The sequence below is a fragment of the Actinoplanes sp. G11-F43 genome (assembly GCF_050589265.1).
In the GTDB taxonomy this organism is placed as follows: domain Bacteria; phylum Actinomycetota; class Actinomycetes; order Mycobacteriales; family Micromonosporaceae; genus Actinoplanes.
In genome coordinates, this window is sequence record NZ_JBNZCE010000010.1 from 1 (window position 1) to 57,671 (window position 57,671).

Here is a 57,671-nt window from a genome sequence, read left to right on the forward strand (position 1 = left end):
GGGTTGGTCGGCGTCTCCTGGGGAGAACGTTCTGTGTCGTGACGCTGGGCGGGTCGGGCGGGCTGGGCAGGCCGGGTGGGCGGGTTGGTCGGCGTCTCCTGAGGAGAACGTTCTGTCTCGTGAAGCTGGGCAGCCCATTCGGAGGGCGGCGCCGACTCGGGGAAGCGTCGCGGGCGAGTGGGGGAGTGCCGGGCCCGGGCGGGCGTCCGGCGCCCTGATCCGGGTGGATGCCGAAGGTGTGCGGCACGTCGTGCTGTCCGAGGGCCTGACCGAGCCGGGCGGTCTGACGATCCGCGGCACCGCCGCCTACCTCACGAACTGCGGCACGTGCCGGGGTGCCGGAACGGTTCTGCGGGTGAACCTGGACCAGGGATCGAACCGGGCGAACCCGAATCAGGGATCGAACCGGGCGAACCCGAATCAGGGATCGAACCGGGCGAACCCGGGCCAGCGATGGAACCGGGTGGACCTGGGCCAGGGATCGAACCGGGTAGACCCGGCCAGCGATGGAACCGGGTGGGCCCGGGCCAGCGATCGAACCGGGTGGACCCGGATCAGGAATCGAACCGGGTGAACCTGGAGTAGAGGCGGGTGAACCTGGAGTAGGGATCGAAGCCCGGCGGCCGCGTCAGGGCCCGGGCCGCCGCGGACCTCGCGGGGTAGCCACGGGACTGTACGGAACGCGTACCAGATCTAAATGCGCAGACCGAGACGCAGACCGGTGACGCCGGCCGGGGAGAGGGGTCGCGCGGTGGCGCGGGAGAGGTCGGAGCGGATCGCGTCGGGGAGTTCGTCGCCGAGGGCGCACAGCACCGGGTAGAGGTCGAGGACCTGGCGGTGGCTGAGGGCGCCGACGCCGATGAGCAGCCCGTTGAGGGTGGTGGGGCTCTGGGTGAGGCTGAGGCAGAGTTCCTGGCGCCACATCGGGTCGTGGACGTGGTCGGGGAATTCGCGGGCGATCCGGTTGCCGGAGGGGGCGCGCAGGCCGGTCAGGGTGTTCTGCCGGAAGCGGGCGACGGACGGGGCGAGCCGGCAGGCGATGCCGAGGCGGCGGGCGAGCTGTGCCACGGTGAGCACGTCGAGTCCGGAGGCGCAGGCCTCGCACAGGCGTTCGTAGGTTTTGGCGTGGATGACCGAGGCGGGCCGCTGGCAGGCACCGTCGAGTCCGCAGATCGGGTCGAGGATCACTTCGGTGAGGGTGCCCTCGTGGTCGAAGCGGCCGACGGCGAAGTAGGTGGCGGGGGCGGTCCGGTACTGGGCCAGCGCGGCGCGTGCGCTGACGTAGCCGTCGGGGTCGACGCCGATGCGTGGCACGCCGGCTTCAGTATGCAGCTGGATCAGGCGGAACATGGTTCGCGCTCCCGGGGTTTAGAGCGGTTTCGGTCTTGTCCTCCGGTACGTCATCGGTGCCGCAAAGGTTCAGATGTCACTGCTAGTAATGTCTGCGTGACGCTGTTTGCGCTGGTTGGCGAACCGGAAGGATTCGGAGGTTACTCCCCGTAGTCTGAAATGGCTAGAGGTAGGGTCGAACGGCTGAACCCTCCAGGGCGGCCGCGCGGGTAACGTTCCCGGCCGGAGCAACTCGGAAGTATTTGGGGGGAATTCGCGTGACCTGGTCCACGCTGCCGGCGCTGATGTATCACTCGGTCTCCTCGGTCGGTGGCCCGCTCCGTGATCTCGCGGTTCCGCCGGAGCGCCTGGCCGAGCAGCTCGCCGCCCTGTCCGCGGCCGGCTATCAGCTGGTCGGGCTCACCGAGGCGCTGGACCGGCTGGAGCGCGGCGACACCGGGCGGATGGTCGCGGTCACCTTCGACGACGGCTACCGGGATTTCCTCACCCGGGGCGTGCCCGAGCTGCGCAAGGCCGGCGCCGGCGCCACCCTGTACGCCTCGGTCGGCCACCTCGGCGGCCACGCCGGCTGGCTCGGGCGGTGGGAGAGGGACTTCGGCCCGATGCTGACCTGGGACGAGCTGGCCGAGGTGGCCGCCGCCGGGGTCGAGATCGGCAACCACAGCCTGATCCACCACCCGCTGGACGTGCTCACCCCGGCGCAGCTGCGCGAGGAGGTGGTCAGCAGCCACGACCAGCTGGAGCAGCGGCTGCAGATCAGGGTGCGGTCGTTCGCCTACCCGCACGGCTACAACAGCGACCTGGTCCGCCGGGTGGTGCAGCGGTCCGGGCACGACAACGCCACCGAGGTCGGCCGGCGCGCGCACAGCCCGTCCGAGCGGCGGTTCGCGGTGCCCCGGTTCCAGCCCACCCCGGATCACACCGGCGCCGGCCTGGTCGCTCTGATCGAGGGTGCCACCCCTCTGTCCGCGCAGCTCAAACAGTATGCGCAACCAGGCTGGCGGATGGTCCGCAAGCTGGCGCGCAAGGCCGGCCGGAACCTGACGTGATCACCCGGCGCGGTCTGCTCGGGTTAGCCGCGGTGGGCGCTCTCGGTGGTTGCGGAGTGATCTCCCGCAAGGAGGCGGCGGCGCCGGCCCCGAGCCCGTCTCCGGAGGTGACCCCGTCGCCGTTCGCCGAGGCGGACGATCCGAAGAAGCTGGGCGGCACGGTGCCGTTCGTCGCCGGCAAGGCGATGCTCGGCTCCTATCTGGGGCTGGACGGGATGACGTACCCGGAAGCGGTCAAGCTGCGCCGCGAGCAGCTCGGCCGGGACCAGAGGATCACGCACGTGTTCTACGCCTGGCGGGACAACCTGCCGTCGTCGATCGAGGGCATGCCGAAGAAGTCGATCCCGATGGTCTCCTGGCGGGGCCCGAAGTATCCGCGGATCCTGGACGGCCGCTCCGACGACCTGATCGCGGCGGCCGCCCGCCGGACCCGGGACTTCGACCGGCCGGTGCTGCTGCGCTGGGGCTGGGAGATGAACGGCGACTGGTACGACTGGGGCGGCCCCCGCAACGACAGCGACCCGGCCGGCTATGTGAAGTGCTTCCGCCGGATCCGGAAGATCTTCGACGACGAGGGTGCGGACAACGTGTCCTGGGTGTGGAGCCCGAACTGGAACTCCAGCCCGAACGAGGAGTGGAACCGGATGGAGGCCTACTACCCGGGTGACAGGTACGTCGACTGGGTGGGTGTCTCCGGATACAACCTGAACAAGGAGGCGCCGGAGACCCTCTTCGACGGGTTCTACCGGACGTACTCGCCGCGCAAGCCCCTGATGATCACCGAGGTCGGCTCCAAGGACCACGGCGGCACCAGCAAGGCGGACTGGATCAAGGACCTTTCGGCGTACGTGGCCCGGCGCCCGGCGATCGGCGCGGTGGTGTGGTTCGACACCGACACCCATCCGTCGTACCCCGAGCACTGGCGCATCGACACCGACGAGCGGTCCACGGCGGCCTACCGGGAGATGGCGAGGACCGCCCGGTTCAGCGCTTGAACAGCGACACGTAGGCGTCGGACGACCCGGTGTTCGGCAGGCAGTCCGGGTCGTCCGGCCGCAGGATCGACGACTGGGAGAACGTTCCGTCGCAGCGCTGGAAGTAGGCCTCGTACGCCAGGTACGGCGCGTGCGCGGCGAACCACTCGTGCATCCAGCCGATGAACTCCGGATTGTCCCGGCCCGCGTCCCCGGTCGGCATGATCCCCCACTCGCCGACCGAGAACAGCTTGCCGCGCGACCGGGCGAAATCGAAGAACCAGGTCAAACCCTCAGGCGCGGCCGCCGTACGGTCGAAGTCCGCCTTCGTGGGTGACCAGGGGTGATGGTCGTAGTTGTCGATGCCGATGATGTCGGTGTACTCGTCACCCGGATAGCAGTTGGTGCTCAGCCCGCCGCACAGATCCTCCGGCGTGTTGTGCGCGTTGATCGTCCAGTCCAGCACCACCTGGGGGTTCGTCTCGCGCAGCGCGGTGGCGGCCGTGCGGTAGCAGGCGATGTAGCGCTCGGTGTTCAGCCCGCGCCAGGCCATCGAGCCCTCGTTCATCTCCCAGCCCAGGCGCACGATCGAGTCGCCCCGGCCGTGCTGGACCATCAGCGTGCCGAAGTCGCGCCAGTGCTGGTCGTAGTCGCCGTTCGCGCACGCCGCCATCAGGCCCTCGCCCTTGTCCGGCACCAGCGCCTGGGAGATCACCAGGACGCCGTCGAAGTCGGCGAAGTTCTCGAACGTCCAGCCGGAGCCGCGGGTCATCGAGTCGTAGTCGGTGCGGTCGGTGTAGGTCTGCGCCACGTTGCAGGGGCGGCCCCGGCTGGTGCAGAACCCGGTGACCGAGGCGCTGTCGAGCACGGGGAATCCGTTGACGCCGGACATGCCGTTGGGTCCGGGCCAGGCGCCGGCCTCGCGGGGGAGGGCGATCATCTGGCGGGCGGACCGGGGGTCAGCGGTGACCCCCGGAGTATTTTTCGGAGATGTCGGAATCGTTGAGGCGCGGGGCGTGGCTACCGGGTGATCATCGGCTGGATTGACCGTGATCGCGATGGCGATCCCGAGGGCGAGGACCACGATCCCGCCCACGGCCAGCCAGAGGCGGCCGCGCCGGGGTGGGTCTGAGACGTCCGACATGCGGGCGGAGCTCCTGTTTCAGGGTGTGACAGCGGCGATGATCAGGGTACGGAACGGCTGTGGCTCGGCGCCGCGGAAGAGGTTGACGGTGACCCGTTCGTCGCTCGGTACGGTGACCCGGCCGGCCCAGTCGCCGTCGGTGGACGGCGCGATGTCGTGCTTGCTCAGCTCCTGCCCGGTGGCCCCGGTCAGCACCATCCGGTACGGCCCGGACGCCGCCTCCAGCCCGGTCGCGGTGACCTGCGTGATCCGGTTGCCCTCGGCGTCGACCGGGCCCGGCGTGGACGCGGCCAGAGACGTGACCCGCACGTCATAGGTGTTCACACTGTCCGCGAACGACCACACCCCGGCCGCCGCGACCAGCAGCACCGCCAGGGTCAGCGGCAGGATGTCCCGGATCAGGCGCTCCTGGGTGATCGCGAAACGCGGCGCCGGCGGGGCTTTCGGCGCCGGACCGGTGGCCGGGGCCGGGGCGTTGCGGGCCCGGTGGACGGCGACCCCGGCCGCGCCCAGCGTGACCACCGCGCAGACCAGCATCCAGTTGGTCCGGCTCAGGTTCCCGCCGGCACTCCACAGCCCCAGACCACCCAGAACCAGGACCGCCAGACTCAGCGACGGTACGAGCACCGAGCGCTCCACCACCCCGATGTCGCGCCGGCCGGGGCGGACGATCGCCTCGGTCAGGGCATACCCGGGCAGCACGAACGCCAGTGCCGTCCCGGCCGGAACCGACAGCGCCACGGGACCGAATTCGACGGCCAGCGAGGCCACCACGGTCAGGCCGGCGAGGACCCCGGCGTGTACCGGCTTCACGAGCGTCCCATCTGGTAGATCCGTACCGTGCCGTTGTCGTAGAGCCGGGAGACCGTGGCGATCGAGTCGAACTTGTCCAGCTGGACGTCGCTGAGCGGCTCGGTGATCCGGCCGGCCATCGGGTCACTCTGGAAGTACGCGTTGTCCATCGGCAGCAGATCGCCCATCCGGTGGTCCACCACCAGGTAGTCGATCGCCAGCGTGCGGACCATCTCCTGCTCGGCGGCGGTCCACGAGGTGGCGTAGTACAGCTCGCCGACCTCCCGGACCGGGTCGATCCGCCCGTACGTCGAGGACAGCGCGACAGCGGTGATGTCCCCGCCCACCCGGGCCTCGCGGGGCAGCTCCCGCTCCTGCCACCAGGCCGCGTCCACCCCGTAGGCGTCCACCGACCGCTCGTACGCGGCCGGCATGTACGGTCCCGGCAGCAGCGCCGACACCGGTGGCCAGCCGCCGGTCCGGGCGCCGATCATCAGCAGCGTGATCAGCGTGGTGCCGATGTAGACCTGCCCGGCCAGCCGCCGCCCGGTGGTCACCGCGACCCCCGGCGGCGGCACCGACAGCCAGCGCCGGCCGTTCTCGTCCTTGTCCGGGATGATCCGCACCGCGTGCACGATCGCGATCGCCGCGATGATCGACATCGGGACGTAGGTGAAGGTGGACAGCCGGCCGGCGATCTCCGGCCCGCTCTGCCCGAGGAACCGGGCCCCGTTGCCGGCGAAGAAGGCGGCGCCGCCGACCAGGGCCGCCCAGCGCCAGGTGTCCCGGTCCTTGCGCAGGATCATGTCCCGGGCCACCGCCAGGAACAGCACCAGCAGACCCAGGATGCCCAGGCCCTGCACACCGAGCTGGACCAGCGGGACCGGCTTGGCGACCCCCGCCTCCTGGCTCACCGCGCCGCCGAACATCTGGTTCAGCGACGACGCCAGCCGCTCGACCGGCGCCTCCAGATAGGCGATCACGTCGGTGGCCACGAACCCGATCCACGCGCAGACGACGGTCAGCGCGGCGACCGGCGTCAGCAGCGAGTGCCACGGCCGCGGGCGCTCCAGCGCCACCTCGGTGACCGAGAGCAGCACCAGGGTCGCGACCAGGGCGAACGCGGTGACGTGGTGGCTGACCGTGGTCATCGCGATGCCCAGCACGGCCAGCGCCAGGAACCGCCGGCCGCCGCCCGAGCGCCACCGCCGGTGCGCCCACACGGTGAGCATGAAGAACGGCAGGGCCGCGGTGGCGTACAGGAACATCGAATTGAAGAACAGGTAGTGCATGGCGGTCGCATAGGTCACGCAGGCCACGCCGGCCATCGCCGGCGAGTTGCTGGCCCGCAGCACCGCCGCGAACAGCCAGCCCACGAAGATCAGGTGGGCGATGCCCGCCACGATGATGCCGGACGCGGTCACCGGCAGCCCGGTGAACAGCGACAGCCCGGCGCCCATCTCGGCCAGGCCGGGGAAGTGCACCGCAGGGGGCAGCGCGTTGTTCGGCCGGAACAGCTCACCGGACTCGGTGATGAGCGTGGTGGCCAGCCAGTGTTGCAGCTCGTCGGGGAACCGGAACTGGTCCGGGCTGTACATCCACTTGAGCATGTACTGGTTGGTCGCCAGACCCATCACCAGGACGAACGACTCGGCGACCCCGGCGAGCCGGCTGAGCAGCCGGAACACCACGGGGGAGAAGACGATGATCTGGCCGGTCCAGTAGGCGGTCATCGCCCAGGCGGTCTCGTGCCGGCCACCGGCGTACGCCAGGGCGACCAGCACCACACCCAGGCTGGACACGGCCAGCACCCAGGGCGCCCAGCCCAGGTCGACGGCCCGGCTCGGCTCCGGTCTCGGCTCGGCCGGCAGCCGGATGACGACCGTCTCGTCGGTCTTGCGGTCCACCGTGGCGCGGCCGGCCGTCCGTGGCAGCCGGATGATGACGGTGTCGTCGCCGGCCTGCTTGCGGACCGTGGTGAGGGCGTTGACCCCCTTACGCGGCCCGCCGGGTTTCGGGCTGCTCGGCAGCCGGATGATGACGGTGTCGTCGGCCTTCTTCCGGGCGCTCTTCGCCGGGGACGGCCCACCGGGCAGCCGGATGATCACCGTGTCGTCGCCGGCCTTCTTCGCCGGCGGTATCACCTGGGTCTCGTCCCCGCCGGCCTTCTTCACCGGGGGTATCACCTGGGTCTCGTCCCCGCCGGCCTTCTTCACCGGCGGAATCACCTGGGTCGCGTCCGCGTCGGCCTTCTTCGGCGGCGCGGACGGTGGCCGGATCACCTGTGTCTCGTCGGTGTCCGGCGTGGGCCGGGAGATGACCACTGTTTCGTCGGTCATTTCCTCCGGCGTCCGGTTCCGGTCGGACGTCGGCTGGTCTCCCATGAACAGAGCCCTCCACACACTGTTGACGACGCGGTCGCCGCGTTGGTCGGTTTAGCGGGTGTCCCGGAGTCTCGCCCGGGCGGCGCGCCGTCCCCGCAGGTAGGCACGTGGTCCGGCCATCATCCCCCGCCGGTTGGCCGTCAGGAGCTCACGCGGGAAATCGTCCCGCAAGGTCGACACCCGCAGGCTGTCCGCGCCGGTCAGATCCCGCAGCGCGGTGGGCGCCAGCCTGATCAGCGCGAAGAGCAGGCCGGGCCGGCCCAGGAGCAGACTGGTGTACGCCGCGGTCAGTCCCGTCCCGTAACCCACCATCTGCTTGTGCAGGCCCTCGAAGTCCCGCCGGTGGTAGTGGTGGGTCACCGCGGTGGGCTGGTAGACGATGGTCCCGCCGGCCAGCAGCACCTGGGTGAAGGCGAGGGTGTCCTCCGAGCCCATCGCCGGGGTCCCGGCGCCGAGGGCGACGTCCCAGCCGCCGACCCGCTCGATCACGCCGGGCCGGAACGTCATGTTCGCGCCGGTGCCGAACGGCGGCAGCGGGTAGAGCGGGCTCTGCCGGTGCGCGGTCTCCGGGCCGAACCGGTCCGGCGTGAACCCGCGGCCCTTGCTGTGCCCGCCGAACTGCTCGAACCAGATCTGCGCCCGGGTCTCCAGCTCGGCCGGCACGATCACCCCGGACACCACGTCGGCGTGCGGGTTCTCGACCAGCGCGCGGGCCACCTCGGCCAGCCAGTACCGGTCGGCCAGCTCGTCGTCGTCGATCCACGCGACGATCTCGCCCCGGGTGGCCTTCTCCGCGGTGTTGCGCGCGAAGGACAGGCCGGCCCTCGGCTCCCGGAGATAGTCGACCTTGCCACGCCGGGCCGCCGACCGGGCCACCTCTGCGGTGGCTCCGGTGACCGGGGCGTTGTCCACCACCAGGATCCGGGCCGGCGGGTAGTGCTGGTCGAGCAGGCTGTCCAGGCAGCGGGCCAGCGCGCCGGGCCGCTCCCGGGTGCAGACCACCACGGTGATGTCCGGCGCGGCGGCCAGCGCGGCCCGCCGGCCGGCCAGGAACTCCGGCTCGGTGGCCGGGACGAACCCGGCCGACGGCACCGGGGCGCCACCCAGCCGGGGCCGGATCACGTCGCCCAGTTCGGCGTCGATCGCCGCGGCCAGCGCCTGCGGGGTGAGCCCGCGCTCCGGCACGTCCACCAGGATCGTGCCGAGCGGCTCGGTGAACAGGCGGACCAGCGCCCAGGCCTGCTGGACCCGGCGGCCGTCCGGGGAGACCGCGCCGACCGCCGGCAGCGCCTCGGACAGTTCCAGGTCGAGGACGACGGCGGGCAGGACGCCGCTCTCCTCACCGAGGTGCGGGGCGGCGGGGACTGCTGTGGTCACGGGGCAACCTCTACGGGGGTCCGGCGGCTGGGCCGCTTCGAGCTGACGGTCTCCACCACGCCCCCGACACCGGCGGCGGCGACACCGGCGACCACACCGCCGGAGCGCAGGAAGTTGTCGGCGCCCTTGCCGGTCAGGCCGGCGCCGAGGTAGCGGAACATCGCCTTGGGCAGCGCCCACAGGTAGTCGCGCTCGGCACCGAGCGCGTCGTTCTCGTGCAGGCCGGCCATCTGGACCTTGCCGCGGCCCTCGGCGTAGCAGCGCTTCACGAAGAAGTTGAAGCTGGCCCGCTCCCGGGGCACCTCGTGCTGGATCACCGCGCCCGGCACGTACATCCAGCGGCCCCCGCCGACCTGGCTCATCCGCAGGCAGAGGTCGGTGTCCTCGGGCCGGTTGCGGGCGCCGAGCTTGCCGAAGCCGACCCGGAAGCCCTCGGCCGCCTCGAACACGTCCTTGCGGACGATCATGTTGGCCGACCACACGTTGCGGATCGGCGCGGTCCGGGTGGGCATGCCGGCGTACGAGCCACCGACCGCCCACAGGAACTCGGCGGGCATCCAGCGCGGGGCCGGGCCCTCCCAGGCGGGCTGGATCGCGCCGCCGGTGCCGACCACGGTGGGGTCGGCGAACGGCTCGATCTGCCGGGCCAGCCAGTGCCGGTCGGCGATGATGTCGTCGTCCAGGAAGGCGATCAGCGGCGTCGTCGCGTGGAAGGCCCCGGTGTTGCGGTTGCCGGAGACACCTTGGGCGTACGCGTTCTGCAGCACCGTGACGCCGGGCAGCTCGCGCTGGATCCGCTCGTACATCGCGGGGTTGTGGTCGACCACGACCACGATGTCGTCGGGCTGGTGCGACTGGGCCCGCGCGGACGCCAGGGTCCGGGTCAGGTAGTCCCAGCGCACTTCGGAGTAGGTCGGGATGACGATCGTGGTGGCGAGGGGGGTGTGGTTCACGAGGGGGGTGCTCCTGTGGGCGGGTGGCAGGCTCAGTCGTCGCGCGAGGTGCGGCGCAGGGCGTTGATGTCCTGGGTCTGCCGGCTGCCGAGGTCGTCGAAGATCCGGGCCCGGGCCGCGCTCAGGTCCTGGGTGGACTGACTGCCGAGGTCGTCCAGGGTCCGGTTGCGGAACTGGTTGACGTCCTCGGTGCGACGGCCGCCGACGCGGTTGAGGTGGCCGGCGTCGCGGCGCGGGTCGGTGGCGTGCCGGGTGGGGACCGGTCCGCCGAGGGCCGGGTTGCTGACCACCGGGTCGATGCCGCGCGGGGGCATCAGCTGCAGGCCTTCGACGAACGGGCGGATGCCGGCGCCCCGACGGCGGCGCATCCGGCCGTACTCGCTGAAGATGGTGCGCAGCACCCGGAAGCCGTCCCGGAAGGTGTTGAGGTTGCTCTCCCCGTGGATGCGCTCGTGCTCGGTCGAGCCGACCTCGCCGACCTGGAGCTTCTCCGCCACCGCGCGGATGTTGATCATGGTCTCGATCTCGAAGCCGTCGCCCCAGAGCTTGCTGCCGTCGGCCGGCTGCGGGAGGCGGACGTCCGGCAGGTCCAGAGCCGGCACCACCGAGCGCCAGAAGGCGTTGTAGCCGTAGCAGAGGTCGGTGAAGTGTGTCCGGAACAGCACGTTCACCACGAGGTTGAGACCGTCGTTGCCGAGCTTGCGCAGCCTGGTGATGTCGTGGCTGTGGCCGCCGTGGCTGAAGCGCGAGCCCTTCACGAAGTGGTCGCCGTGGATCAGCTTGTCGACGAAGAGCGGGATCTCGCCCGGGTCGGTCGAACCGTCGGCGTCGATCATCACGATGATGTCGCCGGTGCACGCGCCGAAGCCGACCGCGAGCGCGTTGCCCTTGCCCTTGCGGGTCTGCTGCACGATCACCGCGTCCGGGCGCAGCTGCCGGGCGACCTCGACCGTACGGTCCTTCGACCCGCCATCGACGACGATCACCTCGGTGATCATCGCCGGGAGCTTCGCGAACACGTGCGGCAGGTTCCGCTCCTCATTCAGCGTGGGAATCACGACGCTAACTGTCGGTGATTTCGGGCGGTTACCGTCGGTGTACGTGTTCAAGTTCGAAAGCTCCATGTCGGTCCCTTCCGGGGGGCGGCAATGCGACTTTGTAGCGCGATTTCCCGGTGGGGACCGCACAGCCGCTCGCTTCAGGAAATAAACCTAGCAAGGGATTACGTAGCGTCAACAGGCTGCGCAAAGGGTTCACATCACAGCTGGGGGGTTCGGTCGCTCTGTCAGCAGTTTTAACGTACTTCCGGTGGTCAGGGAAGGCTTCCTCATTACGGTGTGTAACGGGAAGCGGTCGCACTGAGCCATGTATGTGGTGATTCAGTCGCGAATTAGAAAAGTGGCCGCTTATTACTGCCAATACGGACAATATGGGCATCGGCCAATGCCGGAAACGCCTACTCCAAGCATGCGTCCACTGACGCTCCGTGCACACTCCCGTTGGCTACTGTGTGCGACCGGTCGCCTTCCGTGTGCGTCTATTGTGAACGCGACAGGGACCGGTGGGCGTGCGTGCGTCGCTCCCACCATGGACGAGGTGCTGGTGAGGCGATGACGGAAAAGTCCGGACTTTGTGCGTGCGGCCACGCGTATGACGCGCATGAGCACTACCGCCCTGGGCGGGAATGCGCCCTTTGTGGCGAGGGCGTGTGCGCCCGCTTCCGCCCGGCCACGCCCTGGTGGCGCCGCCTGCTGGCCCGCCGCTGACCCCTCGTCTGAACGGGGGAGCTCCCGATCGTCCGCCGGTTGCCCACTCGGCCGACCGGCGATGGGCTGTGCCGGTCGGCGGTGACGAGGCGGTGACCGGCCGGAACGTCACTCTTAGGTGTACCCGGGTGCCGGAACGGGCATCTACTGATCAACAGGGCGTCCACCGGCTGGGTTTCGGCTGCGAAATCCTAGTTGATCGGTAGGCTAAGGGAACTTCGACCTGAGGGAGACCCCATGTCACTTCCCGACTTCCTGATCGCGGGTGTGCCCAAGGCCGGCACCACGGCCCTGCACGCCGCGCTGACCGGGCACCCCGATCTGTTCCTGTCGCCGGTCAAGGAGCCGAAGTTCTTCCTCTCCGACGGGCCGCCCCCGGCCGTCGGCGGCCCCGGTGACGTGCAGACCTACCAGGAGCACGTCTGGCGGCGGGCCGACTACGAGAAGCTGTTCGCCGCCGCGCCGCCCGGCGCGCTCAAGGGCGAGGCCACCCCGTTCTACCTGTACGACCTCGCCTCCCACGACCGGATCCGGGCACTGATCCCGGAGGTGAAGCTGATCATCCTGCTCCGGGATCCGGTCGACCGGGCCCACTCCAACTGGACCCACCTGTGGGTAGCCGGGCTGGAGGCCGAGGCGGACTTCCTGTCCGCCTGCCGGGCCGAGCAGTCGCGCCGGGAACGAGGCTGGGCCGACTTCTGGCACTACATCGGACTGGGTCGTTACGGACAGCAGCTCCAGCACCTCTACCAGCGTTTCTCTGCCGAACAGGTACTTCTGCTACGCTACCGCGACCTCAAGGACAGCCCGGCCGAGACGCTGGACCGGGTCTGCTCCTTCCTCGGTGTGCGGACCGGTGTTCTCACCTCCATCCCGAGGGAGAACGTGAACCGTCACTACGTCGAGGACAACGGTGTGAACCGGGTGTTGCGAGGTCTGTTGCGGGCCGGCGGCGAGATCGGCCACCACTTCCCGGTGCCCCTGCGCCTGGCCGCCCGGGGCCCGCTGCTCACCCTGCTGCACCGCACGGCGGGCACCCGGCCGGTGACCACTCCGGAGGAGCGGGCCGCCCTGCTGCCGTACTTCGCCGACGACATCGCCCTGCTCCAGGACGTGACCGGCCAGAACTACGACGACTGGCTGAGTCTCGATCGACACGCCAGCGCCCGATAAGTCCCACAAATCCGATAGTTGTTGCAAACTTGTCGGGTTCATCGCCTTCGACGGGAGCCGCCTTGACCACCGGAATCACCGCCGCCCTGCCCCTGCCCGGCTGGGAGGAGTCCACCGTGGTGGTGGAACCCCCGGGCACCGAGCCGGGAGCCTGGTCCGGCGCACCCAGCACGGTCCACGCCGACGGGTACGTCTACCTGGCGTACCGTCTCCGCCTCCCGATCGGCGCCGGCCGCGGCATCGCCAACGTGGTCGCCCGCTCGGCCGACGGTGTCGACTTCACCGTGGTCGCGGAGATCGGCAAGGACCGCTTCGGCGCCGAGTCCCTGGAACGCCCCGCCCTGGTCCGCACCCCCGAGGGCCGCTGGCGGCTCTACGTCAGCGCCGCCACCCCCGGCACCAAGCACTGGCGTGTCGACCTGCTCGAAGCCGGCACGCCCGAGGGCCTGGCCGACGCGCCGGCGGTCACCGTCCTGGCCGGCTCCGCGGAGTCCGGGGTGAAGGATCCGGTGTTGCACCACGACGAGCACGGCTGGCACCTGTGGGCGTCGGTGCACCCCCTGGAGTCCTGGGACGACGCCGACCGGATGACCACCGAATACGCCACCAGCCCCGACGGTGTGCACTGGACCTGGGTGCGCACCGCGCTGTCCGGCCGCCCGGGGGAGTGGGACGCCCGCGGGGTCCGGGTCTCCTCGGTGGTGATCGACGGTGACCGGATCACCGCCTCCTACGACGGCCGCGCCACGGCCGGGGAGAACTGGGAGGAGCGCACCGGCACGGCCACCGGCACGCGACTGCCGGACGGCACGTTCGGGCAGCTCACGGCCGAGGACCGGGGGCCGGTCGGCAGTCCGCACGAGCCGCACGGGCTGCGCTACCTCAGTCTGGTCGCGCTCCCGGACGGCCGTCAGCGGCTGTATTACGAGGCGACCCGGGCGGACGGCGCGCACGACCTCCGTACCGAGTTGTTCTGATCCTGGTTGCACAGGGTGATCTGCTGAGAGCGCGATCACCCTGGTGGGGGCCGGTTCGGGCCACCGCGGCGGATAACCTAGCGTGGTCGTCGACGTCAGGTGAGCGCGTAAACCGGCCGCACTGACGATGGCGGGGCCCGACCCACAAGGGACGGCCCCGCCATTACTGTCTGTGACCCCGATGCGAGGTCCCGCCCCTTCGTGGCGCCTTTATCCACGGAGTGATCGGTGACCGATTCCGGATGGCCCTTTCGGGCCGGTGAATTCGTATTCGGGAGCGTTCCCAGAATGGTCGGTGGAAATGGACCCGGTCACTCATTCGGGCCCGATGGGCGTTTGTGCGCCGATCGGTGGGGTAACAGCTCTCCGGTAACTGAGGGGGGCGCCTGATGCGGACACTGGGCGGGCGGTACCGGTTGGTCAACCGCATCGGACTCGGCGGCATGTCGGAGGTGTGGCGCGGTCACGACCGCGTCCTGGACCGGCCGGTAGCCGTCAAGATCATGGATCCCGGCGTGGAGGGTTCGCTCGGCGTGCCCGGCGTGGACCTGGTCCGTGCCGAGGCCCGTTCCGCCGCACGGCTCGCCCACCCCAACGTGGCCGGCGTGCACGACTTCGGCACCTCACCGGGTCCCGGGACCGATGTGCCGTACATCGTGATGGAACTGGTCGAGGGCCAGACCCTGAGTGAACACCTGGCCGCCGGCCGCCTCGACTGGCGGATCAGCGTCCGGATCTGCGCCGAGGTGGCCGCCGCACTGGCCGCCGCCCACGCCGAGAACGTGGTCCACCGCGACATCAAACCGGCCAACATCATGCTGACCCCGGCCGGCGCCAAGGTCCTCGACTTCGGCATCGCCGCCGTGATCGGCTCCCCCGACCCCGATCCGGACGGCCCGGTGATGGGCACCCCCGCCTACATCGCCCCGGAACGCTTCGACGGCCTGCCCGCCACCCCCGCCGCCGACATGTTCGCCCTGGGCACCCTGCTCTACCACTGCCTCTCCGGCCGTCTGCCGTGGACCGCCCGAACCCACACCGAGCTGGTCATGGCCCAGCGTTTCGCCGACCCCGAACCGCTGCCCCACCTGGAGCATCTGCCTCCCGAGGTCCTCGACCTGGTCTCCCGCTGCCTGGCCCGCGACCCGGAGGAACGCCCGACTGCGCTGGTGGCCGCCCTCCTGCTGGCCGAGGCGGTGGACGCCCGCGTCTACGTCCCCCTCCGCGACCTGACCGCCGACACCCGCCGCCCCACCTCGGTCCCTCCGTGGACGGCCCGGGCCGCCGAGGCCCCCACCTCCGCCGCCGACGAGTCCCCCCACCCACCACTGGCCCCAGCCGACCCTGCCGCCCCTGCGGACCCGCCGTCCACCTCCGGCGCCGCGTCCCGCTCGTCATCCGCCCCCGGCGCCGCCTCTCCCGAACCGTGGGAATCCGCAGCCACCGGCCCCTCCACACCCGCGAGCGCCGACCCGGACCCTTCCCTCCATGTAGGACGGCACAGGGCTTCTTGAAAAACATGCGCCGGTACGGAGTTCACCCCGGCCGCCCCCACCTCCGGCGCTGCCGGCCCAGCCCCAGCCCCGACGCGCAAGACCACGACGACACCGGACCGAAGCGCGCCCACCGGGCCGAACGCGCCACTCACCGGGAGCCGGACGCGTTTCCAGCGGAAGTCATCGCCAGATCGCGACAGTGGTCGATTCGCCACCGAGAAGAGTCTTCTGCGAGGTTCCGCGCCGTGTTCCGGTCAATCCCTCGCGCGAGGGCCTGCCTTCCAGTCCTCGCCCAGGCCGATCTTGGTGGACTTACCATCGGGAAGTGTCTCGTTCCCGGCAGCTGATCACTTGCGGTCAATCCTCGCGCGCGGGCGGCCCGCTCAGCAGAGACCTTGGCGGATTTACCACCGTTTGCGGTGGTAAATCCACCAAGATCGGCCAGGGTGGAAGCTGAAAGGCGGACACTCGCGCGAGGAATGACCGCGAGCGGGCCAATAGGCGAGAAGAAGACGCGAAACGGTGGAAAACCCACCAGGATCTCCGCTGAGCGGGCCGCCCACGTGAGGGGATTGGCCGCAAGCGATCAGGCGGCGAGAGCAAGGCTCGAAACGATGGTGGATTCTCCGAGATCGGCCCGGTGGCGCTCTCGGGTCTGACCGGGAGTCGCGCGGTGGGCTCGTGGCTGGAAGCTGCGACTGTGACGGCCGGTCGGCACGTGCAGGTCGTCAAGGTTCGGACTGTTCCGGCCGGCGAGGTTTGCCGGAGAGGACGGTGAGGCCGGTGTCACGGGCCGGGCCGGATGACGCCGTGAGACAGGGCTGGCTGGGCGGTGTTACGGTGACGCCGTGAAGTGGTGGGATGCGCTCGCCCGCCTGGCCGGCTTGCTTGCCGAGGCCGGGTCTTCCGAGCTTGCCGGTGGGGCTGGTGCCCTGGTCGGTGTCCTGCTGATCGCGATGCTCACCCGGATGCCGGTGGTTCTGCCCGTCGAGGGTGCCGGGCATTCGGTGGGTTTGTCGGCGTTGCGGAGTCGTGCCGTTCGGGCGGGTGTGCCCCGGCATCGGGATCCTGACGCGCCCGGGCGGACCAGACCCCGGGGACCGACGGGCGCCCCAGCCGCTGCCTGAGCTGGCATTTCTCGCGTAAAGCACCTTTTGCACACAGCTTGAACCACCGATCCCGGCTAGTCGGGCACACGACCCGTGGGCCCGCTGACAGCATGACGGCTGACCGGTCGATGTCCGGCGGCGGTCTGCGTCGGGGCTCGATGTGACGCCACCCGTCGACGGCCAGAGGATGAGCCGTCGACGGGACGGTGGGCGGGACGGCCTGTGGTGAAAGAGGTTCACGCTCCGCGAGCTGCGCTGTTCGCTTCGGTGGCCGCTGGTGACTGTGTGTCCATGAGTCTTCGCCGTACCGGCGCGGGCTCGTCCGGTCTTCCACCGCCCCTGGGGGTTCCCTCGTCATGTTCAGCGACCTCATGTCCCTCGTCTATCACGGCATCTCGGCGCTTCTGCTCTTCTGGCACGGACTGTGGGACCGGCTCCTCGGCGACCCGCACGGCTGGGCGACCGACTGGGCCTGGGTGCTCGGCATCGTCTTCCTGGTGCTGACCGTCCGTGCCGCGATCTTCCCGCTGTTCCTCCGGCAGGTGAAGTCGCAGCAGGCGATGCAGCGTCTGCAACCCCAGCTCCGCGCGCTGCAGGAGAAGCACAAGGGCGACCCGGTGGCGATGCAGACCGAGGTGGCCGCGTTGTGGCAGCGGGAGAAGGTCAGCCCGTTCGGCGGGTTCCTGCCGATGCTGCTGCAGGTGCCGATCTTCATCGGGCTGTTGCACGTGCTGCGTCACCTGAAGCCGTCGATCACCAACGGGCGCACGCTGTACGGCTGGACCGAGACCCAGTTCGCGGACGCCTCGGTGGCCAAGTTCCTCGGTGCGCCGATCGCCGCGGGCTTCAACTCCAGCACCGCCGAGCTGGCGTCGCTGGGGGCCGACGGCCTGACCGTGCGGATCGTGGTCGGAATGCTGATCGCCGCGATGGTCGCCACCACCTACCTGACCAGCCGGATGTCCATCCTGAAGACCGGCTGGTCGGAGGACCCGCAGCAGCGCACGATCCAGCGCCTGATGCTGTACGCGATCCCGGTGTCGCTGCTGTTCTCCGGGCTGATCTTCCCGCTCGGTGTGATCATCTACTGGACCACGACGAACCTGGTCTCGCTGGCTCAGCAGTGGTGGGTGCACCGCCGCTATCCGTCGACGCCGGCCGTGACCGCCGACGCCGCTTCGGTCACCCGGTCCGCGACGACCGCCCCGCCGAAGGTCGGCGCCAAGCCCGCGCCGGGCAAGGTCGCCAGTCGGGGCCCGTCCCGCCGCAAGCGCCAGTCCGATCCGGTCTGATCGGGGCCGAGCCTGCTCGTCGCCGCCCGTCCCGTCCGGGGATCCCCCCGGGGCGGGCGGGCGGGAGCGCCGGTACCCGTACCCGAAACAGATCAGCATCCCGACGGCGAGCCATCCCAGGAAACGGATCCAGGGGTCCAGGGGGAGGTCGCTCATCAGATAGACGGCGAAGGCCACCCCGATCAGCGGAACAACCGGAGACCACGGCACCCGGTACGGCCGGGGCGTGTCCGGACGGGTCCGCCGCAACACGATCACCCCGATGTCGACCAGTATGAACGCGAACCGGGTGCCGATGGTGACGAGTTCGACGATGGTGCCCGGCGGAACCAGCGCGGCCAGCACCGCGATCAGGACACCGAGGCCGACGGTGAGGCGGGCGGGGTGCCGTACCGCTGATTGACGGCCGCCAGACCGCGGGGGAGCAGCCCGTCCCGGCGCATCGCGAAGAATATCCGGGTCTGGCCGTAGAAGATGACAGCACGACGCCGGTGATGGCGACGACCGCGCCGAGTGCCGGGACGGCGGTCGCCCAGTCGAGGCCGCGCCCTCGTCGAGCGCGGTGGCGAGTGGGGCGCGGTGGCGAGTGGTGCGCGGTGGCGAGTGGGGCGTCGCTGCCGGACATCTGGCCGGGGCTGGCCCACGTCGCGGATGGCGAAGATGCCGGTCCGGGCCGTCGCTCTCTCCTCCCCGTCGGTCTGCCCGCCACCGTCACCCCGCGATGTCACGCGTGGCAAGCCGACCGGCGCGATGCGCCGAATCCCGTCCCTCCGGTTGCGGCCGGCGGTTCTCCGGACGTGAGAACCGGCTGGCGTACGGGTTGTGCGCCCCGATCATCCGCGGACGCGGCAGCCTGCGGAGGGCAAATCCGATGGGGTACGTGTGGTGGGGCTCGGAGGACACGCGATGAGCGAGGCCGTGATGACGACGCGACGGCAGGCCGACGGCACGATGGTCGCCGACGTGCGCGGCAGTCTGGACGCCTCGACGATCGACGGGTTCCGGACGGCGTTCCTGGCCACCCTGCACGGTGAACGCCCCCGCCTGCTGATCGTGGACCTGACGTTCGTGACGTTCATGGATTCGATCGGCATGGGCATGCTGGTGTCCGCCCACGAGTCGGCCCGCGAGCAGGGCACCAGGCTGACGCTGCGCAATCCGAGCGAGTTCGTGCACCGCCAACTCCGGGTGACCGGCCTGACCGACCTGTTCAGCCTGCCCGCCACCCCGAACCCGCAGAGCTTCCGCTTCTGATCCGGTGCCGGCACCGCGGGGGACCGGCATCACGCGGCGCCGTCACGTCCGGTCCGGCAGCGCCTGATAGGCGGGACGCAGCACCTCGATGACCGGGCGCCCCTCGTGGGTGAGGCCCGGGTCGTCGAGCTGGTCCAGCAGCGCGTCCGGCCTGGTCGCCTCCGGTGCGGGTGCTGCATCGGGCCCGTCGGGCGCATCGAAGCCCCAGAAACTCGCCGGGTCCTCGGCGGCCGGCCGGTCCTTCGTCTTCTCGCCCGGCGGCGATCCGGCATCCGGCGGCGATCCGGCATTCGGCGGCGCTCCGGCATTCGGCGGTGGCGAGGACCGCGGCGGGGACTGCTGGGCGGCATCCGAGGGATGTCCGGATCCGTCGACCGCGGACGCCTCGCGCAGGCGGCGCAAGCGCATCAACAGCTCGTCGCGGGACCGGCCCCGCCACGTGAAGACCTCGAACGGATCGCTCTCGAACGCGCGGGCCAGCGCATAACAGGTGGCCGCCAGATGCACGCACGGCATCGGCCATCGCTCGCAGGAGCAGTCCAGCGCCACCTCGTCGAAGGACAACGGCAGCAGACTCAGCCCCTCGCCGTCGAAGATCGCCTCGATCCCGGCGGGCATCCGCCCGTTGAGCAGGTCGGCGGTGAACCGGGCCTCCCGCACCAGCGCCGACTCCACCCGCGCCCAGTCGGAGGCGCCGAAGGCCCGCACCGCGATCCGCGCCCGGAACGCCACCGGATCGTCGGGCCCGCGGACCAGCGCCACCACCAGGCTGCCGGAGACGGTGAGGCTGCGGACATGCCCGGCGCGTTCGTCACGACGCCCCCGGGCGAAGGTCGGCCCCATCCGCAACGACTCGAACATGCCCAGGAAGGCCAGGGAGAAGTCAGTCAACGCGGGCCTCCGACGCCGGTGCGAACAGGCCCGGGACGGGCAGGTCCAGGCAGACATCAGTCAACGATGGCCTCCGGGGCGAGGGCGAACAGGTCGCGGATCTCGGTCGCGGACAGGGCGCTCAGCCAGCCCTCGCCGGAGCCGACCACCCGTTCGGCGAGCACCCCCTTGTCGGCGAGCACCCGGTCGATGCGTTCCTCCAGGGTGCCGAGGCAGACGAGGGTGTGGACGTGCACGTCCCGGCGCTGGCCGATCCGGAAGGCGCGGTCCGACGCCTGGGTCTCGGTGGCCGGGTTCCACCAGCGGTCCACGTGGATCACGTGGTTGGCGGCGGTCAGGTTGAGCCCGGTGCCCCCGGCTTTCAGCGACAGCACGAAGATCCCCGGCCGGGTGGCCTGCTGGAACTCGCTGACCATCCGGTCCCGGGCGCCACCCGGGGTGCCGCCGTGCAGGAACCGGACCGGCGCCCCGAACCGGGCCGCCAGATGCGGGGTCAGCATCCCGCCGAACCGGGCGAACTGGGTGAACACCAGCAGACTCTCGCCCGCCCCGAGCGCATGGTCGACGATCTCCTCCAGGCGGTCGATCTTGCCGGACCGGCCGGGCAGCGGCGACGCGTCCTTGAGCAGCAGCGCCGGATGCACACACGCCTGTTTGAGTTTGGTCATCGCGGCCAGGACCAGGCCTTTGCGCCGGGTCTCGCCCTGTTCGGCGAGCCGTTCCAGCAGGTCGTCGAGCACCGCTCGGTACAGGCTGACCTGCTCGGTCGTCATCCCGCACAGATGCCGGACGTGCCGCTTGGCGGGCAGTTCGGCGGAGATGCCAGGATCCGATTTGGTACGCCGTAACAGGAACGGCCTCGTCGCCTGCCGCAGACGGGCGGCCGCGTCCTCGTCCGCGTACCGTTCGACCGGCACCGCGAACCGCGCCCGGAACGTGTGCGCCGACGCCAGCACCCCCGGATTGACGAAGTCGAGGATCGACCAGAGCTCGGCCAGCCGGTTCTCCACGGGGGTGCCGGTGAGCGCGATCCGGTTGCGTGCCGGGAACCGGCGCACCGCCCGTGCCGCGCCACCCCCGCTGTTCTTGATGTGCTGGGCCTCGTCCAGCACCACCCGGTCCCAGGTGATCGCGGCCAGCGCGTCGGCGTCCCGCACCGCCGTGGCATAGGTGGTCAGCACCAGGTCGGCGCCGTCGGCCAGGGTCGCCGGATCGTCCCGTTCCGCCCCGTGCAGCACCCGCACCCGCAGCGCCGGCGCGAACCGTTCCGCCTCCCGCTGCCAGTTGCCCAGCACCGACAGCGGGCAGATCAGCAGCGCCGGCCCCGCCCGGTGGTGCAGCAGCAGGGCCAGCAACTGCACCGTCTTGCCGAGCCCCATGTCGTCGGCCAGGCAGGCGCCCAGCCCGAGCGAGTCGAGGAACGCCAGCCAGGAGAATCCCCTGATCTGGTACGGCCGGAGCACACCGGCCAGCCCCTCGGGTGGGTCCAGGACCTCCAGCCGCTGGTCCAGCTCGCCACTGAGCAGGTCGGCCAGCCAGCCCTCGCCGCGGGTGTCGGTCACCGGCAGCGGCAACTCCTCGGGTGGCAGCAGCCGGGTCACCCGCAGCGCGTCCCCGGCGGTCATCCGGCCCCCGCCGCGCCGCAGGAACGCCAGCCCCGCGGCCAGCCGCTCCGGATCGAGGAACACCCACCGCCCGCGCAACCGCACCAGCGGAACCTTGGCCTGTGCCAGATCGGTCAGGTCGTCCTCGGTCAGGGTGCGGCCACCGAGCGCCAGCCCCCACTGGAAGTCGACGAGCTCCCGCAACCCGACCGTCCGGTCCCGCAGCACGTGCGCCACCGGGTCCCGCCCGCGCACCTCGAGGGTCAGCCCGAGGCTGGGCCGGCGCCGCCACCAGGCCGGGAGCAGCACACCGTAGCCGGCCTCCTCCAGCAGCGCGGCATGGCTGAGGAACCGGTGCGCCCCCTCGGTGTCGAGCAGCATCTCAGCCGGATGGACCTGCCCCAGCGCATCGGTGAGATCCGGGTAGAGCCGGGCCGCCCGCCCCAGTCCGGCGAGCAGCCGTTCCTGAGGGTGCGAGGTCCACCGGCGCAGCGGCGCCGACCGGTCCCGCCAGACCTGCGCGGCCGGCACCAGCACACTGGGCTCGTCGACGGCCTGCAGCAGGAACTCCAGCCGCCAGGCGTCCTCCGGCAGCGGCACGTCGTCGGCGAGCACCGGCTCGTGCTCCCGCGGATCACTGAGCCGGAAACACACCCGGACCTCGGCCCCACCGGCGGCCTGCTCGAACCACGAGTCCAGCCGCCCGGCCAGCTCGTCGGCGAGCGCCGGCGCCGCCTCGAACTCCGGCTCCCCACCGAGCGCCCCCAGCCACCCGTAGCCGGCGAGCGTCACCCCGGCCTCAGCCAGCCGGGTCCGCACCAGCCCGTCCACCAGCCGCTCCAGCGCGGCCCGCATCACCTCACCGGCAGCCCGCGGCACATCCCGCACTCCCTCCGGCACATCCCGCCCGGCCCGCGCCCCACGCCGGGCCGAGGCCCCCGCCGCGAAGCCGGCCGAGTCCCCCGGCGACCCGGCCCCGGCCGAGGGCTCGGGGGTGCAGTCGGAGGAGAGGCCGGCCGGCGACCCGGGTGAGGAAGCGGGGTGGAAGCCGGGCGCGGCGTGTGACGAGAAGCCGGCCAGGCAGGACGGCGGCATCCGGTCGAGCAGGGCGGCATGGCGGGCCGCGTCGGCGCCGGCCAGGACCGGGCGCCACCAGGCCACCGGGCGTGGGCCGTCCAGCCGGACGCCGGGCAGCACCCGGCCGCGCCGGACCAGGCTCGCCGCGAACCCGCACAACTCCACCAGCCACTCGGCCGACGGCGCGATCCGCCCCTCGAACCCGGCGACCAGATCGGCGTCGGCGAACATCACCCGCACCGCCGGCACCCGCCAGGCCCGAGCCCGGGGCGTCCCGCGCCGGGCCGGCAGCCCGAGCCACGGCGACGGCAGCGGCCCGGCCCCGGTCGACGGCAGCACCACGGCCGTCTCCGCCCACGACTCACCGGCCGGCAGCCGGTCGGCGGGGACAGCGAACGGATGCTCCAGGACGGAACCCCGCCCACCTCCTCGCGAACCGGCCGCCACCCCTTCCTCACCCCAGAGACTCAGCACCCCGTCCCGCCCGGCGAGCCCGTGCAACACCCGCACCGCCGACCCGGCGTCCCGACCGGCGCCGACAACCGGAACAGCAGGCTCATCGACCCGCACGACCTCGGTCATGACGACCCCCGTAAGCGCGTGGTGGGCGGGGTTGTGGCGGGCGGAAGAGGCGACCGCTCAGTACGCCGCCGCCGGGAACGTGGGCGGTGACGGGCGGAGAGACGGTCGCTGAACATGCCGCCGACTCTAGGCCGCCCCCCTGACACTTTCCGGAGCGCGACGGCCGGATTCCGGGCTCCCGGCCAGGTTGTAAGCACGGTCACCCCGCGAGACCGCCGACGGCGCGTGGTCTCACTCCAGGGTCCAGGTGATGTCCGGGGGTTTGACCCGGGCGCAGCGGGGGCCGCCGTCCGGGCCGGTCAGGCCGAGACGGGCTACCAGGACGCGGTCTCCGGTGGTGGCGGAGCGGAGCAGGTCGCCGGGGATGTCGCCGAACATCAGTTTGGCCCGGCGGAAGCCGGTGAACTCGCCGGTGCCGGTGGATCCCCAGGAGAGGTACAGGAAGCGGGCTCCGGGGCGGCCGTGCACCCAGGGGCCGCCGACGTCGATCAGGCCGTCCACCTCGCGGGAGTCGACGTCCAGTTCCCAGACGGCGCGGTCGGCGTTCACCGGGATGCGGTCCACCACCTCCTTGCGGCGCTGTACGCCCACCTCGACGCCACCGAGTCGCAGTTGTTCGGCCTGTGGTGCCCCGGTCCGGCCGGGCATCTGGTCACCTTCGATCCGGATCCGCATGCGGTCGACTCTAGGTTCTGCCCGGCCCATCGAGGGCAGTGCCACGCGAGCCGCGCGGGACGGGAGCACGGCGAGAGGAAGCAGAGGGCGAAAATGAGGGGCGGGAGAGGGACGGGGCGCATCCCGAGCGGGAGCGGCCGTGCGGCGCTAGGGTGCGGAGATGGAGGCGACCGCCGGGGCCTGGTGTGAGGGCAGCCTGCTGCGGTTTCGGGTGCCGGATGTCGAGCGTGTCCTGGCCGGGGTGTCGCTGTTCTCGTCGGCGTTCCGGGCCGAGCTGAGTTTTCGGCCGGAGAGCGCCGCCTGGGAGTACCACCGGGAGCGGCCGCCGCTGCACCGCCTGGAGTACCGGCTGGAGTTGCTGCATCGCGACGGCCGCCGGGTGTCCGAGCCGGGGGAGTTGCGCTGTCCGGGCTATCGGGAGCCGGATTGGCTGCGGCTTCCCCGCGCGAGCGGGCGATGGCGCCGGATCGGCGACGCCCGGATCTGGTCCCCGCTGAATGAAACGGCGGGAGAACCGCTGAACGAAACGGCGAGAGAACCGCTGAATGAAACGGCGGGAGAACCGCTGAGAGAGACGGCGAGAGAACCGCGGCAAGAGCCGAGGACGGAACCGGCGCACGAGCCGGGGACCGACCGGATACTGGTGGTGCACGACGGGCCGGAGTACCAGCGGGCCGGCGGGCTACTCGACTACACCGCCGCGGTGATCCGGGACGGGCGGGTTCCGCCGTACCACCTGGTGTTGCTTCCGCCCGGAAACCGGGACGCGGACTACTCCGCCTCCCCGGCCTACGCCCGCACGCTGGCCCGGGAGATCCTGCCGCGGATCCGGGCCCGGCTGGGCGGCGCCCGGGTGGTGGGCGCCGGGGCGAGTCTGGGCGCGCTGGCGATGCTGCACGCGCAACGGCGGTTCCCGGAGACGTTCGCGGGCCTGTTCCTGCAGTCCGGGAGCTACTTCCAGCCCCGGTACGACGGCACCGAGTCCGGTTTCCGATATTGGCCCAGGATCGTGCGGTTCGTCTACCGGGTGCGGCACGAGGGCACCGGTCCCGCGATTCCGGCCACGCTGACCTGCGGCGCCGCCGAGGAGAACCTGGCGAACAACCGGGACATGGCGGATGCGCTGCGGAAACAGGGGTATCCCCTGGCGTTCGTGGAGAACCCGGACGCGCACACCTGGACCGGCTGGCGCGACGCGCTGCATCCACACCTGACCGATCTGCTGCGGCGGGTGTGGCCGGACTGACGAGAGGGAGGCGACGTGGCCGACGTCGAGCACACCATCGGACTGTTGCTGGGTACCGAGGACGACTGGCCGCGCGCCTATGAGGCGTTGCTGCGCCGGCTGGGCACGGTGTCCGGGCCGGGCGGGCGGACGCATCGGGCCCGGCCGGTGCGGGTGACGATCGAGCCGTTCAATCTGCGCGACAAGCCGAGGCACGACCTGGTGATCGACCGGCTGGCCTACTGGTACTACCACCCGCGCGAATGGCTGAAGAAGATCGCGCTGATGGACGACGTCTACCTGTTGAACAGCCCGTTCACCTTCCAGTCGATGGAGAAGCACGCCGCCTACTGCGCGATGATGCGGCTGGGGCTGAAGATTCCGGAGACGGTTCTGGTGCCGTTCAAGAATCCGCTGGAGAACTCACGGTGGGCGTATACGGCGGCGCGCTACAACCGGCCGTTCGATCTGGAGGCCTCGGCGGCGTCGATCGGTTATCCGCTGTGGATGAAGCCGTACGACGGTGGGGCCTGGGTGGGGGTTTCGAGGATCCGGAATCCGGACGAGTTGCACGCGGCCTATGACGCGTCGGGGGAGCGGCTGATGCATCTGCAGGCGTCGGTGGAGGGCTATGACGTCTTCGCCCGGAGTCTGAGCATCGGGCCGGAGACGATGGTGATGAAGTTCCGGCCGGAACAACCCATGCATGCCCGGTACGAGGTGGATCACGGTTTCCTGTCGGATGCCGCCGGTGACGAGGTGGTGACCATCTCCCGGCTGGTCAACGCGTTCTTCCGGTGGGAGTTCAATTCGTGTGAGTCGCTGGTGAGCGGCGACGAGGTGCACCCGATCGACTATGCGAACGCGTGCCCGGACGTGGCGGTGACCTCGCTGCACTACTACTTCCCGTGGGCGATGGCGGCACTGGTTCGGTGGACGGTCTTCTGTGTGGTGACCGGGCGGCGACCGCGTCTGGACATGGACACGGCGGAGTATTTCGCGATCGCCGATTCGGACCGGACCTATCAGGAGAAGTTGCGGGGTTACCGGAAGCTCGCCGACGACTACTTCGAGATCGACCGGTATCAGGAGTTCTGTGAGACGCATTTGAAGAGCGTCGATGAGATCGTGTACGACTGGGTCTCCTCGGAGGAGTTCCGTTCGCTGCTGCGGGAGACGGTGCGGGCGATGTATCCGGTGCACGAGCACGAGAAGTTCCTGGCGCACTTCGGTGGGCTGATCGACGCGTGGATCCGCGATCAGGGCCGTTGACGCCGTAACACACTCGCAATCAGTATGTGTCCATGCATCTATGGGAGCGCTCCCGCACGATCGCCACCATCGCCGCGCTACTGGTAGCCGGAGCAGCCGCCCCGGCGTACGCCGATGAGGTCGAACAAGTAGTCAACGGCACCTTCGACAACGGCACCGACCCGTTCTGGGCCAACGCGGGCATGGCCATCGCCCTGACCGACGGCCGCGCCTGCGTGGACGTCCCGGGCGGCACCGTCAACCGCTGGGACGCCGCGATCGGCCAGAACGACATCGCCCTCGTCGCCGGTGAGTCCTACCGGTTCAGCTTCGACGCCTCCGGCGACGCCGGGCACGTGGTCCGGGCCATCACCGGGCTGTCGGTCGACCCCTACGACACCTATTTCGAGCAGTCGCCGATCCTCGGCGACTGGCAGCACTACGAGTGGACGTTCACCGCGAACGCCAGCACCGAGCAGGGACAGGTCGCCTTCCAGGTCGGGGGCAGCCCGGACCCGTGGCGGTTCTGCGTGGACAACGTCTCGCTGGTGGGCGGGGTTCCGCCGGAGGTCTACGAGCCGGACACCGGCCCGCGGGTGCGGGTGAACCAGGTCGCCTATCTGCCCGACGGTCCCAAGGGCGCGACTCTGGTGACCTCCTCGACCACCGCCTTGCCGTGGATCTTGAAGGATGGATCGGGCAGAGCTATTCAGAAAGGCAGAACGGTTCCGCGCGGGGTCGACGCCTCCTCCGGGCAGAACGTCCACACCATCGATTTCGGAAATGTCCGAAAGAACGCCGGCGGCCTCACCATCACCACCGACGGCGAGACCTCCCGGCCCTTCGACATCGGCGACCGGGCGTACCGCAATCTCCGCTCCGATGCTCTGAAGATGTACTACACCCAGCGCAGCGGCATCGCGATCCGCGACGACCTGCGCCCCGGCTACGCGCGCCCGGCCGGCCATGTCGGCGTCGCACCCAACCAGGGCGACACCGCGGTCCCGTGCCAGCCCGGCGTCTGCGACTACACCCTGGACGTCAGCGGCGGCTGGTACGACGCCGGCGACCACGGCAAATACGTGGTCAACGGCGGTATCTCGGTGTGGGGCCTGCTCGCCGAGTACGAGCACAACCGCGGCTCCCGCAAACTGAACCTGAGCATCCCGGAGAGCGGCGACCGCGTCCCGGACATCCTCGACGAGGCCCGCTGGGAGCTCGACTTCCTGCTCAGCATGCAGGCGCCGACCGGCCTGGTGCACCACAAGATCCACGACCGGGAGTGGACCGGCCTGCCGCTGCTGCCGCATCTGGACCCGCAGCCCCGTGAGCTGCACCCGGTCTCCACCGCCGCGACCCTGAACCTGGCCGCCACCGCCGCCCAGGCCGCGCGACTGTACAAGCCGTACGACGCGGCGTTCACGAAACGGGCGCTGGCCGCGGCGCGCACCGCCTATGCGGCGGCGAAAGCCAACCCCGCGCTGTACGCCCCGGAGTCCGACAACGTGGGCGGTGGCGCGTACAACGACAGCAAGGTCAGCGACGACTTCTACTGGGCGGCGGCGGAGCTGTTCCTGACCACCGGTGAGAAGAAGTACGCGACCGACGTGCTGTCCTCACCCGAGCACACCGCCGACGTGTTCGGCCCGGTCGCCTTCGACTGGGCGAGCACCGCCGCGGCCGCGAAGATCGATCTGGCCCTGACCCCGAACCGGCTGCCCGGCCTGTCGTCGGTGAAGGCGCAGGTGGCCGCGGGTGCGGACAAGTACCTGGCGATCCAGCGCTCCCACCCGTACGGCGTCGCCTACGCGCCCACCGGCAACGTCTGGGACTGGGGTTCCAGCAGTGTCATCGCCAACAACCTGGTGGTGATCGCGGCGGCGCACCGGATCACCGGCCGGGACAGGTACCGGACCGGTCTGCTCACCGGCCTGGACTACCTGTTCGGCCGGAACGCGCTGAACATCTCCTACGTCACCGGGTACGGCGAGGTGGCCGCGGAGAACCAGCACAGCCGCTGGTACGCCGCCCAGCTCGACCCGTCGCTGCCGCACCCGCCGCCGGGCACCCTGGCCGGCGGGCCGAACTCGTCGATCCAGGACCCGGTCGCGCAGAGCCTGCTGCAGGGGTGTGTCGGCCAGTTCTGCTACATCGACGACATCCAGTCGTGGTCCACCAACGAGTTGACGATCAACTGGAACGCCGCCCTGGCCCACCTGATCGGCTACGTCACCGAACTCGACTGATCCCGCCCGGCCCGGTGGTCCCCGATCGCCGCTGACCACCGGGCCCGGGATTGGCCGTCATCGAGATTCCCCGGTGTCCCGGCGGTCCGCGGTATCGCCGGGCCCACCCGTCTCGCAGCCGGCAGAACACCTGTTCAGAGCGGTTATCCCGGGTTCAATCCCGTCGCGCCGACATTCGGCCCTACGGACACCCGGCGGGTCGTCCGAACGGTCAGGTTTCGCCTGATCGCCCGATACCTCACGGAGGCCCGTGATGAGCTACGCAGGTCATGGCGATATGTCCTGAAAAGGTGTGACATGAAAAACGCAAAGCGCATGCTGGCACTCGCCAGCATGACCCTGGCGGCCGGTGCGATGCTCGGGATCACTCCGGCGCAGGCGACGCCCGCCGACGCTGCGACCACGACCGGCAGCGCCACCGCGAAGAGTGGCCCCTACTGGGATTGGGACGACGAATACGTCGTCGGGTACTACTACAACCAGTGGGAGTGCAACAAGGCCGGCTGGTGGGGCGAGCGCAACCGGGCCTGGTCGGACTACTACTGCTTCCCGGCGTGGGTGCCCGGCTGGGGCAACGTCTGGGTGCTCCAGGTCGAGGAGAACGACTGGTACTGGAACAAGTGGAACGGCGGCTGGCCCGGTGGCTGGCCCTACAAGCCCAACCACTTCGGTAAGCCGTTCCACGTCGGCGGCGGCTACACCCACCCGTTCAAGTTCAAGAAGGGTGTCAAGTACGGCAAGCTGAACGGCATTCCGTTCAACCCGTACCAGAAGTACAACGGCCCGAAGGGACCGTACGACAAGGGCGGCAAGTTCGACCCACCGTACGGTGGTGGCGGCGGTTACCCCGACAACAAGCCGCCCTACGGTGGCGGTGGCGGTAGCCCGGACAACCAGCCGCCGTACGGTGGCGGTGGCTCGGACAATCAGCCGCCCTACGCCGGTGGTGGCGACAACAAGGGCCCGCTGAGCTAGTGAAAAGGCCGCCCCTCACCCGAGGGGCGGCTTTTCGCACACCCCTACCAGGCGACCGGCGCGTAATCCTTCAGGAAACAGCCGTACACGTCCTCGCCCGCCTCACCACGGATGATCGGGTCGTACACCCGGGCCGCGCCGTCCACCAGATCCAGCGGGGCGTGGAAACCCTCCTCGTGCAGCCGCATCTTCGTCGGATGCGGGCGCTCGTCGGTGATCCAGCCGGTGTCGACACTGGTCATCAGGATGCCGTCGGCGAACATGTCATCGGCGCTGGTCCGGGTCAGCATGTTCAGCGCCGCCTTCGCCATGTTGGTGTGCGGGTGGCCGGCGCCCTTGTACCCGCGGGCGAAGATGCCTTCCATGGCGGACACGTTCACCACGTACCGGCGGGGGAATTTCGACGCCGCCATCGCCGACCGCAACCGGCTCACCAGGATGAACGGGGCGGTCACATTGCAGAGCTGCACCTCCAGCAGCTCCAGCGGGGCCACCTCGTGCACCCGGTCGCTCCAGCTGTTCGTCGCCGTCACGTCCGGGATCAGCCCGCCCGCGTCGATCGCCACCGACCGTGCGGTCAGCGCCATCGACGTCACCTGCTCCGGGGACAGCGTCGGCGGGGTGGCCGCGGTCAGCGCCGCCGCCGGCGAGGAGCCGATCGAGGCCTGGGCGGCGAAATACTCCAGCGCGGGCAGCGGTCCGTCCGGAAGCGGGGCCGTCTCGGCGGCGACCAACTCGGAGTACGAGCCGGCCGTACGGCGTACCGTCTGGGCCGCGTTGTTGATCAGAATGTCCAGCGGGCCGCGCGCCGCCACCGACTCGGCCAGCCCCACCACCTGCGCCGGATCCCGCAGATCGATGCCGACCACCCGCAGCCGGTGCAGCCAGTCCGCACTGTCCGGCATCGCCGAGAACCGGCGCACCGCGTCATGCGGGAACCGCGTGGTGATCGTCAGATCCGCCCCGTCCCGCAGCAGGCGCAGCGCGATGTACATGCCGATCTTGGCCCGTCCACCGGTGAGCAGCGCGGTCCGGCCGGTCAGATCGGTGCGCGCGTCCCGCCGTGAGTGGTTGAGCGCCGCACACTCCGGGCAGAGCTGGTGGTAGAACGCGTCCACCACGGTGAACCGCTGCTTGCACGTGTAACAGCCGCGCGCCTGCTTCAGCACCCCCGCGGTGGCGCCCGGCACGGTGCTCTTCAGCGGAATCCCGGCCGTCTCGTCATCGATCCGCCCCGGCGCGCCGGTAGCGGTCGCCTCGGTCACCGACCGGTCGTGCGCGATCACCGCGGCCCGGCGATCCTTGCGCCGCCGCACCTTCACCGACTTGAACACGCCGGCCGTCGCTCGCCGGATCGCCACCGCGTCCGGATGCTCCGGCGCCAGCTCCTCCACCTCGGCCAGAACCGCGAGGCAGATCGCGAGTCGCTCCGGGTCCACACCCACGGCGCCCGGGTCGGCACTGCCGGTCATTCCTGCATCCCCTCTGTCGGTAACCGCACGCACTGTACTTAACCGCAGTCCTATCGGCCGACGGCGGCATCCGGCAAGGGATGCCTGTCACCGGCCGTGCCCACACTTTCCGATCAACATCCGATTGCGGTACGGGTGAACGACAGCGCCGCCAGGGGCCTCCCGTTTCCGGCCCCGGACGGCGCACAGCCCACACCGACGTCAGGCGCCGGTCCCGGTCTCCCGTTCACTCCGCGCGCCGTCGCCCTGTTCCGCTTCGCCTCCGCCGGCTTCGGCCCGGATCGTGTCGGCCCGCCCGCTCTCGGCACGTGCCGGTTTCGGGTGGTCGGCGAGGGACGCCGGTCGCTGCGACTGCCGATCGTAGGGGTGCTCACCCGACCCGGCCGTCCACGACGGCCCGCTGTTGGCCGGCCGCTGAACCGCCCGCCCATGCTCCGGCAGGTGATCAGCGAGAGTGGCCGGCCGAATCGTCCCCCGAAGCCGGTCGTCCAGAGTCTCCGGCCGCCGCCCCCGCTGGTACTCGATCTCGTTCCGGATCCCCTCCACCGCGACGTCACTCCCGCCCGGCACCGAACCACCGGCCTCGTCCCGCACCCGCTGCACCGGCCCCGCGGCCAGCACCTCATCCAGCGTCTGCGGTCGCCGCCCCGCCCCCGTACCCGGTTCGCTCGCGGCTTCGACGGGTGCGCTGGGCGCGCTTACCGGCCCGGAATCGCCCACAATTTCCGAAGCCGTGCCGAGCACGTCAGGGATGTCACTTTCGCCCGTTTCCGGACTGTCAGCGGCAGGTTCCGGAGCCGGATCAGGCTGGGCGGCCGCCGCGGGCTCGAAAACGGCCTCCACCCTCGTGGCGACCTCTGCTTCAGCGGCTACTTCCGGCTCCGCCTCAGCGGCAGCCTCAGCCTCCGGCTTCGCCTCAGGCTCTGCTTCAGCGGCAACCTCCGCCACTGCCTCCGCCTCCGGCTTCGGCTTCGGCTTCGGTGCGGTGTCGACCGCAGCGGCCCCGGCCGTCTCATCGGCAGGATGACCGGCGCTTTCGATCACGGTGACCTCGGGCGCCGCAGTGGTCTCAGCGGCCGGGACCACCTGGCTCGCCGTCTCCGGTGCCGCCGGCTGAATCGTTTCCGGGTCGGCCGGAACCGACTTGGGCAGATCAGCAAGGCTGCCCGGCCGGTTGGCGGACTCGGCCGCCGGCTGGTTCAACCACTCATCAAGAGTCGCCGGCCGCCGTGCGTGGGTGTCCGCCTGCCGGATGTCCGCCGGCTGGCTGTCGGCAACGGAAACGTCCGGCGCGGTACTCGAATCGGTGACCGATCCGGTCCGCGAAGCGGCTTTCCCCGGCGAATCAGCCAGCCAGTCACCCAGGTCCTGCGGGCGCCGCGCGGAAACCGCCTCCTGGTAGGGATGCGGCAGGTCAGCCACAGGCTTGGCGGCAGCCGTCCCCGGCGCCCCACCGACAGGCTCAGACCACCAGGCCGGAACCGGCGCATACGGCAACGGCCCCGCCGCGTCCGTCATCCCGCTACCGGAATCCCCAGCATCCGACGTAGCGGAATCCGGCCCGGTCCCCACCACTTCCAGCCCCACCGGCTCGTGGTTCACCGGATCGTGGTCGACCGGCTCCCGTTCCGACGGCGCGGAGCCCGGCACTGTCCGGCGTTCTTCCCCGACCTCAGGTGCGGCAGCCGGTGAGGTGGGTGCGGCAGCCGGATCAAGCCAGTTGAACGAGCCAGGTTCAGCCGAGACAGACTCCGCCGAAATGAGACTGGCCAGCCGAGGATCCGACCGCCACGCGAACGGATCCGGCCCCGGCGCGACTACCGCCCCCGAACTCTCCACCCGCTCGCCCCCACCGCCCGACAGACCGTCCCCCGAGCCGTCCGCAGAACTGCCCTCCGCGCTGTCCGCGGAGTCGTCCTCTGGGGTGTCTGAGGGATTGTTGTCCGCGTTGTCCGCGGAATCGTCCTCTGGGGCGTCTGAGGGATTGTTGTCCGCGTTGTCCGCGGAATCGTCCTCTGGGGCGTCTGAGGGATTGTCCTCCACACTGTCCGCGGAGCCGTTTCCCTTGCCGTCCGAAGAGCCGTCCCCCTTGCTGTCCGCGGAACCGTCGCCCTCGCTAGACAGAACGTTCTCCTCCGGGAAGGCCGGGAACTCCTCAACCGCTGCGGTGCCAGCGTTTTCGTTCGCGTCGTCTTCACGGTCCGTGCCGGTCGGAGTGTTCTGTCCCGCCCTCGGCGGATTGCTTGCCGCAGGGGCCCAGCCTGGTTCATCTTCCGCCGCCTCGATCTCGGCGATGGAGGCACGTCCCGCGATCACATGGAGCTGAGGCGTCGTTTGGACCTCAGACGTCTCGTCAATTTCAGGCGTTGCCTGGACTTCAAACGTCTCGTCGATTTCAGGCGTCGCCTGGACCTCAGGCGTTTCTTCCACCCCAGGCGTCCCGTCGACCTCCGGCGCCGCTTTGACCTCGGATGTCGTGTCGACTTCAGAAGTCACATCGACTTCAGAAGTTCCGGCAGCCTCGGGAGTAGCGGCAACCTCAGGCGTTGCATCGTTCTCGGGAGTCGCCTCGCTGACGGGCGCGTGCTCTTCCTCCCTAGACAGAACGTTCTTCTCCGCGGGAACCTCGGCCGTGAGCTCGCCGATGTCTTTTGCGCCGATGTCTTCTGCGTCGTTGCTGATCCGGTCGACATCGCTGGCCGGTTCAGATGCTGCCGGCGCGGAGATTTCCGGCTCGGTGGGGGCTGCGGGTTCGGGTTCGGGTTCGGGTTCGGCCAGGGTCTCGGTGTCAGTGGAGAGTTCGGTTGGCGCATCCGTCGGCAGATCATCCGCAGCCCGACTCGCTGCAAGATCATCGGATGAGTCCTCCGCCGCCGGACGGTCCTCGGGGTCGGTCGCCGCCGAGTCGTCTTCTGCTGCCAGGACGTCCGGGCGGACTTCTGCTACCGGGTTGGCCGTGGGGCTGTCCGCTGCGAGATCGGCCGCGGGGATGTCTACCGCCCGGCTGTCTGTGAGGATGCCTTTCGCCAGGTCGGCTGCAGGGATGTCTGTTGCCGGATCGTCGGTTGGAGCAGGTTCCGCGTGGTCCTCGCCGTGGCCGGCGGGTTCCGTGGTGTGGTCAGCCGGTCCGGTGTCTTCGGGCGGGGAGACCAGATTGTCCGTGACCGGGTTGTCTGCGACCGGGTCGTCCGCGACCAGATCATCTGCGACCGGGTTGTCTGCGACCAGATCATCTGCGACCGGGTTGTCTGCGACCAGATCGTCCGCGACCGGGTTGTCTACGACCGGGTTGTCTGCGGCCAGTTCGTCCGGGGCCAGTTCGTCCGGGGCCAGATTGTCCGAGGTCAGATTGTCCGAGGTCAGGTTGTCCGGGGTCGGATATGTCGGGTTCGGAGCAGCTCGGGGCGGGTCGGCCGGAGATAGATCACCTGAGGCCAGATCGGCTGGGAGCAGATCAGCTGCGGGCAGATCAGCTGCTGGCGGATGAGCTGCGGGCAGGTCGGTCGAGGGCAGATCAGCGGCGGGCAGGTCGGCCAAGGCCCGGTCGTTTTGCGATGAGATTTCGGGAATGTCTGAAGTACCCGCTGGTTCCTGGATGTTCGGTGTGGGATCCGCGGGCCTGGTAGGGGTGGCCAGTGCTGCCGCCTCGGCCAAGGCCGCCGCCTCGGCCAGCTTGGCGGCCTTGGCCGGTTTGACGGTGGACGTGGAGTTCAGGACCGGGAACGCCTGGGTCGCCGTCTCTCCTGCCAGGTGTGGGGGCAGGCGGAGGACCTGCGTACTCGCCGGGTCGGGGTTCTCCTCCGGGAGCTGGGGTGCCTGGTCGGGGGCTGGATCGCCGGATGTGGGCGGGAGCGCGTCGGCCTTGACCGTTTCGGCTCCGGCGGCCAGGGTTGCCTCCACCTCGGCCCAGATGGTCTCCGGGTCGATCGGGGCGGTGACGCTTGCTTCCACCTCGGCCCAGATGAGCTGGGTGTCCTCGACCGGCGAGGTGGCCCGCGCAGCCTCGGAGGATGCCTGAGCGGCGGGGGGCGCGTCTGCCGAGGCAAGGCCCGCCGCGTCGGAGCGGGCGACGTCGATGTCGTCGTGTGCGTAGTGGGGAGGCGCGGTTCCGGTCGGCGACGCGTCGGCGGTGGTCGGGTCCGGGAGCGAATCGACTGGATCGGGCTTCGGTTCGAGGCCGGAAATGTCGGCATTCGGGCCTGCGGTGGAGACGGCTGGCGACGCCGAGGCGTCGGATTCCGCGGATGGCGAGCGGACGGAGTCGTCGGCCGAGACAGGGGCTTCGGCCGGATCGGTGGAGGGTGTGACGGCTGAGGACATGGGCGTCGGATCCTCGGTGGCGGAGGACGCGGTGGCGTACGGGGACAGGTCGGCGGTGCGGTGGCGGCCGGGGGAGCGTCTGCCGGTGGTGCCGGGCTCACTCGTACCGTCGCCGGTCGGGGAGACAGTGGGGGAATCGGATGGCGGGACGGGCCGGTCGGGCAGCAGGCCGCCGGCATGGGCCATCGCATCGTCCTTGCCGGAGATGTAGTTGAGGAAGTCCTCGTAGTCGAGGACCACCGGATCGGCGGACGACGCCGGACCGGACGGCAGGGCGGCCTGTACCCGGGCGGCCGGAAGTGCCCGGGTGACCACTGTTCCGTCGACGATCGGGCGCCAGGCGTGCCGTCCGGTCGGTTCCTCCTCACCGGCGTATTCGGCGAGTCCGGCCTTCTCCTGGAGGCGCCGGAGTGGGCCGGGCGCCCACCAGGCGGCGTCGCCGAGGAGGCGGAGGACGGCGGGGACGAGGAGGACGCGGACGACGGTGGCGTCCAGCACCAGCGCGATGATCATGCCGACGCCGATGAAGCGCATGGTGGTGACCGACGACAGGGAGAACGCGCCGGTGACGACGATGAGCAGCAGGGCGGCGGCGCTGATCACCCGGCCGGTGCGGGTGAGGCCGATGGTGACGGCTTCGGTGGTGGTGGCGCCGCGGAGCCGGGCTTCGACCATCCGGGAGAGCAGGAAGACCTCGTAGTCGGTGGACAGGCCGAACACGACGGCGGCCATCAGGACGACGATGCCGGCTTCCAGGGGTGTCGGGGTGACGTTGAGCAGGGACGCCCCGTGCCCCTCCTGGAAGATCCAGACGAGGGAGCCGAAGGTGGCGGTGAGGCTGAGAGCGCTCATCACCACGGCCTTGACCGGCAGCAGGATGGAGCCGAACGCCAGGAACATCAGGATCAGGGTGGCCCCGGCGAGCAGCGCGATCATCAGTGGCAGCCGGGCGCCGATGGCTTCCAGGCTGTCGACGTTGCGGGCGGTGGCGCCGCCGATCAGGATCTCGGTGCCGACGGGTTCGGGCAGGGCGCGCATCCGGTCGACGGCCTGGCGGGCTTCGTCGCTGAACACGTCGGCGATCTTCAGGTCGGCGTTGAGGACCGCCACGTCGGTGCCGTTGCCGCCGCTGGGGGTGACGGCCTGGACGCCGGGGACGTTGCCGAGTTTGACGACGAGGTCTTCGACGACCCGCGGTTGAAGATCAGGAGACCGGACCACCACCTGTACGCCGTCCGCCCCGAACTGTGGGTAGTCGGCTTTGAGAGTCTCGATCGCGACCCGGGACGGATCGCCGGCGGGCAGTTGCCGTTCGTCGTTCTCGCCGAACCGGGCGTCGAGGATCGGCAGGGCCAGGACCAGGAGCGAGAGCACGATGGGTACGGCTACCGCGATCGGTCGCCGGAGCACCCAGGCGGCGAGGCGTTCCCAGCCGCCGTCGCCTCGGCCGGCCGCGAAGGGCAGCCGTACCGGGATCTTGTCGACGCGTGGCCCGAGTACCGCGAGCAGGGCGGGCAGCAGGGTCAGCGACAGGAGCATGGCCAGGAAGACGGCGGCGAGTCCCCCGTACGCCAGGGATTTGAGGAAGCCCTGGGGGAAGAGCAGCAGCCCGGCGAGGGCGGTCATCAGCAGGGTGGCGGAGAACAGCACGGTGCGGCCGGCGGTGGCCACGGTCCGGCGTACCGCCTCGGCGGTGTCGTGGTCGGCCTGCTCCTCACGGAACCGGCCGACCATGAACAGCCCGTAGTCGATGGCCATGCCGAGTCCGAGGAGGCTGGCCACGTTGACGGCGAACGAGTTGACCTCGTGGGTGAGCGCGACGGCGTGCAGGAAGCCGAGGGAGCCGAGGACGGCGCAGCCGCCGATGAGGACGGGCAGGGAGGCGGCGACCAGGGAGCCGAAGATGACCAGCAGCAGGATCAGCACGATCGGCAGGGAGATCGCCTCGGCGAGGAGCAGGTCGTCGTTGGAGCGCTCGGTGGAGGCGTGCCCGAGGGGGATGCCGCCGGCCAGCTGCACCGTCGCGCCGGACACCGAGAACGAGTCGGCGATCTCGCCGTACGCGGCCATCTTGTCCGCGTCGTCGTCACCGGCCAGCGTGATGATCGCGATCGCGCTGCGTTTGTCGGCGGCGGCGAGGGTCTCCTGCTTGTCCGCCCAGTACGAGGTCTGTGCGGTGACCGAGGACTGTGGCAGCGCGCCGAGCCGTTCGGTGATCCGCTGGGTGAGGCCGGCGTCGTCGATGTCGCCGGTGTCCGGCGTGTAGATCGCGATCACGTCGCCGGACTGTCCACCGGTGGCCGCGGCGGCCACTTCGGCGGCTCGGGCCGACTCGCTCCTCGGATCGTTGTAGCCGCCCTCGGTGAGCTGCCCGAACACGCCGAAGCCCCAGCCGCCGGCGGCGATCACCGCGACGAGCGAGACGACGAGTACCGGCCACCGGTGACGGGCGACCCGCGATCCCCAGCCCGCGAACACACGTTCCCCTTTCCCGGCCGTACGACCGGTCCTGTCAAGCGACGACGCAGGTCAGCTCAAGGTGGCGGCCTGCAGGGAGATGCCGCCGCAGGGAGCGTCGAACGATGCGGCGGTGATCCATTTGACGGAGATCTTGCCAGTTCGTGAAGCACGGTACGAGATGACGTAGGCCGTCGTCTGCATGGTGGCCCCCTCGACCGTCCAGGAATCGGTGATCGTCTTGCTGTCGTCGGTACTGAGACCGACTTCCAGGGTGCCCCGGGCGGCGGTCGCCCCGACGTACAACGTGAGGGTGTTGCGGCCGGGTCCGGCCGGTGCCGAGAGGGTGAAGCCGTTGCCTTCGCCGCACGTGCTGATCCCGCTGGTGGCGCCGGGGGTGCCGGGCCAGCGGAATCGTTCCGGGCTGTCGGTGTGCCGGGTGCGGGGCGCGGTCGGGGTGCCTTCCAGGATGGAGAAGGCGCCGTCGGGTTTGCGTTCCAGCGAGAAGCGGCCCTCCTCGCCCCAGTGCACCCAGTCGATGCGGCCCCCGGCGGCCAGGTCGACGCGATCGGCGACCGGCACCCGCTCGTACACGATCGAGTCGACGGGTGCGACCGACGGTGACGCGGCGACGCTGGCCAGTGGGATCGGGATCTGGTCGGCCGGGAGGGCCGGCGGGGTGGGCGCGGCGGCGTTCGGCTCGTCGCGCCCGCGCTGGTGGAGGAAGACCCCGAAGAGCACCACGACCAGCACTCCGGCCAGGATCACCGCGGCCGGTTCGAGGTACTCCCGCCAGTGGCGCAAGGGTCCTCCAACACTGGTGCGGGGCGGGCAGGGGTGCTAAACGATCTCATCCGGCCGGCCGGTGGTGAAGAGGGGGAGCCGGGTGCGAACGGACGGTTGATCATCCGCATCGGCGATTCGGGGGAGGTTCTTCGCCGTGTTCGCCCTCGTTGCGAGTAGCGTGTCCGGAGTTTTCCGACTTGCCGACCGGGAGTTCGACGATGAGCGACAAGACCATCTCCACCAGCAAGCGACGTGGCCAGGCGATTGCGGGTGTGCTCAGCGGCGTGCTCGTCTTCGCGGTCCTGGTGACCGTCTTCTTCGTGGTGCGTGACGACGACGGCGACGAGGCCGCGGCCGGCCCGGTGCCGGCCGCCGCGCCCGCCTCGGTGTCGCCGCTGGACCAGGAGCCGCAGATCGAGACCGGCACCGGCACGCTCTCCGAGCTGGCGATCAAGGAGCTGGTGCCGGGCACCGGCAAGGCGGTCGAGTCCGGGCAGACCGTCAGCGTGAACTACAAGCTGATCGGCTACACCAGCGGCGAGGTGATCGACTCGTCGTGGTCGAACGGCCGGTCCAACCCGATCAGCTTCGAGATCGGTGTCGGCCGGCTCATCCAGGGCTGGGACAAGGGCATCCCGGGGCAGAAGGTGGGCAGCCGGATCCAGCTGGACGTGCCGGCCACCCTCGCCTACGGCCCGGAGCGCGGCGACCTGCGGTTCGTGGTCGACATCCTGTCCGCGGAGTAGAGCCGGGGCAGGGCCTACAGATCGGTCACGATCACGTCGAGCCGGCGTGGTCCGGTGGCCGGGCCGGGCTGCTCCTCGACCGTGAACTTCAGGTCCCGCAGAGCGGTGACCAGCTCGTCCACCGAGGCGGGCGCGGCCTGTTCGACGGCCAGCGCCCGCACCAGGCGGCCCTTGGTGGCCTTGTTGAAATGGCTCACCACGGACCGTTTCGCCACCCCGCCGACGATCCGCTCCTGCAGCACCCGCAGGGCCGCCGCGTTGCCGCCGGGCGCCCACATCGCCGCGTAGGCGCCGGACCTCAGGTCCAGCACCGGGGTTCCCGCGGTGGCCTGGTCCAGGGTGGGTTTCAAGACCTTCCTCCAGTACGGGGTGAGGCCCCCGATCGGGGCGGGCAGGCTGACCCCGACCGAGCACCGGTACGCCGGGATGTGATCACCCAGCCGAACCACACCCCACAATCCGGAGAAGACCACCGCCGTACGATAAAGCCACTCTTGTGCCGAAATTTCGAGAGAGATCGGGTCCAGCGCCTCGTACAGCACTCCGGTGTAGATCCGCGACGCCGGCGCCGTCGGCGCGTCCGGCAGCCCCGCGTTGCGGGTGATCTCGCCCCGCTGCCCGTCGCTGAGCCCCAGCACCGCCAGGCTGTCCACGATCGATCGTTCGCTGGCGCGCGAGCAGAGGGCGACGAGCTTCTTCATCACCCGGGTACGGGCCGGGGCCAGCGCCGGCAGCCACAGCGACGACGGGTCGACGGGGGCGCCGGACACAGCCGGGGTCTTGCCTTCGGAGGGCGGGAGCAGGATCAGCACGCCGGAAGGTTAGCCGGGCCGGCCGGCCAGGGCGTCGGCGACGGTCGGGTACACGCCGATCCGCCGGGTCAGGCCGACCGTGTCGAGCAGCCGTTCCAGGAACTCGCCGGGGCAGGCCAGCCGCAGCCAGCCGCCGGCGTCCCGGGCCCGCCGATGCCCCACCACGAAGGTGCTGAGCCCGATCGAATCGCAGAAGTGCACCCCGGACAGATCCACCACCACCCGCGGCGCCGGCCGGTCCAGGGTGGCGCCCAGCCGCTCGGCCAGGAACACGGCGTTGTCCATGTCCAGGGTGCCGCGCACGCTGACCACGACGGCGCCGTCGCCACCTGCCGAGCTCACCGAGACGTCCACAGGTGTCTCATGCCCCGAACGCGGCGATCTGTCACCTCCCGACGGTCACCTTCGTGGTCACGCTCGCCCGGTCGATCTCGGTGGTCCGGATGGTGAAGGTGACCTCGTACGTGCCGGGCAGCGGGAACGACATCGAACCGAGCGCCTGGTTGCCCTCCGGCAGCGGGGCGATCGGCTGGTCCACCGCCTCCAGCGGGGGATCGGTCAGCCGGGCGGTGACCTTCCACTCCTCGGCCCGCAGCGGCCCGCCGTCCGGGGTGTAGAGGAACCCGTGGACGGTGTTGTACTCGCCCAGCTCGACCGGGAAGATGTTGAACTGCACCGCGTACAGATCGCTGGTCAGCGTCTCGGAGAAGCCCTGACCGGTGATCTCCTTCTCCTTGGTGGCGGCGATCCGGCCCGGGTCCACCTGCACCAGCACCGAGCTGATCGCCAGGATCACCACCCCGGCCGCGACCTCGATGCCGACGGTCCGGCGCAGCCCGGCCACGGCCGCCCGGTTGAGCACCATCCTCCGCGCGAAGGCGGCCGCCACCAGCACCCCGGCGGTGATCACCAGCTTGGCGACCAGCAGCTTTCCGTACCCGGTCTCCCACAGCGCGGACAGCTTGCCCATCTGCACCACGGCCTGGATAGCCCCGGCGAAGACCAGCCACAGCACCGCGATCGCGGCCCAGCGCGACCACACCGGCAGGATCACCCCGAGCACCCGCTGATGGGTGCCACGCAGCAGGAACACCGTCAGGGTGACCAGGCCACCGATCCACACCGCCATCGCGGCCATGTGCACCACCCCGGCGGTGACCGTGACACCGGCCATCGGGGCGGCCACCGCGTGCCCGGTCAGCGGCCACGTCGCGAGCCCGGCCGCGGACAGCGCGAGGACGGCGTACCCGCTGATCGGGGTCTTCTTCTCCCGGGGTGCCGGGGGCGTCTCCGTCACATCGGGACCGCCCGCGCCGGCCAGGACACGAGCCGGCTCCCGCACGGTTCGCGGCGCCCGGCGCAGCAACGGCGGCAGGAGTACGGTCAACGCGCCCAGGATCACCAGCCGGCCCATCAGCAGCAGGCCGAACTCGCTGGTCACCGTCTCGGTCAGCTCCGCCGCCGACAGCGTCCACAGCGGGGTGCCGGAGCCCTGCTGGGCGTAGGTGGTGAGGGCGCCCAGGCTGGCGATCGCGGTCAGCGCCAGACCGGCCCGGACCGCTTTCAGCGCACCCGCGCGGGACCGGCCCCGCGGCCACAGGAACGCCAGGAACAGGGCCGGGCCGGCGATCAGGGTGACACCGGCGTACCCGATGCTCTTGAAGACCGGGACGGCGACCTCGACCGTCGGATGGGTCCGGACCGTCTCCGACGGCGCCTCCGGCCGCTCCGACGGGGCGCCGACCGAGAAGCTGATCGCGCCGCCGACCGGGTGGCTGTCCGCGGAGATCACCCGGAAACTGATCAGGTACGTGCCCAGCGGCTTCTCCGCCTGCCGGACCGGGATGCGGAGCGTGGTGCCCTCCAGGGTCACCTTCCCGGAGATCCGTTCGCCGTTCGGCGCGATCACCTGCACCCGTCCCTCGACCGGGGTGACCGGTTCGCTGAAGGTCACCGTCACCTCGGACGGTGAGGAGCCGATCACACTGCCCGGCGCGGGGGTGGCGCCGATCGGGGCGGCGTGCGCGGCGGCGGGGGAGGCCGGAAGGGTGAGGGTGGCGAGGAGAACGAACAGGAACAGCATTACCCGGGTCACAGAAGGTAGTTCGGATCGGCGTCGGGAATGGTTCAAGGCGAGCGCCTGGATACGATCCGACTCAGCTCCCGACCTCTTCCCGGAGGAGATCTCCATGACCGTCCACGCCCGTGCCGGGCTACCGGCCGAACCGGCCGATCTGATCGACGTTCCCAAGGTCATCTCGCGTTACTACACCGAGCATCCGGATCCGGGTGAGACGGGGCAGCGGGTCGCGTTCGGCACCTCCGGGCATCGTGGCTCCAGCCTGCGCACCGCCTTCAACGAGGACCACATCGCCGCGACCAGTCAGGCGATCGTCGAGTACCGGCGGGCGCAGGGCACCACCGGGCCGCTGTTCCTGGGGCGGGACACCCACGCTCTGAGTGAGCCGGCGCTGGTCACGGCGCTGGAGGTGTTCGCGGCCAACGACGTGGTCGCGCTGGTCGACTCCCGGGACGGGTATACCCCTACGCCGGCTCTGTCACATGCGATTCTGCGGTACAACGCGTCTCATTCTGACAAATCGGATGGGGTTGTCGTCACGCCGTCGCACAATCCGCCGGACGACGGGGGGTTCAAGTACAACCCGCCGAACGGCGGGCCGGCCGACACCGATGCGACCAAGTGGATTCAGGACCGGGCCAACGCCCTGATCGCCGGTGGGCTCAAGGAGGTGCGCCGGTCGGCCCGTCCGGCGAACCCTTCCACGTACGACTATCTCGGCATTTATGTCGACGACCTGCCCAACGTGCTCGACATCGACGCGATCCGGAACGCGGGCGTGCGGATCGGGGCCGACCCGCTCGGTGGCGCCAGCGTCGCCTACTGGGGTGAGATCGCCGACCGGCACCGTCTCGACCTGACCGTGGTCAACCCGAACGTCGACCCCACCTTCGGATTCATGACCCTGGACTGGGACGGCAAGATCCGGATGGACTGTTCGTCGCCGTACGCGATGGCGTCCCTGATCTCCCAGAAGGACCGCTTCCAGATCGCCACCGGCAACGACGCCGACGCCGACCGGCACGGCATCGTCACCCCCGACGGCGGCCTGATGAACCCCAACCACTACCTGGCCGTCGCCATCGCCTACCTCTACAAGTCCCGCGACGGCTGGCCGTCCGCGGCCGGCATCGGCAAGACCCTCGTGTCGTCCTCTATGATCGACCGGGTGGCCGCCGACCTGGGCCGCCGCCTCGACGAGGTGCCGGTCGGCTTCAAATGGTTCGTGCCCGGCCTGATCGACGGCTCGATCGGCTTCGGCGGTGAGGAGAGCGCCGGGGCGTCCTTCCTGCGCCGCGACGGCCGGCCGTGGAGCACCGACAAGGACGGCATCATCCTCGACCTGCTCGCCTCGGAGATCATCGCCACCACCGGCAAGACCCCGAGCGAGCACTACCGGGAGCTGACCGCCCGGTTCGGCGAGCCGGCGTACGCCCGCATCGACGCCCCCGCCACCCGCGAGGAGAAAGCCGTCCTCGGGAAGCTGTCGCCATCCCAGGTGACCGCCTCCAGCCTGGCCGGCGAGGCCATCACCGACGTGCTGACCAGCGCACCCGGCAACGGCGCGGCGATCGGCGGCCTCAAGGTGGTGACCGGCAGCGGCTGGTTCGCGGCCCGGCCGTCCGGCACCGAGGACGTCTACAAGATCTACGCCGAGTCGTTCCAGGGGCCGGAGCACCTGGCCCGCATCCAGGAGGAGGCTCGCGCGGTGGTCTCCGCGGCGCTCGCCGGCTGACCGTGGTTCGTCTGAGGCCGGCGGGCGGCGCTCGCCGGCTGACCGCTGTTCGTCTCAACTGACCTCACCGACGCCCAGTGGGCGCTGATCGAGCCTTTCCCGCAAGCGTGGAAGTCCCGGCGGCCGTCGCCGTCGGGCCACGAGGGCGGCTACGAGATGCGCGAGATCGTCAACGCGTTGTTCCACCAGAACCGGACCGGCTGTCAGTGGGCGTCGCTGCCCCACGATCTACCGCCCGGTTGCGCCGCTTACCACTGCTTCGGGTTGTGGCGTGATGACGGTACTGACCAGTCCATTCACGATCTGTTGCGATGTCAGGTCCGGGAACGGGCCGGGCGGGCCGAAGACCCGGCCGCGGTCGCCGGCAACGGGGAGGATCCCGCTCAGGCCGGACCTTCGAACGTCAGCCATCGGCCCGCCACCGAGCACGACTCGCCGTACTCGATGACCTCACCGGCGTCGTCGTGGATCCAGTGACGCCCCAGCAGCACCGGCGACCCGGGTGCCACCGTCAGGTCGGCCGCCTGATGCTCGCTGGCAGCCCCCGGCCGCCAGTTGCTCCTTGGTGCGCCCGAGCGCGCGCCCGGTCTGCTCGGCGATGTAGCCGGGGGTCCCCTTCGGGATCCGGTCCGCCACCAGCAGCTGCGGCGCGGTCTCGGCGAACACGCCGGGGAAGTAGCTGACGAGGCCGACCGCGGAACGTCCTGGCTGTTGAAGGTGCTGCGGCTGCGCCGGATGACCTGCTCGCCGGGTTTGACACCGAGCGCGGCGGCGATCGGCTCGCCGGCCTGGACCAACTCGGCGGCGGTGATGCGGGCATATGATCCGCCGGCACAGATCTTCCCCGTGGGCCGGATGGCGCGCAGATAGTCACTTGTCCGCCGCGCCCGTGTGGCGACCACGGCCCCGCCGGTGCTCGTGGTCACGTAACCCTCGGCTTTGAGTTTCGCGACCACCTTGGCCGCCGTCGCATGGGAGATATCCAAGGCGGTGGCGAGCTCACGAACCGACGGCAGAAGATCTCCCGGCTGCATTTGCCCGGAGTCGATCTGGTCGCGGTAGTGCATCGTGACCCGCCGGGCCCAACCTCCCGACCGGAAGGCAACCCTCGCGCTACTGTGTGCCGTACAGTACGGTGTGGCACATGGTAGGTGACGTGCACGACAAGCTCGAACTCGAGCTGCGCCGTGGGGTCGTGGTGCTCGCCGTGCTGTCCGGTCTGCGGACCCTGCGGTACGGCTACGAGCTGCGCCAATCGCTGATCGCCGTCGGGATGCCGATTGAGGAGGGCACGCTCTACCCGCTGCTGCGGCGGCTGGAGAGCCAGGGGGTGCTGACCAGCCAATGGCAGGCCACCCAGGGGCCGTCCCGGCGCTACTACGTGCTCAGCGACGCCGGCGCCGACCTGCTCGACCGGCTCACCGGCACCTGGCACGGCATCACCAAGGCGATGGACGACATCCTCGACGAGGGGCGGCGTGATGACACCTGACGAGATGATCAACGGATACGTGGCCGAGGTCGTGCTGCTCCTGCCTCAGCGGCAGCGCGCCGACGTGGCCTGGGAACTGCGTGACCTGATCGGCCAGGAAGTGGCCGACGCCGCCGAGACCCGGGCCGATCGGGCCGAGGCGGTCAGCGCGGTGCTCGCCGGGTTCGGGCGTCCGGCCGAGGTGGCCGCCCGCCACCGGGCGGCGATCGTCCTGATCGACCCGGCCGACACCCGCCGGCTGTTCACCCTGGCCGGCGGTGGAGCCGTCCTCATCTACGCCGGGGCCGTGCTCGGTGAACTCATCGAGCAGCGGCGGGACCTGCCGGCCGCCCTCGACCGGGCGACGCCGTGGCTTTTCGGATGGCTGGGTGTGCTGGTCACCTGGTTCGCCGTCGCGGCCTGGTGGCGGCGCCGCCGGCCGGTCCCGGCGTGGCGGCCCCGGCCGGTGCCGACCGACCGGATCAGCCGTCCGGGGCGAACTGCCGCGCTGGTGTTCTACGTCGCCGGCACCGCCGCCCTCGCCGACCCGGCGACGATGCTGGAGCTGGTCACCGGTGGGCGGGCGGCACCCGAGGCCTACACCGCCCTCGCCTACGACGACGGCTTCCTGACGGTGCGCGGCCCGATCGTACTCAGTCTGCTGATTCTCAGTCTTCTGATCCAGGCGATGACCATCTGGCAAGGGCGCCGCCTGCCCTGGAACCGGCACACCGAACCAGCGTTGGGTTTGCTCATGTGCGCGGTCCTGACCTGGGTGGTGTCCGAGCCGGTCTTCGTCACGAGCGTCGCCGACCGTACGGCCAAGGAGATCGTCGCTCTTCTGATTCTGATCGCCGTGGCGGATCTGGCGTTCAGCCTGCGCCGCGACCGGGTCCGGCAGGCGGTCCTGGGCAACGGGCACGGGTCGGACAGACACGGGCGTCTCGCTGTGCCTTGATCGAAATCACGGCGGCCGATCCTTCTCCGCGTCGGCTGGCGGCCGGGCCCCTCCCTGGCAGCGCCGGCCGAGCAGACCTCCCAGGGGGTCCAACTACGGCTGGTAGCAGATCGACGGCTGCAACCGGGAGCCGTACGGCGTCGTCAACTCGTTCCACGCACCCGGCTGACCGCTGTTCGTCTCAGGTCGGCGGGCGGCGCACCCCGGCTGACCGCTGTTCGTCTCAGGTCGACGGCTCCCACGCCGACAGTCAGTCTGCGAGCAGACACGACAACCGGGCAGGAGCCGTTCGACAACCATGATCGCACCCGTGCTCTCCGTAGTGGCCGCCTCCGTGGCCAACCTCGGCGTGCTGGGGTGGCTGCTGCTCCGGCACACCGACGACGTGATCCTCGGCTACGCCGGCGGCCCGGTCGCCCTGGCCGCCGGGGTGATCGCCTGCCGGCGGGTCGCCCGGGTCGCCGGGCTGACCGGCCCGATCCGCCGGTTCTGGCGCATCATGGAGATCGCCGGTTTCGTTCTGTTCGTCACCGCGGTCATCGCCCTGGCCCGGGCCAACAACAACGCCGGCATGTCGATCTGGGTCGCCGTGCCGATGCTGGCCGGTGTCCTGTTGCTGATGTCCGGGTTCCTCGGCCTGCCCGGCCCACGGCGCACCGCGTCCGGCTGGGTGCAGGCGATCCTGGACGGGCTCACCGTCGCCGTCTCCAGCGGACTGATCTTCTGGTACGTGGTCCTCGACCTCGCCCCCGACGACACCTCACTGGTCGCCCGGATCGTGGCCGCGGTGGTCGGCGTCGGCGGGGTGCTGCTGCTGGTGACCATCGGCAAGGCCGCCGCCCGGCCGGAGACCGAGGTCCACCCGGTCGCCCTGCGGGTGCTCATGGTCGGGCCGATCACCTGTGTGACCGGGACCTTCCTGCTGATCGCCGGTGGGGAGTTGTCCCGCCTGGCGCTGTCCGTGCTGGCCCTGCCGCTGACCGGCGCCGCCCTCGGGATCGGCGCCTGGCTGCAGTGGCGTGCCCTGGACCGGCCGGCCGCCGAACCGGTCACCGCCCCGGCCCGCTCGCTGTTCAACCTGCTGCCGTTCCTGGCCGTCACCGCCACCGCCGCGCTGGTGATCAGCGTCAGCGCCCAGGACATGAACCACCGGCAGCGGGTGGTCATCATCGGCGCCGTGCTGATCACCGGTTGTGTCGTCGCCCGGCAGCTGCTCAGCCTGCGGGAGAACACCCTGGCCCTGCGCGGCATCCGTCACCAGCAGGCCGAGCTGGAGCGGCTCGCCCTCAGCGACAACCTGACCGGCCTGCCGAACCGGGCCCGCTTCACCGTCGCCCTGACCGAACGCATCGAGGCCGGCTCCCCGGCCGCCGCCCTGCTGATCGACATCGACGACTTCAAAATGATCAACGACACGATCGGCCCGGCGGCCGGGGACCAGCTGCTGTACGCGGTCTCCCAGCGCCTGCGCAACCAGTGCGCCCCGGGCGAGATGCCGGCCCGCCTCGGCGGCGACGAGTTCGCCGTACTCCTGTCCCCGTCCTTGTCCTCCTCCGCGTCCTCATCCTCTGCGTCCTCATCCTCTGCCTCTCCCTTCGCTTCTGCGTCTCCCGGCTCCCCTGTGTCTTCCTCCGCGTCTGTGTCTCCGGCCTTCTCTGCGTCCCTCCCCGCGCCTGCGTGGCCCTCCGCGCCTCCATCCGCTCTTTCGGATATTTCTCCTTTATCTGACTTGTCAGCCTCGGTGGAGGGCGCCGCCGCCCGGCTGCTGCTCGCCTTCGCCGAACCCTTCCGCATCGGTGACCAGCAGCTCCTGCTGCACGCCAGCGCCGGCATCGCCCTCGCCGAACCCGGCGAGACCGCCGACGAGGTGCTGCGCAACGCCGACATCGCGATGTACGCGGCCAAGGAGAGCGGCAAAGCCTCCTGGGCCCGTTTCGAACCGCGCATGCGCCAGGACATGGTCAGCCACGCACGGCTCGCCGGTGAGTTGCGCGACGGCATCCGCCGCGGCGAGCTGCGACTCCTCTACCAGCCGGTCTTCGACCTGGTCACCGGCCGCCTGCACGGGTGTGAGGCGCTGGTCCGCTGGCAGCATCCGGAACGCGGTTTCGTGTCGCCGGCCGAGTTCATCCCGGTCGCCGAACGCTCCGGGCTGATCGTGCCGCTCGGCGCCTGGGTGCTCCGCGAGTCATGCCGCCAGCTGGCCGAATGGCGGGCCGAACACGGCGACGGCGCGGTCGAGGCGGTCAACGTCAACGTGGCCGTCCGGCAACTGCGCGAGGCCGGATTCGTCGACGAGGTGGCGGCTGTACTCAGCGACACCGGGCTCACCCCGCGCAACCTGATCCTGGAGGTCACCGAGTCGTCGGTGGTCGACGGCTGGCAGGTGACCGAGACCCTGGAATCGTTGCACCGGATGGGCGTACGGCTGGCCCTGGACGACTTCGGCACCGGCCAGTCATCGCTCAGCCTGCTCCGGGCCTTCCCCGTCGACGTCCTCAAACTGGACAAGTCGTTCGTCGACGGCATCGCCGACGGCGCCGACCGGGGCCGCCTGGCGGTCGCCGCCGCGGTCGCCCAGCTCGCCGAGCACCTGCAGCTCAAGACGGTCGCCGAAGGCATCGAGAACGAGGGACAGCGGGACCGGCTCCGGGCCATGGGCTACCGGTACGGGCAGGGTTTCCTGATGGCCCGTCCACTCCCGGCGAACGAATGCGGCGCCCTGATGGCCGTCGACCCGGTCCGCGCCGCGTGACCTCCACCGTGGTTGAAGGACTACGGTACGGTCTATGACCGTCATCACCGGCCATGTCCGCACCTTCTACCAGCTGCTGCTCAATACGGGCCTGGTGTCGGTCATCAACTTCACGGTGTGGTTCGCCGTCACCTTCTGGACGTACCTGCAGACCCGGTCGGTGTTCGCCACCGGCATCATCTCCGGCATCTTCCTGGTGCTGACCGCGCTCACCGGCATCTGGTTCGGCAGCCTGGTCGACGGGCATCGCAAGAAGACCGCCCTGCAGGGTTCGGCCGTCGCGTCGCTGCTGTTCTACAGCGGTGCCCTGGCCGTCTACCTGGCCGTGCCGGAGCACGCCTTCCAGGATCCGGCCGACGCGCGGCTCTGGGCGTTCGTCCTGCTGCTGATGTTCGGGGTGATCGCCGGCAACATCCGCACCATCGCCCTGCCCACCCTGGTCACGCTGCTCATCGACGAGGACCGCCGGGACCGCGCCAACGGCCTGGTCGGCACCGTCTCCGGCACCACCTTCCTGGTCACATCGGTGATCAGCGGGGTGCTGGTGGCCTTCGACGGCATGCTGTCGGTGCTGCTGCTGGCCCTGGCGGTGCTCGGGCTGTCCCTGCTGCACCTGGCGTTCATCCGGATTCCGGAGACGGTGGCCCCGCACGAGACCGGCGCCACTGCCGGCGTCGACATCCGGGGCACGCTGCGGATCATCGCCGGGGTGCCCGGCCTGTTCGCGCTGATCCTGTTCAGCACGTTCAACAACTTCCTCGGCGGCGTCTTCATGGCCCTGGCCGACGCGTACGGCCTGTCGTTGATCTCGGTCCAGGCCTGGGGCCTGCTCTGGGGCGTGATCAGCACCGGCATGATCATCGGCGGCATCGCGGTGTCCCGGACCGGCCTGGGCAAGCGCCCGCTCCGCCTTCTCCTGCTGATCAACCTGGCCCTGTGGGCGATCATCATGATCTTCCCGTTGTGGGCGTCGATCATCCCGATGGCCGTCGGCATGTACCTCTACATGCTGCTGGTCCCGTACGCCGAGGCCGCCGAACAGACGATCCTGCAGCGGGTGGTCCCGTACGAGCGTCAGGGCCGGGTCTTCGGCCTGGCGCAGAGTGTGGAGCAGGCCGCGTCACCGCTGACGGCCTTCCTGATCTCGCCGATCACCCAGTTCGTCTTCATCCCCCTGATGAGTGACGGCGGCGCCGGCGCCCGGGCGATCGGTTCCTGGTTCGGCACGGGAGCCGACCGGGGCATGGCCGTGGTCTTCATCCTGACCGGCGTGCTCGGCATCGTGGCGACCACGATCGCTTTGGCGAGCCGCCCCTACCGGGCCCTCTCGCACCGGGTGGCGGGCCCCACGGAGGAGTCCGACCCGGCCCCTGCTCCCGCCTGACCGGCTCCTGCTCTCGCCCGGCCCGGCCTCCTGTTCCCGCCCGGCCCCGGGGCTCCCCGACCCGAGTCGGAGAACGCCGGGGCCGGGCGTTCGGTCAGGCGTCGACCTCGGGACGGCCCTCCGCGGCCCACAGCGTGTGGAACGAGCCCGGCTTGTCCACCCGGTGGTAGGTGTGCGCACCGAAGAAGTCACGCTGCCCCTGGATCAGGGCGGCCGGCAGCCGCTCGGCACGCAGACCGTCGTAGTAGGCCAGCGCCGACGCGAAGCCCGGCGCCGGGATGCCCTGCTGCGCGGCGGTCACCACGACCCGGCGCCACGCGTCCTGGGCACCGCTGACCGCGTCCAGGAAGTACTGGTCCACCAGCAGCGTCGCCAGGTCCGGCTTCTTGTCGTACGCCTGCTTGATGAAGTCCAGGAACTTGGCCCGGATGATGCAGCCGGCCCGCCAGATCTTCGCCATCGCGCCGGGGTCGATGTCCCAGCCGTACTCCTTGCTGGCCGCCTGAATCTGCTGGAAGCCCTGCGCGTAGGCCACGATCTTCGAGGCGAACAGCGCCTGCTCGACATCGGCGACGAGATCGCCGGTGTGCTGCCCGGCCGTGGCCGACGGCCCCGGAAGGCCCGCCTCGGCCGCCGCGGCCCGCTCGTCCTTACCGCCGGAGAGCGCCCGCGCGAAGACCGACTCGGCGATCCCGGACACCGGAACGCCCAGGTCCAGGGCCGCCTGCACGGTCCACCGGCCGGTGCCCTTCTGCTCGGCCGCGTCGGCGACCACGTCGACGAACGCCTTACCGGTGGCGGCGTCGACCTGCTGGAGCACCTCGGCGGTGATCTCGATCAGGTACGAGCCCAGCCGGCCCTCGTTCCAGCCCCTGAAGATGTCGGCGATCTCGGCCGGCGAGTTTCCGCCGACCCGGCGCAGCAGGTCGTACGCCTCGGCGATGAGCTGCATGTCCGCGTACTCGATGCCGTTGTGCACCATCTTCACGAAGTGGCCGGCACCGTCCGGGCCGACGTGAACACAGCACGGCTCGCCGTCCACCTTCGCCGCGATGTCCTCCAGCAGTGGGCCGAGAGCGTCGTACGACTCCTTCGGCCCACCCGGCATGATGCTGGGGCCGTGCAGCGCGCCCTCCTCACCACCGGAGACGCCGGCGCCGACGAAGTGCAGGCCCTTCGCCTTCAGGGCCGCCTCACGCCGCCGGGTGTCCGCGTAGTGCGCGTTACCCGCGTCGATCAGCATGTCGCCCTCTTCCAGCAGCGGGGCGAACTCGTCGATCACCGCGTCGGTGGCCGGGCCGGCCTTCACCATGATGACCACCCGGCGTGGGCGCTCCAGGCTCGCCACGAACTGCTCGGCGGTCTCGGCCGGCAGGAACGTGCCCTCGTGACCGAACTCCTCGACGAGTTCCTTGGTACGGCCGTAGGACCGGTTGTGCAAAGCCACCGCGTGACCGTGGCGGGCGAAGTTCCGGGCCAGGTTCCGGCCCATCACCGCCAGGCCGGTGACACCGATCTGCGCCTTCTGCGACATCGTGCTACGTCCTTCCTCGTTACCCGCCCGTTACGGGCCCCGCGGTCATTCTTACGGGATCGGGAGCTGCTCGGTTCGATCACGTCCACGTGGTGAACACGCTCAAGTGTGTCCCGCCGCGCATTCTCAAGTAGTGGTGACGGCCACCGATCGCATCTGTGTGACCGGTGTGACTCGCTTCACCGGCTCGGCGACGGCCTCCACCGGCGTAGCGAGGCGTCTCCCGACCCTGACGACAGGGGCTCCGGTGTCGGCCATAGGGGCCCGGGTAGCGACCCGCTCGTGTCGCAAGGTGTGGAGCGCTGCGGTTCCTGTCGCAGGCCGCCGGGTGCCGGTGCCGGGTGAAGCGACTCCCGCCGCAAGGCGGTCGACGCGGGCGGGGTCGCCGGTGCGGGTGATGGCGTCGGGGTGCCCGGCGAAGCGATTCCCGCCGCAAGGTGACGGACAGCCCGGGCATCCCGCCGCCGGGAACCTGGGCGACGATACGGCTCTTGCTACCGGGTCCGGGTCATGGCACTGGTCAGCGTTCGGGCAGCCGGTGCCTCCGGAGGCCGACCGAGTCGGCACGATGCGCGATCAGATCTCGAAGAGCTCGCGCATCGCCTCGGCGAGCCGGGCCATGCTCGCGCCCGTCACCATCCCGATCCGCTCGGCCCCGGTCGACGCGGGAAGCCGGCGCATCCGGTTGATCACGACCACGCCGGTGATCGGATCCTGCTCGGTCAGCGCCACCGCATAGGGTGGCAGCTCGGTGGCGCCCCGCTGGCGCACGATCGGCGCACAGAACGGCGCCGCGTTCTTCCGCTCGTTGTAACTGTCCCCGGAAAGCACGAGAACGCGATAACGCAGGTCCGAGCGATCGCCGATCGTCCAGATCTCGCCGCGCCTCATCTCAGCATGATCCGGAAATCGGCGGGGTCCGGCTCGGCATGGCAGGAAGCGTACCGCCGCACGGATCTCCGCCGCGCTTGGGTGCATACCTACCGGCGAGTCACTCGGCCACCCCTCCCACCTTTGCGAATCCTCCTCGTGAAGGAGTGGTTTCGGACCTTGTTTCCGTCCCGGGATCCGGTCCGGGAACCACCTCGAGTCGCGTCCTGGTGCCCGGCCGCGGTACCTGTCGTTCGCACGCCTGAATCCCGTATGTGCTCCCACGTTTCCCCCTCGGTGTCGGTGTCCTTCTCGGCCGTGCGGCGGGCGTCTCCCACCGCGCGGTGACCCTGTCCCGGTCGGTGCCGGCGTCTCGAAGGCCTCGGGCCACGAGACTGCCGTCACAATCCGTACGTCCGGGCGTGTCCCGGCCCGTTCGCTGATCGGTGCCCGAGCCGTCCCGGAAGTCATGCGCCAAGCTTGGCCGCTGCCGACATCGGACGCAGTCGTGCCAGCACGCCGCCGATGGTGCGGCCACCCGAACCCCGCGCGGTGCGGTCAGCCGAACCCCACGCGGTACGGCCACCCGAACCCCACGCGGTACGGCCACCCGAACCCCGCGCGGTGCGGTCAGCCGAACCCCGCGCGGCGCGGCAACCCGAACGCCGATGGTGCGGCCATCCGAACCAGGGTGGTACGGCCACCCCGATCCCGGGCGGTGCGGTTACCCGAACCATTTGGAGCGTGCTGGCACGACTGCGCCCGAACGGCCGAGCGGGCGGATGCTGATCGGGCCGACGGCGCCGGAGACGTCCGGATCCCGAGGCGGACACATGGAGCCAGGTCCAGCGCCGGACGGGACGGCGCGGGGCTTCCGGATGGTCGTACCGGAAAGGAGCGGGGTCGGCATGACGCTGATCGAGAGGCGCGCAACGGCCCGGTGGACCGCCCGGGTCGTGTGTGGAGACTCGCGGTGGAGGGGTGGGGGCCGAACGTCGGACGCCCGACCGGGTGACCTGAGCGAGGTGCCGTCCTCCGCATGCACCCGGCCGGATGATCGGGGGATGCGATGGTGCCGTGCGCTGGCGTAAGCAGGAGTCCAGAGCTCGCGGGGAGGTCGCTGGTGGCAGGTCGGGCGTATGCGCAAGCGGTGAGCGGCCTGCGCGCCGAGCCGGGGTGCGGCTCGGTGGGCAGTGGGCGGGTCGCGCTGGAACGTGCGGTCGGTCTGCTCGCCGGACGGGCCCGGTGCCGGATGGCCGAGGCGCATCGCTACCTGCTGCGGATGGCGGACGAGCAGCGGTGCGATCCGGCCGAGCTGGCCGGGCGGGTGATCCGGCTCCTGGACAGCGCGGAGGCGATCGCCGACCGGATGCCGCCGGAGACGGTTCCGCAGTTGGTGGCGGCGGCCCTGGCGGAGCGGCCCCGGCCGTTGACACCGTGGCTGGACACCGTGCAGGGAGTGCTCGACTCGCTGCCGGGGATGGCCGGCTATCTGACCGAGGAGCGGGATCCGGCGGGGCGGCTGACCGACCTGGTGTGGGCGGCGGCGAGCCCGGAGGCGATCACCCCGGACGGGAGACGCGGCACCCAGCTGATCGGGTTGCCGGTGAGCCGCTACTACCCCGAGGTGATCGCTGAGCAGCGATGGGCCACCTACCAGCGGGTGCTGGACACCGGCGAGCCGGCGGACCTCGGCCCGGTGCGGGTGGGGGAGAGCGACTTCGTGATCCGCGCGCGGCGGCTCGGCCCGGGGCTGTTGATCAGCTGGGAGCGGGTGGCCGACGATCGCGACAGTGACCGGATGGACGGGATCGAACAGCTCGGCAACCTGGGCTGGGGCGAGTGGGATCTGGTCCGGGGCGAGATCCACTGGTCGCCGCAGCTGTACCGGATCTACGAGCGGGATCCGCGGCTCGGGCCATTGGGCCCGGACGAGACGGACCTGCTGTCGATCGCCGACGATCAGCCGTTGCGGGTGGCGGCGATGCAGGCGTTCCAGCGTTCGGAGCGGGTGGACGTGGTCACCCGGGTTCGGATCGGCGGCCGGGTCAAACATCTGCGGACGATCGCCGACGCCGTGCGGGATGCCGAGGGGCGGCCGTTGCGGGTGTACGGGATCGTCCAGGACGTCACCGAGCAGCAGGCCAGCGCGGAACGGCTGGCCGAGGTCGAGCGGACCCTGGCCGCCGAGCACGAGCTGGCCGGGCGGTTGCAACGGATCATCCTGCCGATTCCGGCGGAGCCGCTGGACCTGCCGGGGCTGCGGGTGGCGCTGCGCTATCTGCCGGCCACCCAGGAGGCGATGGTCGGTGGCGACTGGTATCACGCGGCGGCTCTCAGCGACGGTTCGACGTTGCTGGCGGTCGGTGACGTGGCCGGGCACGGGACGCACGCGGCGACCACGATGGCTCAGCTCCGGCATGCGCTGCGGGCGCTCTCGGTGGTCACCAGCGATCCGGGGATGCTGCTGGAGCACCTGAATAGGCTGACCTGTGAGCTGGGGATGGACAGCCCGGAGCTGGCGGCGACCGCGGTGATCGCCCGATTCGATCCGGCCCGCCGGGAGCTGGTGTGGGCGCAGGCCGGGCATCCGCCGCCACTGTTGAGCCGGGGCGGGCACACCGGGACGCTGGCCCGCCCGGCCGGGCCGATGTTGGGAGTGGTCGAGAACGCGCGCTACGGGGACGCGGTCACCGGGTTCGACTCGGGCGACCTGCTGTTGCTCTACACCGACGGCCTGGTCGAGCATCGGCGACGCAGTCTGGACGCGGGACTGGACGCGGTGATCGCGACCGTCGACGACGCGGTGCGGGCGGCGCCGCAGCAGCCGCTGGCGGCCCTGCTGGCCGGGTTGCGGCGGGCCAATCCGGACGACGACACGTGCATGCTGGCCGCCCGCCCGCATGCCTCATGATCGGAGGATGAAGCCTTCTGTCTCCTGTGTGTTCGTGTGCCACGACGATGACGGCCGGATCCTGCTGGCCCGTCGATCGGAGCAGGCCCGTGACGAGCCGGGCGCCTGGGACTGTGGGGCCGGTGCGCTGGAGTTCGGCGAGACGTTCGAGGCGGCGGTGACCCGCGAGGTCGGAGAGGAGTATGCAGCGACGCCGTTGGAGATCCGGCAGCTGGGTGTGCGCAACGTGCTGCGGGAGGATCCGCCGTCGCACTGGGTGGCGGTGGTGTTCGCGGTTCGGGTCGATCCGGCCGTCGTGCGGATCGGGGAGCCGCACAAGTTCGACGAACTGGCCTGGTTCGCGCCCGGCGAGATGCCGGAGCCGTTGCATTCGCAGCTGCCGGCGACGCTGGCGCTGTTCGGATGAGCCCGGTCGTCCTGGACGGTGGCGACCGCCGGTGTGTGCTGCTCCTGATCGAGTTGCGCAAACTCACCACGACTCTGGAGGCGGGCACGGTGGTCCACCTGATCGCCACCGATCCGGCCGCGCCGATCGACCTGCCGGCCTGGTGTCACCTGACCGGGCATGAATACCTGGGCCCGGTCGAGGGGCAGGACCGCCCGGCCTACGGGGTACGGGTGACGGCCGGCGCCACGGCGACGGACTCCGGCCGCCCCTGGCATCCGGCCCCGAGCGGCACCGCGGGCCAGGACACATGAGGCTGCTCGGGCAAAGGCCAGCGCGGGACCGGACGGATACCGGGCCTGGCGTGCGTAGGTGCGCGGGGCCGGGCGTTTCCCGGGCTGAGGCCGAGCGGGCCGGGCATTTCCCAGGTTGAGGCCGAGCGGGCCGGGCATTTCCCAGGTTGAGGCCGAGCGCCGGGCGTTTCCCAGGCTGAGGCCGAAGCGGGCCGGGCGTCTCCCGGGCAGAGAACGAAGCGGGACATGGCGTCTTCTTGGCGAGGTCAGTGCCGGGGCGGCCGTGTCGGGCGGCTGCGGGTGGAAGCGGGGTGGGAGCGGCACAAGGTCGGACGTATGCGGTGATTTCGGCGGGGTAACCGGGCTGGATGATCCGTTACGGGGATGAGGTGGCGTCGATCGCCCGGCCGTTGCGTGACCCGGGGGACCTGGCGGTTCTGCTGGACCGGGCGGCCGGGGCCCGGGTGGTGATGATCGGCGAGGCCACCCACGGCACGCACGAGTTCTACCACTGGCGGGCTGAGCTGACGAAGCGGCTGATCGCCGAGCACGGGTTCGCGTTCGTGGCGGTCGAGGGGGACTGGCCGGACTGCGAGCGGGTGAACGCGGCGGTCCGCGGTGGGCGGGATGGGCCGCGGGAGGCGCTGACCGGCTACGAGCGCTGGCCCACCTGGATGTGGGCGAACGAGGAGACCGCCGACTTCACCACCTGGTTGCGGGCGTGGAACGAGGTGCGGGCGCCGGACGACGCGGTCGGTTTCCACGGCCTGGACGTCTACTCGCTGTGGGATTCGATGCGGGAGATCCTGGCCTGGCTGACCGAACACGAGCCGGCCCTGCTGCCGGCCGCGGTCGACGCGTACCGCTGCCTGGAGCCCTTCGGGGAGAATCCGCACGCGTACGCCTGGGCCGGCTCGTGTGAGGACGGCATCGTGGCGATGCTGGCAGCGGTCCGCGGCCGGGATTTCGGGGTGTGGCAGAACGCCGAGGTGGTGGCGGGTGCGGAGAACTACTACCGGACGATGGTGCGCGGCGGCCCGGAGGCGTGGAACATCCGGGAGCGGCACATGGACCGGACACTGG

41 protein-coding genes and 2 pseudogenes (1 of these 43 running past the window's edge) are annotated in these 57,671 nt (G+C 70.6%); 23 read left to right on the forward strand and 20 right to left on the reverse strand.

From position 1 onward, the window contains the following. Nucleotides 1-693 precede the first annotated feature (693 nt). Nucleotides 694-1,350, reverse strand: coding sequence for a hypothetical protein (locus tag ACQ0O7_RS11355; RefSeq protein WP_430781930.1), 657 nt, complete (start codon nt 1,348-1,350; stop codon nt 694-696). A 257-nt stretch (nt 1,351-1,607) separates the two neighbouring features. On the opposite strand from ACQ0O7_RS11355, the gene ACQ0O7_RS11360 reads away from it, so the two are divergent. Both ACQ0O7_RS11360 and ACQ0O7_RS11365 read left to right on the forward strand, forming a co-directional pair. Continuing rightward, a complete protein-coding gene (locus ACQ0O7_RS11360) occupies nt 1,608-2,399 on the forward strand; it encodes a polysaccharide deacetylase family protein (RefSeq protein ID WP_430781932.1) in 792 nt (263 codons plus the stop codon). Then, on the forward strand, nt 2,396-3,394 hold the full coding sequence (locus ACQ0O7_RS11365) for a glycoside hydrolase family 26 protein (protein ID WP_430781933.1): 999 nt from the start codon (nt 2,396-2,398) through the stop codon (nt 3,392-3,394). Before ACQ0O7_RS11360 ends, ACQ0O7_RS11365 begins: the two co-directional genes overlap by 4 nt. Here ACQ0O7_RS11365 and ACQ0O7_RS11370 read toward each other — a convergent pair. The 6 genes from ACQ0O7_RS11370 to ACQ0O7_RS11395 all read right to left on the reverse strand — a co-directional run bounded on the left by ACQ0O7_RS11370 (nt 3,384) and on the right by ACQ0O7_RS11395 (nt 11,081). Beyond that, on the reverse strand, nt 3,384-4,517 hold the full coding sequence (locus ACQ0O7_RS11370) for a glycoside hydrolase family 26 protein (RefSeq protein ID WP_430781934.1): 1,134 nt from the start codon (nt 4,515-4,517) through the stop codon (nt 3,384-3,386). The genes ACQ0O7_RS11365 and ACQ0O7_RS11370 overlap by 11 nt on opposite strands. An 18-nt stretch (nt 4,518-4,535) precedes the next feature. Beyond that, nucleotides 4,536-5,330: a DUF1616 domain-containing protein gene (locus ACQ0O7_RS11375; protein ID WP_430781935.1), complete on the reverse strand. Its 795-nt coding sequence runs from the start codon at nt 5,328-5,330 to the stop codon at nt 4,536-4,538. Beyond that, entirely contained in the window at nt 5,327-7,648 is a 2,322-nt protein-coding gene (locus ACQ0O7_RS11380) for a hypothetical protein (protein ID WP_430781936.1), read from the reverse strand. The genes ACQ0O7_RS11375 and ACQ0O7_RS11380 overlap by 4 nt, the downstream gene beginning before the upstream one ends. 96 nt (nt 7,649-7,744) lie before the next feature. Next, entirely contained in the window at nt 7,745-9,070 is a 1,326-nt protein-coding gene (locus ACQ0O7_RS11385; RefSeq protein WP_430781937.1) for a glycosyltransferase, read from the reverse strand. Next, a complete protein-coding gene (locus tag ACQ0O7_RS11390; protein ID WP_430781938.1) occupies nt 9,067-10,023 on the reverse strand; it encodes a glycosyltransferase family 2 protein in 957 nt (318 codons plus the stop codon). Before ACQ0O7_RS11390 ends, ACQ0O7_RS11385 begins: the two co-directional genes overlap by 4 nt. A 32-nt stretch (nt 10,024-10,055) precedes the next feature. Further along, entirely contained in the window at nt 10,056-11,081 is a 1,026-nt protein-coding gene (locus ACQ0O7_RS11395; RefSeq protein ID WP_430781939.1) for a glycosyltransferase family 2 protein, read from the reverse strand. A gap of 945 nt (nt 11,082-12,026) precedes the next feature. Between ACQ0O7_RS11395 and ACQ0O7_RS11400 the strand changes: the two genes are divergently transcribed. From ACQ0O7_RS11400 to ACQ0O7_RS11425, 6 genes are all read left to right on the forward strand, one after another. After that, nucleotides 12,027-12,962, forward strand: a complete 936-nt coding sequence (locus tag ACQ0O7_RS11400; RefSeq protein WP_430781940.1) for a sulfotransferase family protein — start codon at nt 12,027-12,029, stop codon at nt 12,960-12,962. Nucleotides 12,963-13,024: 62 nt separating this feature from the next. Continuing rightward, entirely contained in the window at nt 13,025-13,939 is a 915-nt protein-coding gene (locus tag ACQ0O7_RS11405) for a hypothetical protein (RefSeq protein WP_430781941.1), read from the forward strand. Between the two features lie 389 nt (nt 13,940-14,328). Further along, on the forward strand, nt 14,329-15,453 hold the full coding sequence (locus tag ACQ0O7_RS11410; RefSeq protein WP_430781942.1) for a serine/threonine-protein kinase: 1,125 nt from the start codon (nt 14,329-14,331) through the stop codon (nt 15,451-15,453). A 950-nt stretch (nt 15,454-16,403) separates the two neighbouring features. Beyond that, nucleotides 16,404-16,562: a DUF6412 domain-containing protein gene (locus ACQ0O7_RS11415; RefSeq protein ID WP_430782135.1), complete on the forward strand. Its 159-nt coding sequence runs from the start codon at nt 16,404-16,406 to the stop codon at nt 16,560-16,562. Nucleotides 16,563-16,900: 338 nt separating this feature from the next. Next, nucleotides 16,901-17,836, forward strand: coding sequence for a membrane protein insertase YidC (yidC, locus tag ACQ0O7_RS11420; protein WP_430781944.1), 936 nt, complete (start codon nt 16,901-16,903; stop codon nt 17,834-17,836). Nucleotides 17,837-18,742: 906 nt separating this feature from the next. After that, entirely contained in the window at nt 18,743-19,090 is a 348-nt protein-coding gene (locus tag ACQ0O7_RS11425) for an STAS domain-containing protein (RefSeq protein WP_430781945.1), read from the forward strand. A gap of 42 nt (nt 19,091-19,132) precedes the next feature. Here the strand turns inward: ACQ0O7_RS11425 and ACQ0O7_RS11430 are convergent, their stop codons facing one another. The 3 genes from ACQ0O7_RS11430 to ACQ0O7_RS11440 form a co-directional block, all read right to left on the reverse strand. Next, nucleotides 19,133-19,981 carry a hypothetical protein gene (locus ACQ0O7_RS11430; protein ID WP_430781946.1) on the reverse strand — a complete coding sequence of 283 codons (849 nt, stop codon included), beginning with the start codon at nt 19,979-19,981 and terminating at the stop codon, nt 19,133-19,135. Between the two features lie 56 nt (nt 19,982-20,037). Continuing rightward, nucleotides 20,038-23,244, reverse strand: coding sequence for a DEAD/DEAH box helicase (locus tag ACQ0O7_RS11435; protein ID WP_430781948.1), 3,207 nt, complete (start codon nt 23,242-23,244; stop codon nt 20,038-20,040). 231 nt (nt 23,245-23,475) lie between these two features. Continuing rightward, nucleotides 23,476-23,919, reverse strand: a complete 444-nt coding sequence (locus ACQ0O7_RS11440) for a DUF5990 family protein (RefSeq protein ID WP_430781949.1) — start codon at nt 23,917-23,919, stop codon at nt 23,476-23,478. A 160-nt stretch (nt 23,920-24,079) separates the two neighbouring features. Here ACQ0O7_RS11440 and ACQ0O7_RS11445 point away from each other — a divergent pair, with 160 nt between their 5' ends. The 4 genes from ACQ0O7_RS11445 (at nt 24,080) to ACQ0O7_RS11460 (ending at nt 29,616) form a co-directional block, all read left to right on the forward strand. After that, nucleotides 24,080-25,165 carry an alpha/beta hydrolase gene (locus ACQ0O7_RS11445; RefSeq protein ID WP_430781951.1) on the forward strand — a complete coding sequence of 362 codons (1,086 nt, stop codon included), beginning with the start codon at nt 24,080-24,082 and terminating at the stop codon, nt 25,163-25,165. Between the two features lie 15 nt (nt 25,166-25,180). Further along, nucleotides 25,181-26,416, forward strand: coding sequence for an ATP-grasp domain-containing protein (locus tag ACQ0O7_RS11450; RefSeq protein ID WP_430781952.1), 1,236 nt, complete (start codon nt 25,181-25,183; stop codon nt 26,414-26,416). Between the two features lie 32 nt (nt 26,417-26,448). Next, nucleotides 26,449-28,641: a glycoside hydrolase family 9 protein gene (locus tag ACQ0O7_RS11455; RefSeq protein WP_430781953.1), complete on the forward strand. Its 2,193-nt coding sequence runs from the start codon at nt 26,449-26,451 to the stop codon at nt 28,639-28,641. Between the two features lie 297 nt (nt 28,642-28,938). Further along, nucleotides 28,939-29,616 carry a hypothetical protein gene (locus ACQ0O7_RS11460; protein WP_430781954.1) on the forward strand — a complete coding sequence of 226 codons (678 nt, stop codon included), beginning with the start codon at nt 28,939-28,941 and terminating at the stop codon, nt 29,614-29,616. A 44-nt stretch (nt 29,617-29,660) separates the two neighbouring features. Here ACQ0O7_RS11460 and ACQ0O7_RS11465 read toward each other — a convergent pair whose 3' ends face one another. The 3 genes from ACQ0O7_RS11465 to ACQ0O7_RS11475 form a co-directional block, all read right to left on the reverse strand. Further along, nucleotides 29,661-31,088 carry an SDR family NAD(P)-dependent oxidoreductase gene (locus ACQ0O7_RS11465; RefSeq protein ID WP_430781955.1) on the reverse strand — a complete coding sequence of 476 codons (1,428 nt, stop codon included), beginning with the start codon at nt 31,086-31,088 and terminating at the stop codon, nt 29,661-29,663. Nucleotides 31,089-31,289: 201 nt separating this feature from the next. After that, nucleotides 31,290-37,886, reverse strand: a complete 6,597-nt coding sequence (locus ACQ0O7_RS11470) for an MMPL family transporter (protein ID WP_430781956.1) — start codon at nt 37,884-37,886, stop codon at nt 31,290-31,292. Between the two features lie 51 nt (nt 37,887-37,937). After that, on the reverse strand, nt 37,938-38,669 hold the full coding sequence (locus tag ACQ0O7_RS11475; protein ID WP_430781957.1) for a hypothetical protein: 732 nt from the start codon (nt 38,667-38,669) through the stop codon (nt 37,938-37,940). Nucleotides 38,670-38,869: 200 nt separating this feature from the next. Here ACQ0O7_RS11475 and ACQ0O7_RS11480 point away from each other — a divergent pair, with 200 nt between their 5' ends. After that, nucleotides 38,870-39,397, forward strand: a complete 528-nt coding sequence (locus ACQ0O7_RS11480) for an FKBP-type peptidyl-prolyl cis-trans isomerase (protein ID WP_430781958.1) — start codon at nt 38,870-38,872, stop codon at nt 39,395-39,397. Nucleotides 39,398-39,411: 14 nt separating this feature from the next. Here the strand turns inward: ACQ0O7_RS11480 and ACQ0O7_RS11485 are convergent, their stop codons facing one another. Genes ACQ0O7_RS11485 through ACQ0O7_RS11495 form a run of 3 tightly spaced genes read right to left on the reverse strand, consistent with a single transcriptional unit; the run spans nt 39,412 to nt 42,304 of the window. Then, on the reverse strand, nt 39,412-40,209 hold the full coding sequence (locus ACQ0O7_RS11485; protein WP_430781959.1) for a YaaA family protein: 798 nt from the start codon (nt 40,207-40,209) through the stop codon (nt 39,412-39,414). 9 nt (nt 40,210-40,218) lie between these two features. Beyond that, entirely contained in the window at nt 40,219-40,551 is a 333-nt protein-coding gene (locus ACQ0O7_RS11490) for an STAS domain-containing protein (RefSeq protein ID WP_430781961.1), read from the reverse strand. Between the two features lie 43 nt (nt 40,552-40,594). Beyond that, nucleotides 40,595-42,304 (reverse strand): copper resistance CopC/CopD family protein, encoded by a 1,710-nt coding sequence (locus ACQ0O7_RS11495; protein WP_430781962.1) that lies wholly within the window; start codon nt 42,302-42,304, stop codon nt 40,595-40,597. Between the two features lie 94 nt (nt 42,305-42,398). On the opposite strand from ACQ0O7_RS11495, the gene pgm reads away from it, so the two are divergent. Further along, on the forward strand, nt 42,399-44,024 hold the full coding sequence (gene pgm, locus ACQ0O7_RS11500) for a phosphoglucomutase (alpha-D-glucose-1,6-bisphosphate-dependent) (RefSeq protein ID WP_430781963.1): 1,626 nt from the start codon (nt 42,399-42,401) through the stop codon (nt 44,022-44,024). Nucleotides 44,025-44,069: 45 nt separating this feature from the next. Beyond that, nucleotides 44,070-44,387 (forward strand): annotated as a pseudogene (locus ACQ0O7_RS11505) (transposase); the annotation flags it as partial. Between the two features lie 87 nt (nt 44,388-44,474). Here ACQ0O7_RS11505 and ACQ0O7_RS11510 read toward each other — a convergent pair. Continuing rightward, a complete protein-coding gene (locus tag ACQ0O7_RS11510) occupies nt 44,475-44,690 on the reverse strand; it encodes a hypothetical protein (protein WP_430782140.1) in 216 nt (71 codons plus the stop codon). Between the two features lie 245 nt (nt 44,691-44,935). Further along, nucleotides 44,936-45,091 (reverse strand): annotated as a pseudogene (locus ACQ0O7_RS11515) (GntR family transcriptional regulator); the annotation flags it as partial. A gap of 77 nt (nt 45,092-45,168) precedes the next feature. On the opposite strand from ACQ0O7_RS11515, the gene ACQ0O7_RS11520 reads away from it, so the two are divergent. From ACQ0O7_RS11520 to ACQ0O7_RS11535, 4 genes are all read left to right on the forward strand, one after another. Continuing rightward, nucleotides 45,169-45,516, forward strand: a complete 348-nt coding sequence (locus ACQ0O7_RS11520; protein WP_430781965.1) for a PadR family transcriptional regulator — start codon at nt 45,169-45,171, stop codon at nt 45,514-45,516. Then, a complete protein-coding gene (locus tag ACQ0O7_RS11525) occupies nt 45,506-46,453 on the forward strand; it encodes a hypothetical protein (protein WP_430781966.1) in 948 nt (315 codons plus the stop codon). The genes ACQ0O7_RS11520 and ACQ0O7_RS11525 overlap by 11 nt, the downstream gene beginning before the upstream one ends. A 298-nt stretch (nt 46,454-46,751) precedes the next feature. After that, the gene (locus ACQ0O7_RS11530; RefSeq protein ID WP_430781967.1) at nt 46,752-49,208 is read left to right on the forward strand and encodes a putative bifunctional diguanylate cyclase/phosphodiesterase; all 2,457 of its coding nucleotides are present in this window, start codon (nt 46,752-46,754) and stop codon (nt 49,206-49,208) included. A gap of 34 nt (nt 49,209-49,242) precedes the next feature. After that, nucleotides 49,243-50,592, forward strand: coding sequence for an MFS transporter (locus tag ACQ0O7_RS11535; protein WP_430781968.1), 1,350 nt, complete (start codon nt 49,243-49,245; stop codon nt 50,590-50,592). Between the two features lie 94 nt (nt 50,593-50,686). On the opposite strand, the gene gndA is transcribed toward ACQ0O7_RS11535, so the two are convergent. After that, nucleotides 50,687-52,126 (reverse strand): NADP-dependent phosphogluconate dehydrogenase, encoded by a 1,440-nt coding sequence (gene gndA / locus ACQ0O7_RS11540; protein ID WP_430781969.1) that lies wholly within the window; start codon nt 52,124-52,126, stop codon nt 50,687-50,689. 576 nt (nt 52,127-52,702) lie between these two features. Beyond that, complete coding sequence (locus ACQ0O7_RS11545; RefSeq protein ID WP_430781970.1) at nt 52,703-53,017, reverse strand: type II toxin-antitoxin system PemK/MazF family toxin; 315 nt, start codon at nt 53,015-53,017, stop codon at nt 52,703-52,705. Nucleotides 53,018-54,119: 1,102 nt separating this feature from the next. On the opposite strand from ACQ0O7_RS11545, the gene ACQ0O7_RS11550 reads away from it, so the two are divergent. The 4 genes from ACQ0O7_RS11550 to ACQ0O7_RS11565 all read left to right on the forward strand — a co-directional run. Beyond that, a complete protein-coding gene (locus tag ACQ0O7_RS11550; protein ID WP_430781971.1) occupies nt 54,120-55,910 on the forward strand; it encodes a SpoIIE family protein phosphatase in 1,791 nt (596 codons plus the stop codon). Between the two features lie 7 nt (nt 55,911-55,917). After that, nucleotides 55,918-56,316: an NUDIX domain-containing protein gene (locus ACQ0O7_RS11555; protein WP_430781972.1), complete on the forward strand. Its 399-nt coding sequence runs from the start codon at nt 55,918-55,920 to the stop codon at nt 56,314-56,316. Then, nucleotides 56,313-56,609 (forward strand): sulfurtransferase TusA family protein, encoded by a 297-nt coding sequence (locus ACQ0O7_RS11560; protein WP_430781973.1) that lies wholly within the window; start codon nt 56,313-56,315, stop codon nt 56,607-56,609. Before ACQ0O7_RS11555 ends, ACQ0O7_RS11560 begins: the two co-directional genes overlap by 4 nt. Nucleotides 56,610-56,956: 347 nt before the next feature. Beyond that, nucleotides 56,957-57,671: the 5' portion of an erythromycin esterase family protein gene (locus tag ACQ0O7_RS11565; protein ID WP_430781974.1), read on the forward strand. Its footprint extends 530 nt past the window's final position; the window shows 715 of its 1,245 coding nt (coding positions 1-715); the start codon lies at nt 56,957-56,959; the stop codon falls past the right edge of the window.

Bases quoted from the DNA above. Each gene is read 5' to 3' on its own strand.
- ACQ0O7_RS11355 (WP_430781930.1), bottom strand. From the start codon at position 1,350: ATGTTCCGCCTGATCCAGCTGCATACTGAAGCCGGCGTGCCACGCATC.
- ACQ0O7_RS11370 (WP_430781934.1), bottom strand. From the start codon at position 4,517: ATGTCGGACGTCTCAGACCCACCCCGGCGCGGCCGCCTCTGGCTGGCC.
- ACQ0O7_RS11380 (WP_430781936.1), bottom strand. From the start codon at position 7,648: ATGACCGACGAAACAGTGGTCATCTCCCGGCCCACGCCGGACACCGAC.
- ACQ0O7_RS11400 (WP_430781940.1), top strand. From the start codon at position 12,027: ATGTCACTTCCCGACTTCCTGATCGCGGGTGTGCCCAAGGCCGGCACC.
- ACQ0O7_RS11410 (WP_430781942.1), top strand. From the start codon at position 14,329: ATGCGGACACTGGGCGGGCGGTACCGGTTGGTCAACCGCATCGGACTC.
- ACQ0O7_RS11415 (WP_430782135.1), top strand. From the start codon at position 16,404: ATGCCGGTGGTTCTGCCCGTCGAGGGTGCCGGGCATTCGGTGGGTTTG.
- yidC (WP_430781944.1), top strand. From the start codon at position 16,901: ATGTTCAGCGACCTCATGTCCCTCGTCTATCACGGCATCTCGGCGCTT.
- ACQ0O7_RS11425 (WP_430781945.1), top strand. From the start codon at position 18,743: ATGAGCGAGGCCGTGATGACGACGCGACGGCAGGCCGACGGCACGATG.
- ACQ0O7_RS11435 (WP_430781948.1), bottom strand. From the start codon at position 23,244: ATGACCGAGGTCGTGCGGGTCGATGAGCCTGCTGTTCCGGTTGTCGGC.
- ACQ0O7_RS11440 (WP_430781949.1), bottom strand. From the start codon at position 23,919: ATGCGGATCCGGATCGAAGGTGACCAGATGCCCGGCCGGACCGGGGCA.
- ACQ0O7_RS11445 (WP_430781951.1), top strand. From the start codon at position 24,080: ATGGAGGCGACCGCCGGGGCCTGGTGTGAGGGCAGCCTGCTGCGGTTT.
- ACQ0O7_RS11455 (WP_430781953.1), top strand. From the start codon at position 26,449: ATGCATCTATGGGAGCGCTCCCGCACGATCGCCACCATCGCCGCGCTA.
- ACQ0O7_RS11460 (WP_430781954.1), top strand. From the start codon at position 28,939: ATGAAAAACGCAAAGCGCATGCTGGCACTCGCCAGCATGACCCTGGCG.
- ACQ0O7_RS11465 (WP_430781955.1), bottom strand. From the start codon at position 31,088: ATGACCGGCAGTGCCGACCCGGGCGCCGTGGGTGTGGACCCGGAGCGA.
- ACQ0O7_RS11480 (WP_430781958.1), top strand. From the start codon at position 38,870: ATGAGCGACAAGACCATCTCCACCAGCAAGCGACGTGGCCAGGCGATT.
- pgm (WP_430781963.1), top strand. From the start codon at position 42,399: ATGACCGTCCACGCCCGTGCCGGGCTACCGGCCGAACCGGCCGATCTG.
- ACQ0O7_RS11520 (WP_430781965.1), top strand. From the start codon at position 45,169: ATGGTAGGTGACGTGCACGACAAGCTCGAACTCGAGCTGCGCCGTGGG.
- ACQ0O7_RS11525 (WP_430781966.1), top strand. From the start codon at position 45,506: ATGACACCTGACGAGATGATCAACGGATACGTGGCCGAGGTCGTGCTG.
- ACQ0O7_RS11530 (WP_430781967.1), top strand. From the start codon at position 46,752: ATGATCGCACCCGTGCTCTCCGTAGTGGCCGCCTCCGTGGCCAACCTC.
- ACQ0O7_RS11535 (WP_430781968.1), top strand. From the start codon at position 49,243: ATGACCGTCATCACCGGCCATGTCCGCACCTTCTACCAGCTGCTGCTC.
- gndA (WP_430781969.1), bottom strand. From the start codon at position 52,126: ATGTCGCAGAAGGCGCAGATCGGTGTCACCGGCCTGGCGGTGATGGGC.
- ACQ0O7_RS11545 (WP_430781970.1), bottom strand. From the start codon at position 53,017: ATGAGGCGCGGCGAGATCTGGACGATCGGCGATCGCTCGGACCTGCGT.
- ACQ0O7_RS11555 (WP_430781972.1), top strand. From the start codon at position 55,918: ATGAAGCCTTCTGTCTCCTGTGTGTTCGTGTGCCACGACGATGACGGC.
- ACQ0O7_RS11560 (WP_430781973.1), top strand. From the start codon at position 56,313: ATGAGCCCGGTCGTCCTGGACGGTGGCGACCGCCGGTGTGTGCTGCTC.